The 57291-nt window shown below is 73.1% G+C and carries 53 protein-coding genes and 1 pseudogene; 17 read left to right on the forward strand and 37 right to left on the reverse strand.

The genetic code is table 11. From position 1 onward, the window contains the following. Window positions 1–50: 50 nt before the first annotated feature. Window positions 51–1268, reverse strand: coding sequence for an MFS transporter (locus J0911_RS15310; RefSeq protein ID WP_207276340.1), 1218 nt, complete (start codon window positions 1266–1268; stop codon window positions 51–53). A 102-nt stretch (window positions 1269–1370) separates the two neighbouring features. On the opposite strand from J0911_RS15310, the gene J0911_RS15315 reads away from it, so the two are divergent. Further along, entirely contained in the window at window positions 1371–1754 is a 384-nt protein-coding gene (locus tag J0911_RS15315; protein WP_207276341.1) for a MerR family transcriptional regulator, read from the forward strand. Between the two features lie 51 nt (window positions 1755–1805). Then, entirely contained in the window at window positions 1806–2744 is a 939-nt protein-coding gene (locus J0911_RS21185) for a GNAT family N-acetyltransferase (protein WP_207276342.1), read from the forward strand. A gap of 64 nt (window positions 2745–2808) precedes the next feature. Here J0911_RS21185 and J0911_RS15325 read toward each other — a convergent pair whose 3' ends face one another. The 6 genes from J0911_RS15325 to J0911_RS15350 form a co-directional block, all read right to left on the reverse strand. Beyond that, entirely contained in the window at window positions 2809–3438 is a 630-nt protein-coding gene (locus tag J0911_RS15325; RefSeq protein ID WP_207276343.1) for a hypothetical protein, read from the reverse strand. Continuing rightward, a complete protein-coding gene (locus J0911_RS15330; protein WP_307865109.1) occupies window positions 3435–4220 on the reverse strand; it encodes a YqjF family protein in 786 nt (261 codons plus the stop codon). The genes J0911_RS15325 and J0911_RS15330 overlap by 4 nt, the downstream gene beginning before the upstream one ends. Before the next feature lie 97 nt (window positions 4221–4317). Further along, on the reverse strand, window positions 4318–5406 hold the full coding sequence (locus tag J0911_RS15335; protein ID WP_207276344.1) for an NADH:flavin oxidoreductase/NADH oxidase: 1089 nt from the start codon (window positions 5404–5406) through the stop codon (window positions 4318–4320). A gap of 88 nt (window positions 5407–5494) precedes the next feature. Next, window positions 5495–6820 carry an RNA polymerase sigma factor gene (locus J0911_RS15340; protein ID WP_207276345.1) on the reverse strand — a complete coding sequence of 442 codons (1326 nt, stop codon included), beginning with the start codon at window positions 6818–6820 and terminating at the stop codon, window positions 5495–5497. Beyond that, entirely contained in the window at window positions 6817–7227 is a 411-nt protein-coding gene (locus J0911_RS15345; RefSeq protein ID WP_207276346.1) for a YciI family protein, read from the reverse strand. The genes J0911_RS15340 and J0911_RS15345 overlap by 4 nt, the downstream gene beginning before the upstream one ends. A gap of 109 nt (window positions 7228–7336) precedes the next feature. Next, on the reverse strand, window positions 7337–9073 hold the full coding sequence (locus J0911_RS15350; RefSeq protein ID WP_207276347.1) for a BCCT family transporter: 1737 nt from the start codon (window positions 9071–9073) through the stop codon (window positions 7337–7339). Window positions 9074–9294: 221 nt separating this feature from the next. Here J0911_RS15350 and J0911_RS15355 point away from each other — a divergent pair, with 221 nt between their 5' ends. Beyond that, on the forward strand, window positions 9295–10335 hold the full coding sequence (locus J0911_RS15355; protein ID WP_207276348.1) for an N-acetylglucosamine kinase: 1041 nt from the start codon (window positions 9295–9297) through the stop codon (window positions 10333–10335). An 82-nt stretch (window positions 10336–10417) separates the two neighbouring features. Here the strand turns inward: J0911_RS15355 and J0911_RS15360 are convergent, their stop codons facing one another. Next, on the reverse strand, window positions 10418–10885 hold the full coding sequence (locus J0911_RS15360; RefSeq protein ID WP_207276349.1) for a hotdog fold domain-containing protein: 468 nt from the start codon (window positions 10883–10885) through the stop codon (window positions 10418–10420). A gap of 98 nt (window positions 10886–10983) precedes the next feature. On the opposite strand from J0911_RS15360, the gene J0911_RS15365 reads away from it, so the two are divergent. Further along, window positions 10984–11610: a class I SAM-dependent methyltransferase gene (locus tag J0911_RS15365; RefSeq protein WP_207276350.1), complete on the forward strand. Its 627-nt coding sequence runs from the start codon at window positions 10984–10986 to the stop codon at window positions 11608–11610. 60 nt (window positions 11611–11670) lie between these two features. On the opposite strand, the gene recQ is transcribed toward J0911_RS15365, so the two are convergent. Next, window positions 11671–13551 (reverse strand): DNA helicase RecQ, encoded by a 1881-nt coding sequence (recQ, locus tag J0911_RS15370; RefSeq protein WP_207276351.1) that lies wholly within the window; start codon window positions 13549–13551, stop codon window positions 11671–11673. Window positions 13552–13642: 91 nt separating this feature from the next. On the opposite strand from recQ, the gene ypfJ reads away from it, so the two are divergent. The 3 genes from ypfJ to J0911_RS15385 all read left to right on the forward strand — a co-directional run bounded on the left by ypfJ (window position 13643) and on the right by J0911_RS15385 (window position 15678). After that, the gene (ypfJ, locus tag J0911_RS15375) at window positions 13643–14539 is read left to right on the forward strand and encodes a KPN_02809 family neutral zinc metallopeptidase (RefSeq protein ID WP_207276352.1); all 897 of its coding nucleotides are present in this window, start codon (window positions 13643–13645) and stop codon (window positions 14537–14539) included. Between the two features lie 62 nt (window positions 14540–14601). Then, window positions 14602–15108, forward strand: a complete 507-nt coding sequence (locus tag J0911_RS15380) for a DUF6328 family protein (protein WP_207276353.1) — start codon at window positions 14602–14604, stop codon at window positions 15106–15108. 21 nt (window positions 15109–15129) lie between these two features. Further along, the gene (locus tag J0911_RS15385) at window positions 15130–15678 is read left to right on the forward strand and encodes a GNAT family N-acetyltransferase (RefSeq protein ID WP_207276354.1); all 549 of its coding nucleotides are present in this window, start codon (window positions 15130–15132) and stop codon (window positions 15676–15678) included. Between the two features lie 15 nt (window positions 15679–15693). On the opposite strand, the gene der is transcribed toward J0911_RS15385, so the two are convergent. The 9 genes and pseudogenes from der to J0911_RS15430 form a co-directional block, all read right to left on the reverse strand. Then, window positions 15694–17229: a ribosome biogenesis GTPase Der gene (der, locus tag J0911_RS15390; protein ID WP_207276355.1), complete on the reverse strand. Its 1536-nt coding sequence runs from the start codon at window positions 17227–17229 to the stop codon at window positions 15694–15696. A gap of 125 nt (window positions 17230–17354) precedes the next feature. Beyond that, window positions 17355–18047 (reverse strand): annotated as a pseudogene (gene cmk, locus J0911_RS15395) ((d)CMP kinase); the annotation flags it as partial. 115 nt (window positions 18048–18162) lie between these two features. Further along, the gene (locus J0911_RS15400; RefSeq protein ID WP_207276357.1) at window positions 18163–19059 is read right to left on the reverse strand and encodes a pseudouridine synthase; all 897 of its coding nucleotides are present in this window, start codon (window positions 19057–19059) and stop codon (window positions 18163–18165) included. Between the two features lie 89 nt (window positions 19060–19148). Continuing rightward, the gene (gene scpB / locus J0911_RS15405; RefSeq protein ID WP_372434885.1) at window positions 19149–19832 is read right to left on the reverse strand and encodes an SMC-Scp complex subunit ScpB; all 684 of its coding nucleotides are present in this window, start codon (window positions 19830–19832) and stop codon (window positions 19149–19151) included. Beyond that, a complete protein-coding gene (locus J0911_RS15410) occupies window positions 19833–20885 on the reverse strand; it encodes a segregation and condensation protein A (RefSeq protein WP_307865110.1) in 1053 nt (350 codons plus the stop codon). Then, window positions 20869–21684, reverse strand: a complete 816-nt coding sequence (locus J0911_RS15415; RefSeq protein ID WP_242636860.1) for a ParA family protein — start codon at window positions 21682–21684, stop codon at window positions 20869–20871. The genes J0911_RS15410 and J0911_RS15415 overlap by 17 nt, the downstream gene beginning before the upstream one ends. A 236-nt stretch (window positions 21685–21920) precedes the next feature. Next, window positions 21921–22862: a site-specific tyrosine recombinase XerD gene (gene xerD, locus J0911_RS15420; RefSeq protein ID WP_307865111.1), complete on the reverse strand. Its 942-nt coding sequence runs from the start codon at window positions 22860–22862 to the stop codon at window positions 21921–21923. A 60-nt stretch (window positions 22863–22922) separates the two neighbouring features. Next, window positions 22923–23792 (reverse strand): HpcH/HpaI aldolase/citrate lyase family protein, encoded by an 870-nt coding sequence (locus J0911_RS15425; protein WP_207276358.1) that lies wholly within the window; start codon window positions 23790–23792, stop codon window positions 22923–22925. 114 nt (window positions 23793–23906) lie between these two features. Beyond that, window positions 23907–24935, reverse strand: coding sequence for a heme o synthase (locus J0911_RS15430; RefSeq protein ID WP_307865112.1), 1029 nt, complete (start codon window positions 24933–24935; stop codon window positions 23907–23909). Between the two features lie 299 nt (window positions 24936–25234). Here J0911_RS15430 and tkt point away from each other — a divergent pair, with 299 nt between their 5' ends. From tkt to pgl, 5 genes are all read left to right on the forward strand, one after another. Beyond that, window positions 25235–27343, forward strand: coding sequence for a transketolase (tkt, locus tag J0911_RS15435; RefSeq protein ID WP_207276359.1), 2109 nt, complete (start codon window positions 25235–25237; stop codon window positions 27341–27343). Window positions 27344–27393: 50 nt separating this feature from the next. After that, window positions 27394–28503: a transaldolase gene (tal, locus tag J0911_RS15440; RefSeq protein WP_207276360.1), complete on the forward strand. Its 1110-nt coding sequence runs from the start codon at window positions 27394–27396 to the stop codon at window positions 28501–28503. A 213-nt stretch (window positions 28504–28716) separates the two neighbouring features. Next, window positions 28717–30273 (forward strand): glucose-6-phosphate dehydrogenase, encoded by a 1557-nt coding sequence (gene zwf, locus J0911_RS15445; protein ID WP_207276361.1) that lies wholly within the window; start codon window positions 28717–28719, stop codon window positions 30271–30273. Window positions 30274–30361: 88 nt separating this feature from the next. Then, window positions 30362–31288 carry a glucose-6-phosphate dehydrogenase assembly protein OpcA gene (locus J0911_RS15450; RefSeq protein ID WP_207276362.1) on the forward strand — a complete coding sequence of 309 codons (927 nt, stop codon included), beginning with the start codon at window positions 30362–30364 and terminating at the stop codon, window positions 31286–31288. Next, window positions 31285–32163, forward strand: coding sequence for a 6-phosphogluconolactonase (gene pgl, locus J0911_RS15455; RefSeq protein WP_207276363.1), 879 nt, complete (start codon window positions 31285–31287; stop codon window positions 32161–32163). Before J0911_RS15450 ends, pgl begins: the two co-directional genes overlap by 4 nt. Window positions 32164–32363: 200 nt before the next feature. Here pgl and J0911_RS15460 read toward each other — a convergent pair whose 3' ends face one another. The 13 genes from J0911_RS15460 to J0911_RS15520 all read right to left on the reverse strand — a co-directional run bounded on the left by J0911_RS15460 (window position 32364) and on the right by J0911_RS15520 (window position 45048). Next, window positions 32364–32723: an RNA polymerase-binding protein RbpA gene (locus J0911_RS15460; protein ID WP_207276364.1), complete on the reverse strand. Its 360-nt coding sequence runs from the start codon at window positions 32721–32723 to the stop codon at window positions 32364–32366. A gap of 60 nt (window positions 32724–32783) precedes the next feature. Beyond that, window positions 32784–33026: a preprotein translocase subunit SecG gene (gene secG / locus J0911_RS15465; protein ID WP_207276365.1), complete on the reverse strand. Its 243-nt coding sequence runs from the start codon at window positions 33024–33026 to the stop codon at window positions 32784–32786. A 197-nt stretch (window positions 33027–33223) separates the two neighbouring features. Continuing rightward, window positions 33224–34018, reverse strand: a complete 795-nt coding sequence (gene tpiA, locus J0911_RS15470) for a triose-phosphate isomerase (RefSeq protein ID WP_207276366.1) — start codon at window positions 34016–34018, stop codon at window positions 33224–33226. Between the two features lie 50 nt (window positions 34019–34068). Then, a complete protein-coding gene (locus tag J0911_RS15475; protein WP_207276367.1) occupies window positions 34069–35277 on the reverse strand; it encodes a phosphoglycerate kinase in 1209 nt (402 codons plus the stop codon). Between the two features lie 196 nt (window positions 35278–35473). After that, entirely contained in the window at window positions 35474–36478 is a 1005-nt protein-coding gene (gene gap / locus J0911_RS15480; protein WP_207276368.1) for a type I glyceraldehyde-3-phosphate dehydrogenase, read from the reverse strand. Between the two features lie 346 nt (window positions 36479–36824). Further along, the gene (locus J0911_RS15485; RefSeq protein ID WP_207276369.1) at window positions 36825–38213 is read right to left on the reverse strand and encodes a cryptochrome/photolyase family protein; all 1389 of its coding nucleotides are present in this window, start codon (window positions 38211–38213) and stop codon (window positions 36825–36827) included. After that, complete coding sequence (locus J0911_RS15490) at window positions 38210–39025, reverse strand: TspO-related membrane protein (RefSeq protein ID WP_207276370.1); 816 nt, start codon at window positions 39023–39025, stop codon at window positions 38210–38212. Before J0911_RS15490 ends, J0911_RS15485 begins: the two co-directional genes overlap by 4 nt. Window positions 39026–39189: 164 nt before the next feature. Further along, window positions 39190–40146, reverse strand: a complete 957-nt coding sequence (locus J0911_RS15495; protein WP_207276371.1) for a TIGR03885 family FMN-dependent LLM class oxidoreductase — start codon at window positions 40144–40146, stop codon at window positions 39190–39192. Continuing rightward, a complete protein-coding gene (locus J0911_RS15500; protein WP_207276372.1) occupies window positions 40143–41873 on the reverse strand; it encodes an alpha-amylase family protein in 1731 nt (576 codons plus the stop codon). Before J0911_RS15500 ends, J0911_RS15495 begins: the two co-directional genes overlap by 4 nt. Beyond that, a complete protein-coding gene (locus tag J0911_RS15505; RefSeq protein ID WP_207276373.1) occupies window positions 41873–42079 on the reverse strand; it encodes a hypothetical protein in 207 nt (68 codons plus the stop codon). Before J0911_RS15505 ends, J0911_RS15500 begins: the two co-directional genes overlap by 1 nt. 209 nt (window positions 42080–42288) lie before the next feature. Beyond that, on the reverse strand, window positions 42289–43410 hold the full coding sequence (locus J0911_RS15510) for an NAD(P)/FAD-dependent oxidoreductase (RefSeq protein ID WP_307865113.1): 1122 nt from the start codon (window positions 43408–43410) through the stop codon (window positions 42289–42291). Further along, window positions 43407–43934 carry an isoprenylcysteine carboxyl methyltransferase family protein gene (locus tag J0911_RS15515; protein ID WP_207276374.1) on the reverse strand — a complete coding sequence of 176 codons (528 nt, stop codon included), beginning with the start codon at window positions 43932–43934 and terminating at the stop codon, window positions 43407–43409. Before J0911_RS15515 ends, J0911_RS15510 begins: the two co-directional genes overlap by 4 nt. A 1-nt stretch (window position 43935) precedes the next feature. Next, window positions 43936–45048, reverse strand: a complete 1113-nt coding sequence (locus tag J0911_RS15520; protein WP_207276375.1) for a type III polyketide synthase — start codon at window positions 45046–45048, stop codon at window positions 43936–43938. A gap of 140 nt (window positions 45049–45188) precedes the next feature. Between J0911_RS15520 and J0911_RS15525 the strand changes: the two genes are divergently transcribed. After that, entirely contained in the window at window positions 45189–46046 is an 858-nt protein-coding gene (locus J0911_RS15525) for a UbiA family prenyltransferase (RefSeq protein WP_207276376.1), read from the forward strand. A 219-nt stretch (window positions 46047–46265) separates the two neighbouring features. After that, window positions 46266–47858, forward strand: a complete 1593-nt coding sequence (locus J0911_RS15530; protein WP_307865114.1) for a phytoene desaturase family protein — start codon at window positions 46266–46268, stop codon at window positions 47856–47858. Window positions 47859–47960: 102 nt separating this feature from the next. Here J0911_RS15530 and J0911_RS15535 read toward each other — a convergent pair whose 3' ends face one another. Next, window positions 47961–48419: an SRPBCC family protein gene (locus tag J0911_RS15535; protein WP_207276377.1), complete on the reverse strand. Its 459-nt coding sequence runs from the start codon at window positions 48417–48419 to the stop codon at window positions 47961–47963. 166 nt (window positions 48420–48585) lie between these two features. On the opposite strand from J0911_RS15535, the gene J0911_RS15540 reads away from it, so the two are divergent. From J0911_RS15540 to J0911_RS15550, 3 genes are read left to right on the forward strand one after another with little or no spacing between them, the layout of a single operon-like run. After that, window positions 48586–49467 carry an SDR family NAD(P)-dependent oxidoreductase gene (locus J0911_RS15540; RefSeq protein ID WP_207276378.1) on the forward strand — a complete coding sequence of 294 codons (882 nt, stop codon included), beginning with the start codon at window positions 48586–48588 and terminating at the stop codon, window positions 49465–49467. Next, a complete protein-coding gene (locus J0911_RS15545) occupies window positions 49455–50603 on the forward strand; it encodes a zinc-dependent alcohol dehydrogenase (protein WP_207276379.1) in 1149 nt (382 codons plus the stop codon). Before J0911_RS15540 ends, J0911_RS15545 begins: the two co-directional genes overlap by 13 nt. A gap of 12 nt (window positions 50604–50615) precedes the next feature. Then, window positions 50616–51170, forward strand: coding sequence for a hypothetical protein (locus tag J0911_RS15550; RefSeq protein ID WP_207276380.1), 555 nt, complete (start codon window positions 50616–50618; stop codon window positions 51168–51170). Window positions 51171–51242: 72 nt separating this feature from the next. Here J0911_RS15550 and whiA read toward each other — a convergent pair whose 3' ends face one another. From whiA to J0911_RS15575, 5 genes are all read right to left on the reverse strand, one after another. Continuing rightward, on the reverse strand, window positions 51243–52223 hold the full coding sequence (gene whiA, locus J0911_RS15555; RefSeq protein WP_207276381.1) for a DNA-binding protein WhiA: 981 nt from the start codon (window positions 52221–52223) through the stop codon (window positions 51243–51245). Window positions 52224–52412: 189 nt separating this feature from the next. After that, window positions 52413–53393, reverse strand: coding sequence for a gluconeogenesis factor YvcK family protein (locus J0911_RS15560; protein ID WP_207276382.1), 981 nt, complete (start codon window positions 53391–53393; stop codon window positions 52413–52415). Between the two features lie 103 nt (window positions 53394–53496). After that, complete coding sequence (rapZ, locus tag J0911_RS15565; RefSeq protein ID WP_207276383.1) at window positions 53497–54429, reverse strand: RNase adapter RapZ; 933 nt, start codon at window positions 54427–54429, stop codon at window positions 53497–53499. 28 nt (window positions 54430–54457) lie between these two features. Beyond that, on the reverse strand, window positions 54458–56545 hold the full coding sequence (gene uvrC, locus J0911_RS15570; RefSeq protein WP_207276384.1) for an excinuclease ABC subunit UvrC: 2088 nt from the start codon (window positions 56543–56545) through the stop codon (window positions 54458–54460). A gap of 218 nt (window positions 56546–56763) precedes the next feature. Beyond that, on the reverse strand, window positions 56764–57252 hold the full coding sequence (locus J0911_RS15575) for a YfbM family protein (RefSeq protein WP_242636865.1): 489 nt from the start codon (window positions 57250–57252) through the stop codon (window positions 56764–56766). Window positions 57253–57291 lie beyond the last annotated feature (39 nt).

Genomic DNA, 57291 nt, shown 5'->3' on the forward strand with positions numbered 1-57291 from the left:
GTGACCGACCGCAACGACAACGGACCGACCGCATCGGCTCCCGGAATCCCTCATGCCTTCGGCAGGGCAGCCGCCGTACGAGGCTCGGCTGTCCGCCTGGCCCCGGCCCTGAGCGCCAGGCCGGTCGCCGCGACGCCGACGACGACGGCCGCCGGGAGCGGCACGGCCGTGACGCCCGCGGTCGCGACCACGGTGGAGAAGAGCGCGGCGCCGGCGGCGATCCCGCCGTTGAACAGGACGGGGATGAGTGCGCCCGCGAACGCCCGGCGCTCGGGTCCGGCGAGGCGGAGGATCAGGGTCTGCGCGAGCGGGGGCAGAGCACCTGACGCGACACCCCAGGCCACCACCGTGAGCACGCCGAGTGCGGGCTCGGCGTCGATCGCGAGTGCGGCCAGGGTCAGGGCGGTGGCGACGGTGGCGGCGACCAGGGCAGGGACCGTGCGCTCCCCGAACCGCCCGGCGAGCGCGACGCCGGCGGCGGACGCCAGGCCGAAGGCCAGCAGGAGTGAGCCGGTGCCGCCGGGCAGGATCGCGGCGCTCGTCTCGGTGAGGCGGGTGATGTAGGTGTAGGCACCGTAATGGCCCACGAGCACGAGCGCGACGAGCCCGGTCACGGTCAGCAGGGGTGCGGTGCCGTGGCGGTGCCCTGCCGGGGTCGCGCCGCCCGTGGCCGCCGTCGTGCCCGGGTCCGGGCGGGCGGGGGCGACGACGAGCCGTACCGCGACGGCGGCCGCGGCGGTCAGCACGGCGAGGCCCCAGAAGGCCGCGCGCCATCCGGCGGCGTCGGCCGCAAGGCGGGCGAGGGGGGTGCCGAGCACCATGCCGAGGGTCGCGCCACCGAGGACGACGGCGACCGCGCGGGCCAGCCGGCGCTCCGGGACGAGGTCGGCGACGTGCGCGTTCACCGTCGCCCAGAGCAGTCCGACGGCAGCAGCGCCGAGCAGCCGGGCGCCGACGGCGACGGCGTAGGTGGGGGCGAGCGCGGTGAGCGCGGACGAGGCGGCGAGGACGACCGTGCCGCCGGCGACGACTGCCCGCCGGTCGCGGTCGCGTACGAGGCGGACCAGGGGGAAGCTCGTCACGACGACGACGGCCGCCCAGAGCGAGACGAGCATCCCGGTGTCCGACTCCGCGACGCCGAGCCCGGCACTCATCGGGGCCAGCACGGCGGTGGGCAGCATCTCGGCGGTGACCATGAGCAGCGTGGTGCCGCCGAGCACGAGGAGAGAGGGCCAGGGCAGTGCCGGGTCGCGCGGTGGAGTGTTCATGTCGGAGACCGTAAACTTTGACACTGATGTCAATGTCAAGGCTTGTCGGGTGAGCGACGGTGGATCGCGCGGTACCCGGCGGGGCCGTGCGGGAGGACGGCGATGAGGATCGGTGAACTGGCCGGGCGGACCGGGGTCGCGCCGCGGCTGATCCGGTACTACGAGCAGCAAGGACTGCTCACCGCCGACCGCGCGCCCAACGGGTACCGCACCTACGGTGAGGAGCACGTGGAGCGGGTCACGCGCGTGGCAGGTCTCGTGCGCGCCGGGCTGCCGACGAAGCTCGTGAAGGTGTTGCTCGACATGGAGGACGCCGCGGCGGCCAGGGAGCCCACCTGTCCCCGGCTGGTCGCCGAGCAACTCGCCGCCGAACTCGTGGGCATCGAGGCGAACATCGCCTGCCTCACGCGCAGCCGCGACACGATCCGCGAGTTCCTCACCCGCACGGAGCACGCCGCGCTGCTGAGCGAGGCGGCGGCACGCTGACCGAGACGATAATCCGTTTCACACCGCTCGTCCCGCAGGCAGAATCTGCGGGTGAAGCTCTTCTCCCCCGCCACACGCGACGACGCGATCGCGCTGATCCAGTCCCACTCCCCCACGTTTCCCGTCCCTGGCCAGCGTGAGCTGTTCGGCGACTTCTCCCTGAACCGCCTGTTCGACCGGGGCGTACGCAGGCCCGACCTGGTCTGGGCGGCCGGGTCCCCGGACGCCTCGGACGACGCCGGAACGCGAGGGCTCGTCGCGGCACGTCACCTGTCCGACGCCGAAGGGCTGGTCGACCTGTTCGCCCTGCCCGCCGACCCGGCTGTCGTCGACGGCCTGCTGGGCGCGGCCACCGACTGGGCCCGCTCGCACGGCGGCGCGGTCGAGGCGTCCTTCAGCGCACCGGTCGCTCCCGACCCGCTCGTCGTACCTGCGGTGCGACAGGTCGTCGACGCGTTCGCACGGCACGGCTGGCGCGTCCTCGTCACACGCAGGCATTACCACGTCACGCCGCGGGACGGGATGGCCGGGGACATCGCACCGCTGGAGCTCGAACCCGCCGGGGACCGCCCCCGGGTCGAGGCCTTCGTCCGGCGGATGATGCCCGGTTCGCTGGACGTGCGGGACCGGGCGAACGTCGCGGCCAAGGGTCTGGAGCGGGCAGCCGCCGACGAGGCCGGCGACCTGCTGGGCGCCGACCCGATCGAGTGCTTCGGGATCGCGGTCCAGGACGGCCGGGACGCCGGGCTCGTGGTCCGCCGCGCCATGCCGAACGGCAACGGCTTCGTCTGCCAGGTCGGCGTGGCGGAGGACTTCCGCGGACGGGGCCTGGCGCGGCGTCTCGTCGCCACGGCCACCGCCGACCTGCTGGCTGCCGGCGCGACGACCCTCATCGCCGACACCGACGACACGAACGTCCCCATGATCCGCGCCTTCGCCGCGGCGGGCTGGGAGCCCACGGAGTCCAGGATCGACCTGACCCTCACGTAGGCACGGCGGACGCGGCACAAGGACGGGAGGAGGAGCTCGACGCCGACCGACGGGCCGAGGCAGGTCAGCGCCGGACGCCCAGGTCGCGCAGCTCCAGGTCCGCCAGGCGGCGGATCGCCGCCTCGTCGCCGTCCCGCCAGGCGGCGACCGGGTCGGCCGTGATCGCGGCCAGCTTTCTGACCGGCTGGTTCGCCAGGGCCCGGAGGGCGAACAGCTCGGACAGCGCGGATTCCCCCGCGCCGTCGCCCGCGGCCGAGAGCTGCCGGGCGGCCCGGCGGGCGGCGTGCGCACGGCGCACGAACCGGGCTCGCACCGGTACGTGGATCACCGCGACCAGCAGCACCGGGATCAGCGCCACCGCCAGCCCGACGGCGAGCGCCAGCTGCCCGACGGTCTCGACCATGGAGGCGCCCGCCGCCGCCAGGCCGTCGGCTTGGTTCGCCATGCCGCCGAAAGGTCCGGTGAGGTCGTCGCCCACGAGCGGGACGTCCGCGATCCGGTCCTCGACGTCGCGCAGCCGTCGGGCGATGTCGCCGGCCGCGGCCGTCGTCGCGTGCCCGGGCGCCGCGAGTTCGAGCACGGTGTCGCGTGCGCGGAACCCGGCCCAGATCCACGCTCCGATCCACGTGAGGAAGAGGAGGTCACCGAGGATCTGCCGGGAGCGGCGCGCGGGGGCGGCGGCGTAGAGCGTCATGGCGCCATCGTTCCAGAATGTCCGGAATCGAGTCGCGCGCCCGCCCGGACCGTGACCGGGGAGCCGTCCGCGACGAAGGCCGAGACCGGGTCCGCCTCCAGCGCCTCGGTGAAGCGCGGGCCGTAGACCTGGGCGACGTCGCAGTCGAGTCGCGCGTCCGCGGCCCGCCACACGTTCCAGCGCGGATGCTCGACGCGGTACTCGACGCAGCCGCCGTCACGCTGCGCGGCGTAGCCCCAGTAGTGCTCGGTGACGAACTCCTCCTGGGAGCCGGCCGCGGGCAGGTGGGCCTCTCCCGTGGTCGTCGCGTGCAGCCGGTGCCAGGAGCCGCCGTCGTACCAGGCGTAGCCGACCAGGCCGGCCGGGGTGGCGCCGTCGTCGGCCAGGTCGATGCGGTGCCGCATCGGGCGGGAGACGTACCTCTCGCCGTACGCGAGCCTGGCGACGGCGGCCAGCGCCGGGCGCGGGACGATCTCCTTGACGAACACGACGCCCCGGCGCGGCCCGTCGGGCGTGTCCCGGCGCACGTAGAACCGCAGGTTGATCTCGTCGAAGTGGCGGTGGAACGGCACGGGCACGCCGAGCAGCCGGGTGTCGAGGAACTCGAACCCGACCATGCTCACGAGAGTCATGCCGTTCCAGGTGTCGAGCACGACGCCGCGCGGTACGAGCGGGCGCAGTGCCTCCGGGTCGATCTCGTGGTTCAGCATCACGAGCCGCCGCCATTCGGCGGTGAGGAACGTGCGGGTGCGCGTCTCGTCGCGCGCGTCGCGGCCGGTCACACCGCGAACGTAGCAGAACGGACTGCGGCCCCGGCCGGACGGGGAGGCTCGCGATGCCGGCGGAGAACTGCGCACGGACGACGGCGGCCCGCGCCCGTCATCGCCAGGGCGCGCGTTCGTACTGCGGCTGGACCCCCACCCCGGTCTCCGCGACGCGCCCAACCCGCTCCCGCAGGACCCGTGCCGCGCGCAGCGGCCAGTGCGGGTCGCGCAGTGCCTCACGACCGAGCATCACCGCGTCGGCCGCCCCCTCCACCAGCACCTGCTCCGCCTGCGCCGGTTCCGTGATCAGCCCGACCGCGCTCACCGGCAGGCCGGACACCTCCCGCACCCGGCGTGCGTGGGCCACCTGGTAGCCCGGCCCCACCGGGATCTCGGCGGGCGCCACGCCTCCGGTGGACACGTCCACCACGTCGGCCCCGTCGGCCTTGAGGTGCGCGGCGACGGCCGCGACATCCTCGACCCCGAGCCCGTCGGCCCGCCAGTCCGTGGCCGACAGTCGCACCATCACCGGCAGGCCGTCCGGCCAGACCTCCCGTACCGCGCGCACGGACTCGCGCACCAGCCGTGCCCGCCGCTCGTCCGAGCCGCCGTACTCGTCGGTGCGCCGGTTGGCCAGTGGTGACAGGAACTGGTGCAGCAGGTAGCCGTGCGCCGCGTGAACCTCGACCACGTCGAACCCGGCCGCGAGCGCCCGCCGTGCCGCGTCGGCGAACTGCCCTGGTACGTCCGCGACCTGCTCCGGCGTCATCTCGGCGGGGACGGCGAGCCCGGGGAACGGGTCTGTCGTCGGGCCGGCCGTGACCCATCCGCCGTCGGCGACCGGCACGCTGCCGTCGAGCTCGTGGAACGGCGGGTAGGTGGACGCCTTGCGGCCGGCGTGCGCGAGCTGGATTCCGGCGCGGGCGCCGCGCGCGTGCACGAAGTCGGTGATCCGCCGCCAGGCGGCGGCCTGGTCGTCGTTCCAGATGCCGGTGTCCTGCGGGGAGATCCTGCCTTCGGGGACGACGGCGGTCGCCTCCGTCATGACCAGGCCGAACCCGCCGGTGGCCCGCGCGCCCAGGTGGACGAGGTGCCAGTCGCCCGGCATTCCGCCGGTCGCCGAGTACTGGCACATCGGGGCCAGCCAGGCCCGGTTCGGGACGGTGAGTTCACGCAGCACGACGGGCTGGAACAAGAGGCTCATGCCGCGCACAACCGGGTGTGTCGGGGTGGGATTCCCCGTGCCCGGATGATGGGCACCGTGCGCTTGGCACACTCTTCCGGACCGACGCTCACGTCGTCGCGGCCTTCTCGTTGAGCCGTGCCGCCTGCTTGAGCAGATGGGTCCGCTCCGCCGCGCTGTCGGCGGCCGCGGCGGCCGCCGCGTAACGGCGTGCCGCCTCCGCCCGCTCGCCCGCCATCTCCCGCAGGTAGGCGGTCGCGGCGTCGTACCGCGGCAGCCCGGCATCGAGTTCCGCGAGGACCCGCAGGCCGGCACGGGGGCCGTCGACGTGCCCGACGGCGATCGCCCGGTTCAGCTCCGCCACCCGGTTGCCCGGCGCGACGGACAGGAGTTCGTCGTACCAGGTGAGGATCTGCGGCCAGTCGGTCTCGGCGGCGGTGCGGGCGTCGTCGTGCAGGGCGGCGATCGCTGCCTGGGCCTGGTACTCCCCCAGCAGCTCGCGCGCGAGGGCGCGCTGAAGGATGTCGACGCCCTCGGCGATCATCGCCGTGTCCCACAGCGACCGGTCCTGCCGGTCGAGGGGGACGAGCTCCCCGGCCGCGTCGAACCGAGCGGCCCGCCGCGCGTGGTGCAGGAGCATGAGCGCCAGCAGACCCGAGGCCTCGGGGTCGCCGGGAACGGCCGCGGTCAGCTGGCGTGCGAGCCGGATCGCCTCCCCGGCCAGGTCCACCTCGGGCACCCGGGCCGACACCGGCTGGCCCGCCGGGGCCGCGGCCCGCTCCGACCCGCCCGCCGGGGCCGTGGCCCGCGGCCGGCGCCCGACGGCGGACGCGCTGGTGAAGCCCTCGTTGAACATGAGGTACAGCACGCGCAGCACGGCGGTCACGTCGCCGGGCGTCTCGAACCGCTCGCCCGCCACGGTGCGCTTCGCGCGGGAGATCCGCTGGGCCATCGTCGCCTCGGGCACGAGGAACGCCCGCGCGATCCGTGCCGTCGTCAGGCCGCCGACTGCGCGCAGGGTGAGTGCGATCGCCGATGCCGGGGTCAGCGCGGGGTGACAGCAGCGGCTGAGGACGAGGAGTGTGTCGTCGGTCTGCTCCGCCGGGCCCGACGGCGGCTCCAGGCCCACCCTCACCTCGCGCAGGGCGCGGGCCGACGCCGAGCGGCGCGCGTCGAGGAACTTGCGCCAGGCCACCGTGACGAGCCAGGCCTTCAGGTCCGCGGGCCGGCCGGTCCGGTCCGCCGGACCGGCTGCTCCGGCGCCGTCGTCCTCGCCCGCCCGTCGCCCGTCGTCCTCCACGACCTCGTTCCCCCAGCGGCGGACCGCCTCGACGAGTGCCTCCTGGACGGCGTCCTCGGCCGCCGCGAAATCTGCTCCGCGGCGCACGAGGACGCCCAGGACCTGCGGGACGAGGTCGCGCAGGGGCAGGTTCACCCCGTGACCTCGGACGCGTCGCCGAGGAACGGCCGCACCTCGATCCACTCGTGCAGCGGCTGCCCGCCGGGACCCGGCGCGGACGAGAGGTACGCCGCGGCCTCGTGGGCCCGTTCGTCCGACTCGACGTCGATCACGATCCAGCCCGCGATGAGGTCCTTCGTCTCCGCGAACGGACCGTCGGTCACCGGCGGACGGCCCTCGCCGTCGTACCGGACGAACGCGCCCCGGGGCGCGAGCGCCTGCGCGTCCACGAACTCGCCGCGCTCGCGCAGGTCGTCGATGACCTCGTCCATGAACGCGATGTGGGCCGAGATCTCCTCGGGCGTCCACCGGTCCATCGGGGACCGCGAGTTGGGGTGCTTCTCCGGGCCGCCGCGGTAGTGCTTCAGCATCAGGTACTTCATGGTTCCATCCTCCGGTCTCGGGCGGCGCGTGTCGCCGCCGACGCCCCTGGGACGGAACGGGGCGGCCGTTCTCGACATCGGCGACGAGCACATTCTCGCCCGGGAGGTCTCACGTGGTTCCGGGCGAGCGCTCGTCGTCCTTTCCACGGGCCGTCCCCGCGGGACCGGGGTCCGGCGACGGTTCGGCGGCCGGCGACGGCCCGGCGGTGCGTCCCGCGCCACGGCGCGAGAACCGGCGGCGCGGCGCCAGCTCCCCGAACTGTGCCTCCAGTGCCGCCCGCCGCTCGTCACCCAGGCCCTTGATCAGGCTGAACATCATGAGGAACACGAGGACGAAGATGGGCAGGCCGATCACGGTGATCACCTGTTGCAGGGCCCCGAGCCCGTCCTGGCCGGTGACCCCGCCGAGGATGATGAGCGACGCCGCGAGCGCACCCTCGCTGACGCCCCAGAAGACACGCTGCCGCACCGGGCCGGCGTCGGAGCTGCCGACGCACAGCATGTCGACGACGAGCGACGCGGAGTCCGACGACGTCGCGAAGAACAGCGCGACCACGACCACGGCGATGCCCTGGACGAGGGTGGCGGCAGGGAAGTTCTCGAAGAACGTGAACATGGCGAGCGCGACGTCCTGGGACACGGCCTCCGACAGTTCGCCACCGCTCCCGCCGATGCCGTCGATGCGCATCGCCGACCACCCGAAGACGACGAACCAGACGAGCGTGAACAGGGAGGGCGCGATCAGCACGCCGCCGATGAACTGGCGCACCGTGCGGCCGCGGGAGATCCGCGCGAGGAAGACGCCCATGAACGGCGCCCAGGTGACGGTCCACGCCCAGTAGAAGACCGTCCAGCCACCCTGCCAGCCCCAGCCGCCGTCCTTGGTGAACTGGGCCATCGAGTCGTTCCAGAACGCCAGGCGCACCAGGTCCTGCAGGTAGAGGCCGAAGCTCTCGAAGATCTGCCGCAGCAGGAAGACGCTGTCCTGGAAGAACACGAGCACGAAGATCATCAGGCCCACGGCCAGCATGATGTTGATGTTGGACAGGACCTTGACGCCCTTGTCGAGCCCCGCGACGATCGAGGACACCGCCGTGATGGTGAGCACCGTGATGATGCCGACCTGCAGCCAGGTGTTGTTCGGGACGCCGGGCAGCAGCGCGTTGATGCCGGCACCCACCTGCGACGTGCCGAGGCCCAGCGACACCGCGAGACCGAACAGCGTGCCCAGCACGGCGAAGATGTCGATCGTCTTGCCGATCGGGCCGTGGATGCGTTCCTTGAGGAAAGGGTAGAACACCGAGCTGACGCGGAGCGGCAGCTTGTACCGGTAGACGAAGAACCCGAAGGCCAGGCCGGGCAGCGTGAAGATCGCCCAGGTGTGCAGGCTCAGGTGGTAGAGCGAGATCGACATCGCGTCACGCGCGGCCTCGACCGAGTACGGTTCGACGCCGGCGAACGGCGGCGCGGCGAAGTGCGACATCGGCTCGGCCACGCCCCAGAACATCAGGACCGTGCCGATACCGCCGGCGAACAGCATCGCGAACCACGACAGGTTCGAGTACTCGGGCCGGGAGTCGTCGCCACCCAGGCGCAGATGGCCGTAGCGACTGAGCGCGACGTAGGCGAGGAAGATGAGCCATACCGTCACGCCGAGGATGAAGAACCACCCGAGGTCGGTGACGATCCAGTCCCGCAACGCTCCGAACACCGTGCCGATCCGGTTGGGCAGCACGAGCAGCAGGAGCAGGAACAGCACCATGAGCGCTGCCGAGACGAAGAAGATGACGGGATTCGTCCGCAGCCCCAGCTTCGTCGCGAGGGCGTCGAGTTTACGCTCGATCATGGATGGACCTTTCGTCACTGATCGCGCCGGAGGGGTCCGGCGCTCTGGCAGCGCACCAGCCTGGCAGCACCGGGGAGGTATGTCGCGCATTTACCGGATCTCCGCGAGTCGCCCCGCGACACACCAGAAAGTCGCTGCCGCTGGTGGCACTTCGACGGGAAACTGTCGTCTTTTCATCGTTTCGTGTCGCGGTGTCCGGTTCACCGTGCCACGATCGGGATATGCGCGCAGGGCCTGCTCCGGCAAGCGCGTCCGGCACGAGCGAGCACCACGACGTCACCCTGGCCTGGGAAGTGGGCATCGACGTCGGAGGGACCGGGTCACGGTTGCGCGGTGCGCCCGTGGGGCCGGACGCCGGCTCCACCGAGCCCATCGACCTCACCGGCGACCCGGTCCGCATCGTGTCGCGCCGTTCCGACGCGCCCGACGTCGTCGGTGATCTGTGCCGCCGCTTCACCGAGAAGGCCGGGCAGGGCACGACGACGATCGCCGCCGCCGTCGGCATGCGCGGCCTGCGGTCCATGACGCTGTCGCGCACGCTGAACCCCTACGACGTGCACGACAGCCTCACCGCGGCGCTCGGTGCCGGCCGGACCGCGGTCGCGAGCGACACCGTGACCGCACATCTGGGCGCGCTGCGAGGCCGCAGCGGTGCGACGCTCAACGTCGGGTCGGGAGCGGTCGCGATCGGCGACGACGACCTGGGCCGCCTGCACATCGCGGACGGACTCGGACCGCTGATCGGCGACAACGGCGGCGGGTCGTGGATCGGCGAGGAGGGCCTGCGGGCGGCGGCACGCGCCAGCTACCACGACACCCGCGGCTCGAAGCGGCTGCTCCACGAGGCCACCGCGACGCTCGGCCCCCCGGAGACGTGGGAGTCCAAGTTGCGCGACGCACCCGACCGGGTACGCGTGCTCGCCGAGTTCGCCCCGGTGGTCGTCCGCGCCGCGGCGGACGGGGACATCGTGTGCCAGAAGATCCTGGCCGGCTCCGTCCAGCTCCTGACCGACTGCCTCGCGGCCGTCCTGTCCCGGCCCGGCGTACGGCAGGTCGCCGCGACGACCGGACAGCTCATGGCCGTCGACTCGCCGCTGCGCGCGGCCGTGCACGGCCTCATGCCGGTCAAGCGGGTCGGCGTCGAGCTCGTGGACGCCGCCGGCACCCCGCTCGACGGCGCACTGCTGCTGGCCCGGCGGCTCGTGGAGGACCCGGAGTTCCCGTCCTACCGGCCGCTGCTGACCGTACGGACCGCCGAGTAGCTCAGGGGGGGCGCACCGTTCCGCGGCCGCGCGGGTACCGGCGACGCTCCCCGACACGCCGCCCGGCCGGCCTCTCGCCGGCTCAGCGCCTCGGCCGGTCCGTGACCCACAGGTGAATGGTGCCCTCGGCGACGACGGTGCCGTCGTCGCGGCGGGCGGTGACCGTGACGGGTACGTCCGGGTCGTCGGCGAGCCAGCGCGCCGGGTCGCACTCGGCGGTGCACGTGATGTCCGACGTCGATTTCGCCGTGTACGCGACGTCCATGCCCTTGGGCAGCCACCGCTTCGAGTCCGGGACGGTGGCCTCGGCCATCGCGCCCATCGCGGCCTCGAGCCCGTTGCACACCGCGATGGCGTGGACGGTGCCGATGTGGTTGAGCACGGCCCGCCGCTTGCGGATCACGAGCTCGCCGTACCCCGGCCGCACCTCGACGAACCGTGGGCGGATCGTGCGGAAGTACGGGGCCTTGAACCCGTAGCCGATGCCGAAGACCCGCTTGCCGAACGGCTTGTCGGCCAGCTTCCGCCACATCGTGTACAGCTCTGTCACGAGGCGTGACTCTACCGTCCCGCCGCACCGCGGCCGCCCACCGCCGCACCGCCCCCGGGGTCCTGGACACGGCGGCCGGACCGTGCCAGCCTGCCCGCATGGAATCCCGCGCGACGTCGAAGCAGCGCCGGCTCTGGGACCGGACGGCACCCGACTACGACCGCGGCATCGCCTGGTTCGAGCGCAACCTCCTGCGGGACGGGCGCGAGTGGCTCGGCGCCCGCACCCGCGGGAGCGTGCTGATCGTCGCCGTCGGCACCGGACGCGACCTGCCGTTCCTGCACGACGACGTGACCGCCGTGGCGGGCATCGACCTCAGCCCGCCCATGCTCGACCAGGCCCGCGCACGCGCCGCCGCGCTCGGCCGCGACGCCGACCTGCGCCAGGGCGACGCGGAGCGCCTGCCGTTCGCCGACGCCTCCTTCGACACCGTGACCTGCGTGCTCTCGCTGTGCAGCATCCCTCGCCCCGAGGCCGCCCTGGCCGAGGCGAAGCGGGTGCTGAGGCCCGGCGGACGGCTGCTGCTCCTGGACCACATCGGCAGCACCTGGCCGCCCGTCCGCCTGGGCCAGTGGCTCGTGGAGGCGATCACCGTCCCGAGCGCGGGCGAGCACTTCACCCGCCGCCAGCTCGGCCGGGTCCGGGACCTCGGCTTCGAGATCGTCGAGACCGACCGCTACGGCATGGGCATGGTCGAGCGCGTGCACGCGGTCAAGCCCGCGTAGGGGACGGTCCGGCGCGCACCGCACGGGGATCGCCACCGTCCGGTGGAGGTGGAGACCCCTTCACGCCCCGACGGTCTCCAGGACGCCCGCGCCGTACCTGGCGAGCTTGCTCTCCCCGACCCCGCTGATGCCGCCGAGCTCGTCCAGGCTCGCCGGGCGGGCCGCCGCGACGGCTCGCAGCGTGGCGTCGTGGAAGACGACGTAGGCCGGAACGCCCTGCTCCTTCGCGACACCCGCGCGCCAGGCGCGGAGCCGCTCGAACAGGTCGGCGTCCTCGGCCGACAGGTCGATGTCCGGCGCGGCCTTCGTCCTCGCCTTCGCCGCCACCCGGGCCCGCGCCCGCTCCGGATCGCGCCGCAGCCGCACCTCGCGGCGCCGGCCCAGGACGTCCGCACTCGCCTCCGTGAGCAGCAGCGTCCCGTGGTTGCCCTCGACGGCCAGGAGCCCCTGCGCCAGCAGCTGCCGTACCACCGTGCGCCACTGCCCCTCGCTCAGGTCCTCGCCGACGCCGAACACGGTGAGGTCGTCGTGTCCCCACTGGTTCACCTTGGGCGTCGCCTTGCCGCGCAGGATGTCGACCACGTGCCCGACGCCGAACCTCTGGTTGCGCTCACGGTCGAGCCGGTACACGGCCGAGAGGAACTTCTGCGCGGCGATCGTCCCGTCCCACGACTCCGGCGGCGCCAGACAGGTGTCGCAGTTGCCGCAGGGTGCGGCCTCCTGCCCGAAGTAGTTCAGGAGCTGGGCGCGGCGGCACTCGACCGTCTCGCACAGCGCCAGCATCGCGTCGAGATGCGTCCCGAGGCGCCGCCGGTGCGCGGCGTCGCCGTCGGAGCCGGCGATCATCTTGCGCAGCTGCACGACGTCGGACAGGCCGTACGCCAGCCACGCCGTCGACGGCAGTCCGTCACGGCCCGCACGGCCGGTCTCCTGGTAGTAGCCCTCGACCGACTTGGGCAGGTCGAGATGGGCGACGAAGCGGACGTCGGGCTTGTCGATGCCCATGCCGAACGCGATGGTGGCGACGACCACGAGACCGTCCTCGCGGAGGAACGCGGACTGGTTCCGCGCCCGGACCTCCGCGGGCAGGCCGGCGTGGTACGGCAGGGCACGGATGCCCTGCGCGGTGAGGAACTCGGCGGTCTCCTCCACGGACGCGCGCGACAGGCAGTAGACGATCCCGGCGTCGCCCGCGTGCTCGGTGCGCAGGAACTCGAGGAGCTGCTGCTTCGCACCGTCCTTCGGCACGATGCGGTACTGGATGTTGGGCCGGTCGAAGCTCGCGACGAAGTGCCTGGCACCGGTCAGGTCGAGACGGGTGGCGATCTCCTCGCGCGTGGCCCGGGTGGCCGTCGCCGTCAGGGCGATGCGGGGCACGTCGGGCCAGCGCTCGTGCAGGTGCGAGAGCTCGAGATAGTCGGGGCGGAAGTCGTGGCCCCACTGCGAGACGCAGTGGGCCTCGTCGATCGCGAACAACGCGATCTCGCCCCGGTCCAGGAGCCGTACCGTCGAGTCGAGACGGAGCCGCTCCGGAGCGAGGTACAGCAGGTCGAGCTCACCGTCGGTGAAGGCACGCTCGACGGCGCGACGCGACTCGGCATCCTGCGTGGAGTTGAGGAATCCGGCCCGGACCCCGAGCGCGTCGAGCGCGTCCACCTGGTCCTGCATCAGCGCGATCAGCGGTGAGACGACGACACCGGTCCCCCGCCGCACCAACGACGGGATCTGGTAGCACAGCGACTTCCCGCCGCCCGTCGGCATCAGCACGAGCGCATCCCCGCCGGCGACCACGGTGTCGACGATCTCCCGCTGCCCGGCGCGGAACCCCTCGTAGCCGAACACCCGGCGCAGGGCCTCGAGGGCAGGATCGACGGCGGTATCGGGCGAAGTAGCGGCGTCGGCGAGAGTCACGGCCGCCAGTCTAGGGACGGGGACCGACATCGGTCACCGCCGCCGCGCGACCTGTGGACGACCGCCGGGCACGACGTCCGTCCCCGCGCCGCGTGTCGGTGCCTCCCGGTACCGTGACCCCGTGACATTCAGCGAGGGCGGCCAGTTCGAGGGCGGCCGGGTGCGGCGCGGCGGAGGCCGGGGCGGCCGGCGGCTCGCCATCGGGGGCGGCGGCATCGGCATCGGCGCGATCGCCGTCGTGCTGGTCTACACGCTGCTCGGCGGCAACCCTGCCGACCTCCTCGGCGGTGACACGACCGGCGGTGGCTCCACGGGTCAGGAGCAGTACGTGGACAACTGCACCGCGGAGCAGGCCAACACGGACCGTGAGTGCCGCCTGTCCGCCACGGCACAGTCGCTCGACGCGTACTGGTCCCAGACGCTCCCGGCACAGGCCGGCACCGAGTACGTCGCGCCGGGTGTCGTGAGCTTCACCGGCGGCGTCGACACCGCCTGCGGCTCGGCGACCAGCGCCACCGGCCCGTTCTACTGCCCGGCGGACCAGACCGTGTACGAGGACGTACGGTTCTTCGACGAGCTGGAGCAGCGGTTCGGCGCGAGCGGCGGCCCGCTTGGCGAGATGTACGTGACCGCCCATGAGTTCGGGCACCACGTCGAGAACCAGCTCGGCGCGTTCGACCGGGCCGACCGGTCCGGAACGGGGGCGGACTCCGACTCGGTGCGGATCGAGCTCATGGCCGACTGCCTCGCCGGGATGTGGGCCGGGCACGCCGCGACCACACCGGACCCCGACACCGGCGTGCCGTTCCTCGAACCGATCACCGCACGGCAGCTCGACGACGCGCTGTCCGCGGCCGCCGCCGTCGGCGACGACCACCTCCAGGAGTCCGCCGGACAGGCGGTGAACCCCGAGGCGTTCACGCACGGGACGTCGAACCAGCGCGTGCGGTGGTTCACGATCGGGTACGAGGGCGGCACGGTCGACGACTGCGACGCCCTGTCGGCGCGCGACCTCTGACGGGAGACGCCCGCGGCCGGACACGAGAGGAACGGCGCTCGCGAAAGGGGCATCATCGGATGATGGCCCCAGACCAGAACCCCGATCCGGATGCCCCTCGCCCGGACCGGCAGGAGACCCCCGCGCAGCGCGCCGACCGCAACTGGGTCGAGCTCCTCCAGGAACTTCGCGTGCTGCAGACCGGCGTGCAGGTACTCACCGGCTTCCTGCTGATCCTGCCGTTCCAGGCCGAGTTCGAGAGCCTGGACGGCTACCAGCGCACGGTCTACCTGACCCTGCTCGTCACGTCGGTGCTCGCCACGGCGCTCCTGACGGCACCCGTCTCCCTCCACCGGGCGCTGTTCCGCCGCCGGCTCAAGACCTCCGTCGTCGAGACCGGCGACCGGCAGGCCCGGGCGGCGCTCGCGGCGCTCGGCCTGACCCTCACGGGAACCGTCCTGTTCGTGTTCGACGTCGTCGTCGGCCGCGCCGCCGGGATCATCGCCGGCGGCGCCGTGTTCCTCGTGATCGTCGCGCTGTGGGTCCTCGTGCCCGGCTGGTTGCGCCGTCACGCCGACCCCGTGGTGTGACGGCTCCGCTACCGTGTGCGTGTGACCGAGACCAGACCCGAGCACAGTCCGGCGCTCGCCGTGCGGGCCGCCACCCTGGCCGACGTCGGCCCCCTGGTCACGCTCGTGACCTCCGCCTACCGGGGCGAGGCGAGCCGCGCGGGGTGGACCACCGAGGCCGACCTGCTCGACGGCGACCGGATCGACCCGGACCTCCTGCGCGCCGACATCACGCGCCCCCACAGCAAGGTCCTGGTCGTGGACGACGACGCCCGGCCCCTGGCGTGCGCGCACGTGGCGGTCGAGGAGGGCGCCGGGTACTTCGGCATGTTCGCGGTGCGACCCGACCGGCAGGGTGGCGGGGTCGGGCGGGCCCTGCTCGCCGAGGCCGAACGGGTGGCACGCGACGAGTGGGGGCAGACCTGCCTGCGCATGAGCGTCATCGACGCGCGCGCCGATCTCGTCGCGTGGTACGTGCGCCGGGGCTACGTCCGCACCGGACGCGTGAAGCCCTTCCCGTACGGCGACACCCGCTTCGGCGTCCCGAAACGGGACGACCTCAGGTTCGAGGTCCTGGAGAAGCAGCTCTGACACCCGTCGGAGGGGTCAGCGACGACGCTTCTCCCGGACACGGACCGAGATGCTGATGGGGCTGCCCTCGAAACCGAAGGTCTCCCGCAGGCGGCGCTCGATGAACCGCCGGTACTGCGCCTCCACGAAGCCCGTGGCGAAGATGACGAACCGCGGCGGGCGCGTCGAGGCCTGTGTCGCGAACAGGATGCGCGGCTGCTTCCCGCCCCGGAGGGGGTGCGGGTGGGCCGCGACCAGCTCGCCGAGGAACGCGTTCAGGCGGCCGGTCGGGATGCGCGTGTCCCAGCTCGCGAGCGCCTGCTCCAGGGCCGGGACCAGCTTCTCCGTGTGCCAGCCGGTGTGGGCGGACACGTTGACGCGCGGCGCCCATGCCACCTGCCCGAGGTCCTTCTCGATCTCCCGCTCGAGGTAGGGCCTGCGGTCCTCGTCCATGAGGTCCCACTTGTTGTACGCCAGGACGAGGGCCCGTCCGGCGTCCACCACCTGGGACAGGATGCGCTGGTCCTGCTCGGTCAGCGGCTCGGACGCGTCCAGGAGTACGACCGCGACCTCCGCCTTGTCGATGGCGGCCTGGGTACGCAGGCCGGCGTAGAAGTCCGCGCCCTTGGTCAGGTGCTGCCGCCGCCGGATGCCGGCCGTGTCGACGAACCAGTAGGGCACGCCCTTGATCTCGACGAGTTCGTCGACGGGGTCACGCGTGGTGCCGGCGACGTCGTGCACCACGACGCGGTCCTCGCGCGCGATCTTGTTCAGCAGCGACGACTTGCCCACGTTCGGCCGTCCGACGAGCGCCACCCGGCGTGGACCGACCGGTCGCGCCTCGCCGTGCTCCGACACCTCGGGCAGGGCGGCCATGGCGGCGTCGAGGAGATCACCGGTGCCGCGGCCGTGCAGGCCGGAGACCGGGTACGGCTCGCCGAGACCGAGGGACCACAGGGCCGCGGCGTCCGCCTCGCCCGCCGCGCCGTCCACCTTGTTGGCGCACAGCACCACCGGCTTGCCGGACCTGCGCAGCATCTCGACCACGCGCTCGTCCGTCGAGGTCGCGCCCACCTGGGCGTCGACCACGAACATGACGGCGTCGGCGAGGGAGACCGCGACCTCCGCCTGGGAGGCCACCTTCGACTCGATCCCCGCGACGTCGACCTCCCAGCCACCCGTGTCCACGAGCGTGAACCGGCGCCCGGCCCACTCCGCCGGGTACGACACGCGGTCCCGGGTCACCCCCGGCTGGTCCTCGACGACCGCCTCACGGCGCCCCAGGATGCGGTTGACCAGCGTCGACTTGCCGACGTTGGGCCGCCCCACCACCGCCAGCACCGGGAGGATCTCCTCCGGTTCGGGCTCCTCGTCGGCCCATTCGGCGTCGAGGAGGGCCGCGTCGTCCTCGTCGAGCTCGAACTCCTCGAGCCCGGCTCGCAGCGCGCGCTCCCGCGCGACGTCGTCCTCGGTCTCGGTGAGGTCGCCAGGCCCGGGGACGGCGACGGGTGCCGCGTCGTCGGGCTCGCCGGCCTCGTGCGGGTGTTCGGCCAGGCGCAGGTCGTCGGTCATTCGCTCATTCTCTCAGGGATCGAGTCGTTTCCGGGCCGTTGGTCCCCGGGGGCGGTGAGCACCCGGGGACGCGGCGCGGGGGCGTCCGCGGGGGCCGGTCCCGGCGGCTGCGGAGGCCGCAGGCCCGTGGCCTCGGTGACGACCGCCAGCACGGCCTCCACGGTCTGCTCCAGGTCCAGCTCGGAGGAGTCCAGGGTGACCACGCCGTCCGCGGCGACCACGAACTGCGAGACCGTGGAGTCGTCCCGGTCACGTCGCAGGACCTGGTCCCTCGTCGCCTCCACGGCCGAGGCGTCCGCGGCGCCGTGCACGTCGAGCGCGCGACGCCGCAGCCGGGCCTCCTCGCTCGCGGTGAGCAGGATGCGGACGTCCGCGTCGGGCGCCACCACGGTGGTGATGTCGCGGCCCTCGGCGAGGATCCCGCGCCCGTGCGAGAAGCCGCCGGCGCGTTCCGCGTCGATCGCCGCCCGCTGGCGGCGCTTCAGCTCGGCCCGGACGTCGAGGTTCGTCGCGACCCGGGAGACCGCCTCGGACACCGTCGTGGTCCGGATCTCGTCGGCGACGTCGTGTCCGTCCAGGGTGACGCCGGGCGCGCGCGGGTCCAGCCCCATCTCGAGCGGCATCGACGCCACGTCGGCGGCCACCGCCGCGAGGTCGGACAGGTCCGTCCCGCGTCGTGCGCACCACACCGTCGCCGCCCGGTACATGGCGCCGGTGTCCAGGTAGGCCAGGCCGAGGCGGGCCGCGACGGCCTTCGAGACGCTGGACTTTCCCGAACCGGAAGGCCCGTCGATCGCGATGACGACGGGGGTGCTCACAACGTTCACTGGGGTGTACTCCTCGTTCGGTCTGCCGATGCGGCAGGGGTCTGCCGTTCAGTCTGCCGGATCGCCACCGGACGGTCCGCGTGCCCGGCGGGGCGGTCGTCGTCGGTCACATCTCCACGTCGGACATGAGCTGCCCCAGTTCGACCCGCCCCAGCACCCGTGTCCGCCCCGGCTTCAGGTCACCGAGCCGGATCGGGCCGATCCTGGTGCGCACCAACCGCGTGACGGGCCGCTCGACCGCGTCGAGCATCCGCCGCACGATCCGGTTGCGCCCCTCGTGCAGCACCACCTCGAGCAGCGTCGCATCCGTGACCTCCTGCAGCACCTTGACCGAGTCCATGCGCGCCACTCCGTCGTCGAGTTCGACGCCCCGTGTCAGGTCCTTGACGATCCGCGGGTAGACCGGACCGCCCTCGACCGTCACGACATAGGTCTTCGGGATCTCGTACCGGGGGTGGGACAATCGGTTCGCCAGCTCGCCGTCGTTCGTCAGCAGCAGCAGGCCCTCGCTGTCGGCGTCCAGGCGGCCGACGTGGAACAGGCGCTCCTCACGGTTCTTCACCAGCTCGGCGACCGTCGGGCGGCCCTGCGGGTCGTGCATCGTGGACACGACGCCGTGCGGCTTGTGCAGCGCGAGCGTCACCTTGTTCTGGTCGAGCTGCACACGCAGCCCGTCGACGTGGATCACGGCCGCGGCGGGGTCCACACGCACACCGAGTTCGGTCACGAGCACGCCGTCCACCTCCACGTGGCCGCGCTCGATCAGCTCCTCGCACGCGCGCCGGGAGCCGAAGCCCGCCTGCGCGAGCACCTTCTGCAGCCGGACGCCGTCGGCGACGTGCACGTCACGTGGCGGCTCGGCGCTCGCGGGCCGACGGCGACCGGGGCGGGGCCGGTCCTGGCCACCGGGCCGGCGGCCCTGGCCACGGCCCTGGCCGGCGCGGTTGGCTGCGGCACGGTTCTCGTTGTTGCGGCGGCTCCCGCCGCGGCTGTGCTGGTTCATCGTTCCTTCGGTGTCCGTGCTCGGTGACCGCTCCTGCTGACCGGTCTCTGTTCGGCGGTGGTGCCCGGCCGGCACTCCCGTGGTGTCGCTCAGTCCAGTCCTTCGAGCGTCTCCAGGTCGGGAAGGTGCGGGGCGAGCGGCGGCAGTTCGTCGAGCGAGTCGTAGCCCATCCGCTCCAGGAAGTATCCCGTAGTTCCGAACAGGACCGCACCCGTGGCCGGGTCCTGCTCGATCTCGGCGATGAGCCCGCGGGTGAGCAGCGTCCGCACGACGCCGTCGACGTTCACCCCGCGCACGGCGCTGACCTGGCCGCGTGTGACGGGCTGCCGGTAGGCGATCACGGCGAGCGTCTCGAGTGCGGCCTGGCTCAGCTTGGCGGTCTGCCCGTCCAGCACGAACCGGCCCACGACGTCGCCGTGCGCGGTCGAGGAGTAGATCCGCCAGCCCTCGGCGCCGCGTCGCAGCTCGAACCCGCGGGGTCGTCCCCCGAGTTCGCCGCGGTACTCGTCGGAGATCTCCTCCAGGAGATCGCGCACCTCGCCCGCGGGCATGCCCAGCGCCGCGGCGAGCCGCTCCTCCGGCACGGGAGCGTCCGCGACCATGAGCACGGCCTCCAACGCGGCGCGCGCGCCGCCGGGGAGGTCCTCGACGTCGACGAGCGGCAGCTCGTCCTGGGCGTCGGCGGCGGGCCCGTGACCCACCGGGGCGGGCCAGCCGTCCCCGTCCGTGCCGGGACCGGCCGGGGCCACGTCCGTGTGCTGTGTCTCGGTCACTTACTTCTCCTCCTCCGGCACGGCTGCCGGGACCGGGCCCTCCGGCTCGACCGGTGCGTCACCGCCGGACGGACCCGGGGTGTCCGGTGGCGGGTCGTCCTCGTCGAATTCGCTGGGGCCGGCATCGGGGTCGAGATACTTCGCGCCGTCGCCCGGGCCCGCCGCCCACCGGACGGTCAGCTCACCGAGCGACGTCACCTGCTCGAAACTGACCAGCCTGTCCCGGAACAGCTCCAGCAGGGCGAGGAACCGCGCCACGACCACCATGCGCTCCACGCCCGCGGTGAGCGCGCGGAACGTCACGACGTGCTCGGCCCGCAGCCGTCGCACGATCGTGCCCGCCTCCTCGCGCACGCTGACCGCGGGTGCGTGCAGGTGGGTCAGCGACACCTCGGGCGGCGGCTTCGGCTGCAGCGCCTTCGCGGCCAGGGTGGCGAGGCCCGGCCCGTCCACGGTCCACACCAGTTCCGGCAGCAGCGCCGTGAGGTGGGGTTCCAAGGGCGCCAGCCGCGGCACGCGGCGCCCCGCCGTCGCCATCCGCTCGGCGAGCAGGGCGGAGATCTCCTTGTAGGCGCGGTACTGCAGCAGCCGGGCGAACAGCAGGTCGCGGGCCTCCAGCAGCTCCAGGTCCTCGAGGTCCTCCTCGATCACGCCGGGAAGGAGCCGGGCGGCCTTGATGTCGAGCAGCGTGGCCGCCACGACGAGGAACTCCGATGCCACCCCCAGGTCCCACGAGGGGTGGTCGTCCCCGCGGTCGGCGGCCTCGCGCGCCGCCTCCTCCGCGGCGCGGATGTGTGCCACGAACTCGTCGGTGACCGCCGCGAGCGCCACCTCGGTGACGTCCATCTCGCGCTTGGTGATGAGGCTCAGCAGCAGGTCGAACGGGCCGGTGAAGTTGTCGAGGTGGACCTCGAAGCCGCCGGCGGTGCGTTTCGGCGCCGGGCCGGCGTCCTGCGCACCGGCCGCCCCGGGTACGGCGTCGTCGCTGGAGGCCGGACCGCCGTCGGACAGGATGTCGCCCGGTGCCTCCAGGACCTCAGGCGGCGTGGCCACGGGCCACGAGCTCCCGGGCGAGCTGGCGGTAGGCGGACGCGCCGGGGTGACCGGGCGCGTAGGCGGTGATCGGCTCGGCGGCCACGGTGGCGTCCGGGAACTTGACGGTGCGCCCGATCACGGAGTGCAGCAGCGTGTCGCCGAAGGCCTCGTGCACCCGGGCCACGACCTCTCGGGAGTGGAGGGTGCGCGAGTCGTACATGGTGGGAAGGATACCGTCGATCTCCAGGGCCGGGTTCAGCCGGTCGCGCACCTTCTCGATGGTCTCGACCAGCAGCGCGACGCCGCGCAGCGCGAAGAACTCGCACTCCAGCGGGATGAGCACACCGTGGGCGGCGGTCAGCGCGTTGACCGTGAGCAACCCCAGGGAGGGCTGGCAGTCGATGAGGATGACGTCGTAGTCGTCGACGATCGGGCGCAGTGCCCGCGACAGGACCGACTCGCGCGCGACCTCGCCCACGAGCTGGACCTCGGCCGCGGACAGGTCGATGTTCGCCGGAAGCACGTCGAGCCCTTCGATGCCCGACTCGATCAGGGCGTCCTCGACGCGTACGCCGCGCTCCATGAGCACGTTGTAGATGGTGATGTCGAGCTCGTGCGGGTTGACGCCGATGCCCACCGACGCCGCCCCCTGCGGGTCGAAGTCCACCAGCAGCACCTTGCGGCCGTGCTCCGCGAGGCAGGCGCCCAGGTTGATCGTCGTGGTCGTCTTGCCGACGCCGCCCTTCTGGTTGCACATCGCGATGATCCGGGCGGGTCCGTGGCTGGTCAGCGGGGGCGGCTCCGGAAGGTCCGGCATCACCCGGCCCACCACGTCCCGGGGGACGTCCGGCCCCGGCTGCTCACCGGGCGTCGGGCCGACGTCGACCAGCGTGTCCGTCATCTCGCCCGCTCCCTCCGTGCTGGGTGCCTCGCTCACGCCCGTCACGCTATACCAGCCTCATGCCCGGAACTCGCCGAAACCCCGGCGTGGCCGAGATTCCCCGCCGTTCCTCCGGAGCCGGCGCTCGGGCGGTGCGGTGGAGGCGTCACCGTTCAGCGGGCGCGCGGGTGGGCGGCCGCGTAGACCTCGCGGAGGGCGTCCGGGGTGACCATGGTGTAGATCTGCGTGGTGGTCACCGACGCGTGGCCGAGGAGTTCCTGCACCACTCGCACGTCGGCTCCGCCGGCCAGCAGGTGCGTCGCGAACGAGTGCCGCAGCGTGTGCGGGGACACCCCGTTCAGCCCGGCGCGGGTGGCCGCGGCCTGGAGAGCCGCCCAGGCCGACTGCCGCGACATCCGTGCGCCGCGCGTGTTGAGGAACAGGGCGGGCGTGCCGCGCTGGCGGGCCGCCGACGCCAGCTCGGGCCGGGCCCGCACCAGGTAGGCCTCGAGCGCGTCGCGCGCGTACGACCCCACGGGCACCACGCGCTCCTTGTCGCCCTTGCCGCGCAGGCGCACCACGGGTGCCTCACCGACGTCGTCCACGTCCAGGCCGACGATCTCCGAGATCCGCCCGCCCGTCGCGTACAGCAGCTCCAGGAGCGCGCGGTCGCGCAGCGGGGCCGGCCCGTCACCGACGCCGGCGGCGTCGAGCAGGCGTGCCACGTCGTCCACGCTCAGGGCGTGCGGCAGGCGGCGCATCCGCGTGGGCGCGTGCACCTGCGTCGTCGGGTCGCCGCCGGCCAGGCCTTCGGCGTGCGCGAACCGGTGCCAGCCGCGCACGGCGGCCAGCGCCCGCGCCGTGGACGACGCCGACAGCGCGGCCCCGCCGTCGGTCCCCCGGCGGATCGCCTCGACGTGGGCCAGCACGTCCTCCTCCGTGATCTCCCCGATCCGGGTGCGGCCGAGCGCGTTCAGATGAGCGGCGTAACGCGCCAGGTCGCGGGCATAGGCGGCGACGGTGTTGGCGGACAGGCCCCGCTCGACCCGCAGGTGGGCGAGGTAGTCGCGGAGCGAGTCGCCGAGCGAACCGCCGACCTCCGTCAGGCTTGGCACGCGCTCATCATGCCTCCGTCCACCGCGCCGGCCACCACGGCGCGCCGTGAGGTGAGCCGATCACGACGGGTTGATGTTGAACAGCTCCGCACGACTGCGGATGACCTGGGCCCGGGCGAGGCGAGGCTTGTCGGAACCGTCACGGATGACCCCGCCTGCGGCCTCGAACTCGGCGAGGAAGTCGACCGCCCAGGCGACGTCGGCCGGCGACGGGCTGAAGCACTCGTTGATCACGGCGGGCTGCTCGAGGTCGAGGCAGAGCTTGCCCGTCATGCCGAGCACGACGGCGTCGGCGGACTGCTCGCGCAGCAGGGCGTGCGCCGAGCCGACGGTCGGGCCGTCCACCGGCCCGGGCAGTCCACCGATCCGGCTGGCCAGCACGAGGCGGGTACGCGGGTACGCCATGGCGATCGGCTCGTTCGCGGCACCCGTGTCGCGCCGGTAGTCGCCCGAACCGAACGCCAACCGGAACGTGCCACGCGCACGGGCGATGTTCACGGCCTCCTCGATACCGAGGGCGGACTCCACGAGCGGGATCACGGGGACCTCTCCGCCGAGGCGCTGGGCGGTGTCGATGACGTCGTCGGCCGACTCCGTCTTGGCGAGCATGACACCCGCGAGCCCCTGCACGTCACGGAGCTGGGCGACGTCGTCCGCCCAGGCGGGTGACGTGCGGTCGTTGATCCGCACCCAGCCGGTACCGCCGCCGCGCAGCCACTCGATGACGCGGGTGCGCGCCTCGTCCTTCAGGCTGTCGTCGATGGCGTCCTCACAGTCCAGCAGGATCTGGTCGGCACGGGAGAGCTGGGCGTCGTCGAACGCGTCGGTCCGCATCGCCGAGAGAAGCAGCCACGAACGCGCGTAGTCGGGTGCGACGCGGGTCTTCTCGCGGGCGGCACGGCGGGCGGTGAGGTCTGTGGAGTCGGTCACGGTCACAGGGTCGATGCTATGCCCGACGACCTCGGGCGCACGGACGCCGTCGGCGACAAGACTTCACCCTGCGGGTTGTCGGCCGGCTCCTCCGCGGCGGACCGGCAGCGCACCTCAGAACGGCAGGAAGACGTCCACCGCGACCGCGAGGAACAGTACCGACAGATAGGTGATCGACGCGTGGAACACCTTCATCGCCCCGAGCCGCTTGCCCGTGGCGCCCTGCTTCGCCCGGCGCAGCATCAGGATCGTGGACGCCAGGAACCAGGCTCCCAGCCCCCCTGCCACAGCGGTGTAGACCCAGGTCATGCCCGCCAGCGGCACCAGCACGAGCGAGCAGGCGATCATCGCGAGGGCGTAGCCGACCATCTCGGCCGCGACCCGGCGATCGTCCGACACCACGGGCAGCATCGGCACGTCGGCCGCCGCGTAGTCCCGCTTGAACTTGATCGACAGCGGCCAGTAGTGCGGCGGCGTCCAGAAGAAGATGACACCGAACAGCGCGAGCGCCGACCAGCTCAGGCCGCCGGTCACCGACGCCCAGCCGATGAACACGGGCATGCAGCCCGCGATGCCGCCCCACACGATGTTCTGCGGCGTGCGCCGCTTGAGGATCATCGTGTAGCCGACCACGTAGATCGCGATCGCCGCGGCCGTCAGCCACATCGCCGCCAGATTGACCACCAGCGCGAACCAGGCCAGGGACACGCCGCACAGGACCCACGAGAAGACCAGGCCCGCGCGCGGCGAGATCTCACCCGTCGCGAGCGGCCGCCGCCTGGTCCGGTTCATCAGCTTGTCGATGTCCCGGTCGAGATACATGTTGAACGCGTTCGCGCTCCCCGCCGCGAGCGCCCCGCCGACCAGCGTGGCCAGCATCAGGCCGACCGAGGGCCAGCCGCGCTCCGCAAGGATCATGGTGGGAACGGTCGTGACCAGCAGCAGCTCGATCACGCGGGGTTTGGTCAGCGCGACGTACGCGCCCACCCGCCGCCGGACCCGGCCGCCCGCGCGCCGGTCGTAGTTGGCGAGCCCCTCCCGCACGTCGCCGGACTCCTCGACCGCCGGGACGGGCCCCGGCGCCGGTGTCCCGGCCGTGGCGGCAGACGCACTGTCCATGGACGACGGCGATGCTGTGCTCACGAGATGGACGTTCCGTTCGGCGGTGCGGACAAGGCCTGCCCATGGTACGCCGCCCACCCGACCGGTCGCCTCCTCGCGAGGGAGGCACGAATGTGACGTTCGCGACGAGCCGCCACGGCTCGTTCCGCCCGCCCGCCGGAGCCCGCACGGCAGGCGGGCGTACACGGAGCGGACAGCTCGACGCGAGTGTCTGGGTGCGGTTATAGGGTGAGTTCGGTATCCACGGCGGCCGCCCGAAGCCGCCGCCGCACGTACGACCCGCGCGGCTGCCTGCGCCGGCGGTGAGAAGAGGATTCGAGATGACGTTCGACCCCACCCTGTCCCCGCTCGACTGGTCCGAGCTCGACCAGCGCGCGGTGACGTCGATCAAGGCGCTCGCGGCCGATGCCGTGGAGAAGGTCGGCAACGGGCACCCCGGCACCGCGATCTCCCTGGCTCCCGCCGCCTACCTCCTGTTCCAGAAGGCGATGCGCCACGACCCGGCCGACCCGGAGTGGGTGGGCCGTGACCGGTTCGTGCTGAGCGCCGGGCATTCCTCCCTGACGATCTATCTCCAGCTCTTTCTCGCGGGCTACGGCCTGGAGATGGAGGACCTCGCCGCGCTGCGCACGTGGGGCTCCAAGACGCCGGGCCACCCCGAGTACCGCCACACCGCGGGTGTCGAGATCACGACCGGCCCGCTGGGCCAGGGGCTGGCGTCGGCCGTGGGCATGGCGTTCGCCGCCCGCCGCGAGCGGGGGCTGCTCGACCCGGACGCCGCGCCCGGCACGTCCCCGTTCGACCACCACGTGTATGTCATCGCGTCCGACGGCGACCTCCAGGAGGGCGTCACCAGCGAGGCGTCGTCGCTCGCGGGGCACCAGCAGCTCGGCAACCTCGTGCTGATCTGGGACGACAACCGGATCTCGATCGAGGACAACACCGACATCGCGTTCACCGAGGACGTCCTGGCCCGCTACGCCGCGTACGGCTGGCACACGCAGAGGGTGGACTGGACGTCGGGCGGCACCGGGTACGCCGAGGACGTCGAGGGCCTCGCGGCCGCGATCGAGGCCGCCAAGGCGGAGACCGGCAAGCCGTCGATCATCGCGCTGCGCACCATCATCGGCTGGCCGTCCCCCGGCAAGCAGAACACCGGCGGGATCCACGGCTCGAAGCTCGGTGGCGAGGAGCTGGCGGGCCTGAAGCGTGAGCTCGGTCTCGACCCGGAGGCCTCGTTCCACATCGACGACGACGTCCTGGCGTACACCCGCGCCGTCGCGGACCGCCAGGCGGCGGAGCGCACCGCGTGGGAGGAGGCCTACGCGTCCTGGCGTACGGAGAACCCCGAGCGCGCCGCGCTGCTGGACCGCCTCACGAGGCACGAGCTCCCCGAGGGCTGGACCGACGCGCTGCCGGAGTTCGCGGCCGACACGGACAAGGGCATGGCCACCCGCGCCGCGTCCGGCAAGGTGCTCACCGCTCTCAAGGACGTGCTGCCGGAGCTGTGGGGCGGTTCCGCCGACCTCGCGGGCTCGAACAACACGACGATGGACGGCGAACCGTCGTTCGTCCCGGCCGAGCACGCGACGAAGAAGTTCCCGGGCACCCCCTACGGGCGCACGCTGCACTTCGGCATCCGCGAGCACGGCATGGGCGCGATCCTCAACGGCATCGTGCTGCACGGCCTGACCCGCCCCTACGGCGGCACGTTCCTGCAGTTCGCGGACTACATGCGGGCGGCGGTGCGGCTCTCGGCCCTGATGGAGATCCCGACGACGTTCGTGTGGACGCACGACTCGATCGGCCTCGGCGAGGACGGCCCCACGCACCAGCCCGTCGAGCACCTGGCGGCCCTGCGCGCCATCCCGAACCTCGACGTCGTGCGGCCGGCCGACGCCAACGAGACCGCCTGGGCGTGGCGCGGGATCCTCGAGAACAGGCAGAACCCGGCCGGCATCGTGCTCACCCGTCAGAACGTGCCGACGTTCCCGCGCGGCGCCGACGGCTTCGCAGGCGCCGAGGGCACCCTGCGGGGCGGCTACACCCTGCTGGACACCGAGGGCACGCCCGACGTGATCCTCATCGGTACCGGCTCCGAGGTGCAGCTCGCCGTGCAGGCCCGCGAGACCCTCGCCGCGGACGGCGTGCGGGCCCGCGTCGTGTCGATGCCGTCGGTGGAGTGGTTCGCCAGGCAGGACGAGTCGTACCGCGAGCAGGTGCTCCCGGCCGGCGTCCGGGCGCGCGTGTCGGTCGAGGCCGGTGTCGCGCAGGGCTGGCGCGAGCTCGTGGGCGACGCCGGCCGCAGCGTCTCGCTGGAGCACTACGGCGCCTCGGCGGACTACAAGACGCTCTTCACGGAGTACGGCATCACGGCCGAGGCCGTGGCGCAGGCCGCGAAGGACTCGATCGCCGCGGCCGGGGCCTGAGGCGCCCGGTCGCCGGGCACCCGAGCGCACATACGAGAGAGGAGCACGGCATGAGTGAGCAGGCGAACCCCACCAAGCGGCTGTCCGAGGCGGGTGTGGCCATCTGGCTCGACGACCTGTCGCGGGAACGGCTGAGGACGGGCAATCTCGCGGAGCTGGTCGAGGCACGGGATGTCGTGGGTGTCACCACGAACCCCACCATCTTCGCCGCCGCCCTGGCCCAGGGTGACGCGTACGACGCCGCCCTCGCCGAACTGGCCGGGAGCGACGTCGAGACCGCCGTGGAGCGGATCACCACCGACGACGTCCGCGCCGCGGCCGACGTGCTGCGTGGCGTGTACGACCGCTCGGGCACGGTGGACGGGCGCGTGTCCATCGAGGTGGACCCTCGTCTCGCACGCGACACCGAGGCGACGATCACCGTCGCGAAGCGGCTCTGGGCGACGGTCGACCGGCCGAACGTCATGATCAAGATCCCCGCCACGCTCGAGGGACTGCCCGCCATCACCGCCGTGCTCGCCGAGGGGATCAGCGTGAACGTGACGCTGATCTTCTCCATCGAGCGGTACCGGGCCGTCATGGACGCCTTCCTGGCGGGTCTGGAGGCGGCGAGGGCGAACGGGCACGACCTGGCGCCCATCGGCTCCGTGGCGTCCTTCTTCGTCTCCCGCGTGGACTCGGAGGTCGACAAGCGCCTCGACGCCGTCGGCTCCGAGGAGGCCCTGGCCCTGCGCGGACAGGCCGCCATCGCGAACGCCCGCCTCGCGTACGCCGCGTACGAGGAGGTGTTCGCGAGTGAGCGCTGGTCCGCGCTCGCCGCCGCGGGAGCTCACCCGCAGCGCCCGCTGTGGGCGTCCACCGGCGTGAAGAACCCGGACTACCGCGACACCATGTACGTGGACGAGCTCGTCGTCGACGGCGTGGTCAACACGATGCCGGAGAAGACGCTCGACGCGTTCGCCGACCACGGCATCGTGCTGGCCGACACGGTCACCGGGACCGCCGGGACCGCGGCGGCCACGATCGCCGCGATCGAGGCGCACGGCATCTCCATGGCCGAGGTCACCCAGCTCCTGGAGGACGAGGGTGTGGTGAAGTTCGAGAAGAGCTGGAACGAGCTGCTGGCCACCACCCGGACCGGCCTCGACGATGCGAGCTGAGGCAGGGCGCAGCGAAGGTCGCGGGCCGGCGAAGGGGGCACGCGGCCGGAGCGGAGCACCACGAAGCCCGCGCGGCAACGCGGCAGGCTGACGAAGGAGGCGGCGGGCCTCGCCCCGCCGCGTACCGGCGCCCGCGGCACGCGTGGCGGGCGCCGGGCGGCAGCGGCCGTGGGCCGACGTCGCGACATACCCGCACTATCTCGGAGGACGTCGTTGCGACCAGCAAGGATCAGTGCCGAACAGAACCCGCTTCGTGACCCCCTGGATCTGCGCCTGCCCCGCATCGCGGGGCCCTGCGGCCTGGTCATCTTCGGCGTCACGGGCGACCTGTCGCGCAAGAAGCTCATGCCCGCGGTGTACGACCTGGCCAACCGCGGCCTACTGCCGCCCGGTTTCGCGCTGACGGGCTTCGCCCGCCGCGAGTGGTCGGACCAGGATTTCGCCCAGATCGTGCACGACGCGGTCAAGGAGCACGCGCGCACGCCCTTCCGCGAGGCCACCTGGCGCCAGCTCGCGGAGGGCATCCGGTTCGTCGAGGGCTCGTTCGACGACGACGACGCGTTCCGCCGCCTGCGCCAGACCGTCGAGACACTGGACGCCGAACGGGGCACCGGAGGGAACCACGCCTTCTACCTCTCGGTGCCGCCGAGCGCGTTCCCGCTCGTGTGCCGGCAGCTCGCGAAGCACGGGCTGTCCGCCCCGGACACGGACCTGTCCGACGGCGAGGCCTGGCGGCGCGTCGTCATCGAGAAGCCGTTCGGCCACGACCTGGCGAGCGCCCGCGAGCTGGATGCCGTCGTCTCCGAGGTCTTCTCCCCGGACTCGGTGTTCCGCATCGACCACTACCTGGGCAAGGAGACCGTCCAGAACATCCTGGCGCTGCGGTTCGCCAACCAGATGTTCGAGCCGATCTGGAACGCGAACTACGTCGACCACGTGCAGATCACCATGGCCGAGGACATCGGCATCGGGGGCCGTGCGGGCTACTACGACGGGATCGGCGCGGCCCGCGACGTCATCCAGAACCATCTGCTGCAGCTGCTCGCGCTCGTCGCGATGGAGGAGCCGGTCACGTTCGACGCCGCCGAGCTGCGTGCCGAGAAGATCAAGGTGCTGTCGTCGCTGCGCCTGCCGAAGTCGCTGGGCAGGCACACCGCGCGCGGGCAGTACGGGCCGGCGTGGCAGGGCGGCGAGCAGGTCAACGGCTTCCTCCAGGAGGACGGCATCGCACCGGACTCCACCACCGAGACGTACGCCGCGATCAAGGTGGACGTGGACAACCGCCGCTGGGCCGGCGTCCCGTTCTACCTGCGCAGCGGCAAGCGGCTGGGCCGGCGCGTCACCGAGGTCGCCGTGGTGTTCAAGAAGGCACCGCACCTGCCGTTCGAGTCGTCGCTCACGTCCGAGCTCGGGAACAACGCCCTGGTCATCCGCGTACAGCCGGACGAGGGGGTGACGATGCGGTTCGGCGCCAAGGTCCCGGGCACGGCGATGCAGGTCCGCGACGTCACGATGGACTTCGGGTACGGGCACTCGTTCACGGAGTCCTCGCCCGAGGCGTACGAGCGCCTCATCCTCGACGTGCTGCTGGGCGACCCGCCGCTGTTCCCCACGCACGAGGAGGTCGAGCTCTCCTGGAAGGTGCTCGACCCGATCACGGCGTACTGGGCGAAGCAGGGCCGGCCGGACCAGTACGCGTCCGGGACGTGGGGACCGCCGTCGGCGGACGAGATGCTGGCCCGCGACGGCCGGGCCTGGAGGCGGCCGTGATGGTCGGCCGAACGCGGCGGCACCACCCGCGAAGGGCGGGAACGATGACGACGCCGGAGCGCGAAGGAACCACCTCGAAGGGCGGAACATGATTATCGACATGCCCGACACCACCGCCAACGACGTCAACCGGCGGCTGGTCCGGTTGCGCGACGAGGGCGGTGCGGTCGCTCTGGGACGCGTGCTCACGCTCGTGGTCCTCGCCGACGAGCGGGACGTCGAGGAGGCGGTCGCCACGACGAACGACGCCAGCCGCGAGCACCCGTGCCGGGTCATCGTGGTGGCGCCGACCGGTGACGGCGAGGCTCGCCTGGACGCCCAGATCCGTGTCGGCGGGGACGCCGGCGCGTCCGAGGTCGTGGTGCTGCGGGCGTCCGGCCCGCTGCTGGAGCGCCGCGACACCCTCGTGATGCCGCTGCTGCTGCCCGACGCTCCCATCGTGGCCTGGTGGCCGCGTGAGGCGCCGGCGGAACCCTCCGCCGACCCGGTCGGTGCCATGGCGCACCGGCGGATCACGGACACCACGGCCGTCGAGGACCCGATCGCGATGCTGCACGCCCTGCCCGCCGTCTCGCGGCCGGGCGACACGGACCTCGCCTGGGCTCGCGTGACGCTGTGGCGGGCGCTCATCGCGGCCGCCGTCGAGCAGCCCCCCTTCGAGTCCGTGCACGGCGTGCGCGTCGAGGGCGAGGTGCGGCACACGTCGCTGCACCTGCTGGCGGCATGGCTCGGTGACCGGCTCGGCGCGACCGCCACGGTCGTGCCGGTCGACGGCGCCGAGGCCATCACGCGGGTGGTCCTGCAGCGCAAGGACGGCGACATCGTGCTCGACCGGCCCGACGGCCGCGTCGTCACGATCACCCAGCCGGGCAAGCCGGAACGACGGATCTCCCTGCCGATCCGCAAGCTCAACGAAGCTCTCATCGAGGAGCTGCGCCGCCTCGACCCCGACGAGGTGTACGAGCAGACGCTGGCCAAGGGCCTGCCCCTGGTCGAGGTGGAGGGCGCGGCATGAGCGGCGCGCCGGGAACGGCACCGGCGCCCGGGCCCGGGGGCGGCGCGGCGGGCGAGCGGCTCGTCGTCGTCCATCCCGACCCCGGCGTGCTGGCCGAGGCCGCGGCCGCACGCCTGCTCACCCGCATCCTCGACGTCCAGTCGGTGCGGTCCCCCGTGCACGTGGTGCTCACGGGGGGCACCGTGGGCATCCGCACGCTGGCCCGCGCCGCCGCCTCACCGCTCGTCGCGGCCGTGGACTGGAGCGGCGTGCACCTGTGGTGGGGCGACGAGCGGTTCCTGCCCGACGGCGATCCGGACCGCAACGAGACCCAGGCCCGCGAGGCGCTCGTCGACGCGCTGATCGCCGGGCACGGCCTGCCCGCCGAGAACGTGCACGCGATGCCGGGCCCGTCCTCCGTCGGTTCCCCCGAGGAGGGCGCCGAGGCCTACGCCGCGGAACTGGCACGGTTCGCCGTGGACCGGGGCGTGCCGGCTCCGGCGGCATCGGAGCCGGGCCGCGACGCCGGTGCGCAGGAGCCCGCGGGCCCGGCGGTGCCGGCGTTCGACGTGCTCCTCCTGGGCATGGGCCCCGACGGGCATGTCGCGTCCCTGTTCCCGGGACACGAAGGGCTGGGTGCCACGGGGGTGACGGTCGGCGTGCACGGGTCGCCGAAACCTCCGCCGGAGCGCGTGTCCCTGACGTTCGACGCCATCCGGGCGGCACGTGAGGTCTGGGTCGTCGCAGCGGGAGCGGAGAAGGCGGACCGGGCTGCCGCGGCCCTCGGTACGACGACGGACGGCGTCCCCGCCGCGGTGACGGACGTTCCGGCGGCCGGGGCCGTCGGCCGGGGCCGCACCCTCTGGCTCCTGGACGCCGCGGCGGCGAGCCGCTGACAGGTACGCGGCGAGCCGCTGACGGGCACGGGGCGAGCCGCTGACAGGTACCGGACCGTTGCGCGCGGGAGGCGCTCAGCGGTTCGCGCCGTACCTCGGCCGGGCTGGTCCGCCGCCCGCCGCGTACCCGGCCGGACGATGCCGACGGGTACGCGGCGGCGGACCGCTGTCGGTCTGCGGCCCTCCGGTGTGACCGCCCGTCAGCTGGCGATGCTGCCGCGGCGGGTGTGGAGCGCCTCCAGGGCCTCGGCGAGAAGCGCCGCGCCGTCCTCCTCCGAACGACGTTCCTTCACGTAGGCCAGGTGCGTCTTGTACGGCTCGTTGCGCACCGGTGACGGCGGGTTCGCCGGGTCCATCCCCGCCGGGTACCCGCACTGCGGGCAGTCCCAGTGCACCGGGGCCTCCACGTCCTCACCGACGGAGAAGCTCGGTGCCGTCTCGTGTCCGTTCGCACACCAGTAGGAGACCTTCACGCGCGGGGCAGCCTCGCCCCGCTCGGTCTCGCCCATGGGGCCGGCGCCTACCCGGCTACCCCTGATCGCATGCCCGCCAGATGCCACGTTCCTCGTCCCCTCCGTGAGGTTGGGTGGCCGACCGCCCGCGCGTCGGAAGCGCTCGGGTCAGCTGACCTTCTGAACCAGGCCGAGCAGCACGATGACCACGGTCCACACGAGCGCGAAGGCGACGGTGATGCGGTTCAGGTTCCGCTCGGCGACGCCGGAGGACCCGGCGCCCATGGAGATACCGCCGCCGAACATGTCGGAGAGACCGCCACCCTTGCCCTTGTGGAGCAGGACGAGCATGGTCAGGAAGGCACTGGTGAGCACCAGCAGAACCTGCAGGATGATGCGGAGCACGTCCACGAAAACTTCACGTCCTCATCGGTCGGTGTGCCGGAGATCACTCCGGCGGCGGATCGGGATCAAGGGTAAGCGAGGGATACCCCGGAGAACGAACCCCCAGGTCAGGAGCCCTGAACTGGGGGTTGTCCACCGGGTTCGAGTCTCTCACACGGCGGCGTGCCGCCGCGCGAGCGACTGTGGAGTGTCGGTGCGCGTCCTCACACGGTCACGTGCGACTGGTAGCGCACGATCCTGCCGAACTCCTCGGGGTCGAGGCTGGCGCCCCCGACCAGGGCACCGTCGACATCGGGCTGCGCCATGATCTGCGCGACGTTGCCCGACTTCACGGAGCCGCCGTACAGGACGCGCACGGCGCCCGCGAGCTCGGCGTCGTACAGCTCGGCGATCCGGGCGCGGATCGCGCCGCAGACCTCCTGCGCGTCCTGCGGCGTGGCGACCTCGCCCGTGCCGATCGCCCAGACCGGCTCGTACGCGACGACGACCTTCGCGACCTCCTCGGCCGAGAGCCCGTTCAGCGCGGCGTCGACCTGCGCGAGCGTGAAGGGAACCTGCTCGCCGGCCTTGCGGACGTGCAGCCCCTCCCCCACGCACAGGATCGGCGAGAGACCGTTCTTCAGTGCGGCGACCACCTTCGCGGCGACCAGCTCGTCGGACTCGTTGTGGTGCTCACGGCGCTCGGAGTGGCCCACCGCGACGTACGTGCAGCCCAGCTTGGCCAGCATCGGGCCGGAGACCTCACCCGTGAACGCGCCCGACTCGTGCTGCGACAGGTCCTGTCCGCCGTAGCGGATGTCGAGCTTGTCGGCGTCGACCAGCGTCTGCACCGAGCGCAGGTCGGTGAACGGCGGGAGCACCGCGACCTCGACCGCGGCGTAGTCGTGCTTGGCGTCCTTCAGCGTCCAGGCCAGCTTCTGGACCGTGCTGATCGCCTGCTGGTGGTCCAGGTTCATCTTCCAGTTGCCCGCCATGAGCGGCGTGCGGTTCTCTGCCATGGTTCCTCTTCTGCGTTGTTCGGTCAGGCCGGCACGTCGGGCCGGCTGCGTCAGGCCAGCACCGTGAGGCCCGGGAGCTCCTTGCCCTCGAGCAGCTCGAGGCTCGCGCCACCGCCCGTGGAGATGTGGCTGAAGCCCGCCTCGTCGAAGCCGAGCACGCGCACGGCCGCGGCGGAGTCGCCGCCGCCCACGATCGAGAACGCCCCGTTCGCGGTCGCGTCCACGATGCCCTGCGCGACGGTCCGGGTCCCGGCGGCGTAGTCGGCACGCTCGAACACGCCCATGGGACCGTTCCAGGCGATGGTCCGGGTGTCGGCCAGCTTCGCGGCGAACAGCTCGCCCGACGCCGGACCGATGTCCAGGCCGATCTTGTCCGCCGGGATGGCATCCGCCGGCACGACGCCGGCCGGAGACGGGGCGTCGAAGGAGTCCGCGACGACGACGTCGGACGGCAGCACGATCTCCACCCCGTTCTCCTCGGCGGTGGCCAGGTACCCCTTGACGGTGTCGATCTGGTCCTTCTCCAGCAGCGAGGTACCGACCTCCAGCCCCTTGGCCGCGAGGAACGTGAACACCATGCCGCCGCCGATGAGCAGGCGGTCCGCCTTCGTGAGCAGGTTCGCGATCACGCCGAGCTTGTCGCTCACCTTCGAGCCGCCGAGCACGACGGCGTACGGGCGCTCGGGGTCGCCGGTCGCGCGGGACAGCGACTCGACCTCCTTGAGCACCAGCTCGCCCGCGGCGGCCGGGAGGATCCGCGCGACGTCGTACACGGACGCCTGCTTGCGGTGCACGACGCCGAAGCCGTCGGACACGAACGCGTCCGCGAGCGCGGCGAGCTCGCCGGCGAGCGCCTCGCGCTCGGCGTCGTCCTTGGAGGTCTCGCGCGCGTCGAAGCGGACGTTCTCCAGGAGGGCGACCTGCCCGTCGGCGAGGTCGCCGACGACCTTCTGCGCGGACGGGCCGGTGACGTCGTCGGCCAGCGCCACGTCGGCGCCGAGCAGCTCGCCCAGACGGGCGGCGACCGGCGCGAGGGAGAACTCGGGCCTCGGCTCGCCCTTGGGCCGGCCGAGGTGGGCGGTCACGACGACGCGGGCGCCGGCGTCGGCCAGGCGCCGCAGCGTGGGCAGCGCGGCGCGGATGCGGCCGTCGTCGGTGATGACGGGCGCGCCGTCACCCTGGGCGAGGGGGACGTTGAAGTCGGAGCGGACGAGCACGCGCTTGCCGCGCAGGTCGCCCAGGGAGTCGATGGTCTTCATGGTGCTCAGAGCCCTTCTGGCAGTGCGGGTGTGCTCGTCGGCGGCGCGGGTGCGGGGTTCGGCCGCCCGGCTGTCTCGGCGGACAGAACGCGACCCCGGGGCCGGCACGGACGGCGGCGGGGCCGGCCGGGACCGTGACGGTCCCGGCGAAGCCCGCCGCCGGCCCGCGCTGCGGCCGCCCGGGGTCAGGAACGCGTCAGAGCTTCTCGCCGACGAACGTCGTCAGGGCGACGAGGCTGTTGCTGTAGCCCCACTCGTTGTCGTACCAGGACACGACCTTGACCTGGTCGCCGATCACCTTCGTGAGCTTCGCGTCGAAGATGCTCTGGTGCGGGTCCGTGACGATGTCGCTGGAGACGATGTCGTCCTCGACGTAGGACAGGACGCCCTTGAGCGTGCCCTCGGCGGCGGCCTTCACGGCGGCGTTGACCTCGTCCACCGTGACCTCCTTGGAGGCGGTGAAGGTGAGGTCCGTGGCCGAGCCGGTGATGATCGGCACGCGCACCGCGTAACCGTCCAGCTTGCCCTTGAGCTCCGGCAGCACGAGCGACACGGCCTTGGCCGCGCCGGTCGAGGTCGGCACCAGGTTCTGCGCGGCGGCACGGGCGCGGCGCAGGTCCTTGTGCGGGCCGTCCTGCAGGTTCTGGTCACCGGTGTAGGCGTGGATCGTGGTCATGAGGCCACGCTCGATGCCGATCGAGTCGTTCAGGGCCTTCGCCAGCGGGGCGAGGCAGTTCGTCGTGCACGACGCGTTCGAGATGATGTGGTGCGACGCCGGGTCGTACTGCTCGTTGTTGACGCCCATGACGAACGTGGCGTCCTCGTTCTTGGCCGGGGCCGAGATGATGACCTTCTTCGCGCCGCCGTCGATGTGCGCCTTGGCCTTCGTGGCGTCCGTGAAGAAGCCGGTGGACTCGATGACGATGTCAGCGCCCAGCTCGCCCCAGGGGAGGTTGGCCGGGTCGCGCTCGGCCATCGCCTTGATCGGCTTGCCGTCGACGATGATGTTCTCGTCGTCGTGGTCGACGCCCAGCGGGAACTTGCCGAGCACGGTGTCGTACTTGAGCAGGTGGGCGAGAGTCTTGTTGTCGGTCAGGTCGTTGACGCCGACGACCTCGATGTCCGCCCCCGACGCGATGAGCGCGCGGTAGAAGTTACGTCCGATGCGGCCGAAGCCGTTGATGCCGACGCGGATGGTCACGATGCCCTCCTCAGGCGCGCCGGCGTTCCCGACGCACACGGTTCGAATTCCTTGCGGGCTCCACCGCGCCCTGCCTGGGTGCGGCCTGGCGGGCGGTGCCGTTGTCCAGTGGTCGGCGCGATGCCGCTTGCTCGGCGGCGCCCTCCGCGAGGGCAGGTGGTGACCTGACCCGAAACGTGGAGGTCACACCGTCGTCACCTGACGCGACCGAGCCTATACCCGATGAGGGGACGCGCGTGACCCGAGGCGGACTAGCTGAGACGCGCTGTTTTGTCGGATCTCACAGATCGGGCCGTGCGGACCGGCGACCGTCCCGGGGGAAAGCGCTCGCCGGTCTGACCGGGCCTCACGAGCGCCGGCGAGCCGCACGGACCGCCTCGTAGCGGTCCAGCGCCACCACGCGTTCGTGCCGGTGGTCGACGACGGGCGCGGGATAGCCGTCGGGCGGTCCCCCGGGGAGCTTCCAGGGCTGGTGCACGGCCTTCCCGGCGATGCCCGCGAGTTCCGGCACGTACGTCCGCACGTAGTCGCCGTCCGGGTCGAACCGCTCCCCCTGCAGCACCGGGTTGAACACCCGGAAGTAGGGGGCGGCGTCCGTGCCGCTGCCGGCCACCCACTGCCACCCGTGCTGGTTGGCGGCGAGATCGCCGTCGACCAGCGCACGCATGAAGTGCCGCGCCCCCCACCACCAGGGCAGGTGAAGATCTTTCACCAGGAACGACGCCGTGATCATCCGCACGCGGTTGTGCATCCAGCCCTCGGCGAGCAGCTGCCGCATCCCGGCGTCGACGACCGGGAAGCCGGTGCGCCCCTCCCGCCAGGCGGCGAACAACCGGTCCGCCTCCGGGCCGCTGTCGGTGGCCAGGGCGTCGAAGGAGCGGTCGTAGTTGCGGCGGGCGGAGTCGGGCCGCTGGTCGAGGACGTCGGCGTAGAAGTCGCGCCATGCCAGCTCGGCGCGGAACGCATCCGCGCCGTCGCCGGTGCTGCCCGCCAGGTCGGCCAGGAGCGTCCGCGGGTGCACGCAGCCGAACTTCAGGTAGGGCGACAGCTTCGAGGTCCCGGGCCGGTCCGGGCGGTCCCGCCCGTCCGCGTAGTCCTCGAGTGCGTCCCGCCGGAACACCTCCCATCGGCGGTGCGCGGCCGCCTCGCCGGGATCGGGCAGTTCGGCGGTGACGGGCGGCTCCGGCGGGATCGGCGTGGCGGCGACCGCCAGGGTCGCGGGGTCGATCCAGTCGAGGAAGCCGGCGTCCGTGTCGGCCGGGGGCCTCCACCCGTGATCGGCCCAGGCCCGCCGGAACGGGGTGAAGACACGGTAGCGGCCCCCGTCGGCGGACCGGACCCGGCCCGGCGCCACCGCGTACGGGGACCCGGTCCGGACCAGCAGGCGGCCGTCCTCGCCCAGTGCCCGCTCGACGGCCTGGTCCCGCGCCTGGCCGTAGGGCCCGAAGTCGGCTGCGACGTGCACCTGGACGGCGCCGGCCTCGCGGGCGACCCGTGGGACGACCTCGACGGGGTCGCCCTCGACGACGAGCAGCCTCCCGCGCAGGCTCTCGTCGAGCGCCCGCAGGCAGCCGGACAGGAACCACCGGCGCGCCTCCCCCGCCGGCCGGACGAGGCGCGGGTCGAGCACGAACAACGCCAGGGCGCGCCTTCCCCGGCCCGCGGCGAGAAACGTGGGCTGGTCGGCGACCCGCAGGTCGCGGCGGAACCACACGAGAGCCGTGGACCCGGTCATGACGCGACGCTCCCCCGGCCGGCGCCACGGCCCGCACCCGCCCACCACACCGCTCCGAGCACGGCCGCCCCGGCGACCGCGGCCGCAACGGCCGCCGGCACGGACTGCGGCGCGCCGTCCCAGCGTGCCACCGCGATCCAGACCAGGCCCCAGGCGATGGCCGCCGCCACGGCGATCCGCCCTCCGCTCCGCACGGCCAGGACCACGCCGATCGCACCCACCACCGCCAGGACGGCCACGGCCCACCAGTCGGGCCCGATGCCCGCCCCGTGGAACCCGGACGCCGCGAGCGCGGCCGCGACGTTGGCGGCCGTGGCCACGCACACCCAGCCGAGATAGACCCCGAGCACGCCGTCCACGAGGACGCGTTCCACCGGCCCGTTCGGCCGGGACCGCACCAGGATCATGAAGACGCGGCCGAGCAGGGCGAGCAGTGCCGCGATGACCAGAACGCTGAGCCAGAGCCGGCCCGCCTGCACCACGAGGATCCATGCCGCGTTGAGCACCATGGTGCCGGCGACCGGCAACCGGAGGCGCCGCCTGCGGGCCTCGGCCGCGGGTGCCGGTGCGGGGAACCACTGCAGCACCGTGAACCCGGCGAGACCGAGATAGATGACGGTCCAGACCGAGAACGCCGTCGACGCGGGTGCGAGCGGTGTCGCGTCCGGTGCGAGAGCACCTCCCGCCGCCGAGGCGATCGGCGTCCCGCCGAACAGGCCGACGCCGATCATCGAACCCGTCACGCAGATCACGAGGCTGACCGTGACCACGATGCGCGGGACGACCAGGTCTGCGGATCTGCTGTGCGTCATGCATGCCTCCAGGAACGTCGGAACCGGCTCGTCGGCGCCCAGCGCAGGCGGCCGGCCAGGGTGATGTCTAGCCTATCTAGTAAGTTCCCGGGCTTCCTGTCCGGGATCCTCGTTTCCGCGACCGCCGGAACGTCGCTCGTGAGGCGGACCGGCAGCCCACCGGGTCACCGCAGCGCCGGCAGGACGTGCTCGCCGAACGCCGCGACGAACTCGTCCTGCCGGCGCCCGACATGATGCAGGTAGAGACGGTCGGCGCCCGCGTCGCGCAGGGCGGCCAGGTGCGCCGTCAGCTCGCCGAGATCCGCGGAGACCAGCACGGCGCGCCGGACCTGCTCGATCCCGACGTCCTGGCTGCGCACGTCGAACGCGCGCGTCGTCGGGATGTCCGCGACGACGTCGGGGGCGCCGGTGTTGGTGCGCCACTGGTCGAGCGCCACCGCCTCCGCCTCCGCCGTCGTCGGCGCCCACGACAGGTGGACCTGGACGGTCACGTCGCCCGCGCCTCCCTCCTCGCGGTAGGCCTCGATGATCCGGCGCAGCTCGCCCACGGGCTGGTTGACCGTGATCAGGCCGTCCGCCCAGGCGGCGTGCCGCCGTGCCGTCGCCGGTGTCAGCGCCGGGCAGAGCAGCGGAGGCACGACGTCGGGCAGCGTCCACAACCGGGCCTCGCGTGCGACGACCAGACCGGCGTGGTCCACCTCCTGGCCGAGCAGCAGCGCGCGGATCACCTGGACGCACTCCTCCAGCCTGCCGTCCCGCTCGGCCTTCGGCGGCCACGGGTCCCCCGTCACGTGCTCGTTCAGGTTCTCCCCCGAGCCCAGCGCCACCCAGAACCGGCCGGGGAACATCGCGCCGAGAGTGGCGATCGCCTGCGCCACGACGACCGGGTGGTAACGCCGGCCCGGCGCGCAGACCGTGCCGAACGACAGGCCGGTCACGGCGAGCGCCGCACCGAGCCACGACCATGCGAGCGGGGACTGGCCCTGCCGTGCGCTCCACGGCGCGAGGTGGTCGGAGCACATGGCGGCGTCGAACCCGGCGTCCTGCGCGAGCCGCGCCACACGCAGCCCCTCGACCGGATGCAGCTGCTCGTGGGAGACGTGGAAGCCGACGACGGTCACGCGTCGCCCTCGCTCCCGCGGTCGCCGGCGCCCCTGGTCCCTCGTGCGCCCGAGCTGCCACCGTCGCCGCTGCCCGAGCCGCCGTCGACGGTGCGGCGCAGCCAGCGGTACCCGTACCCCGCCAGGGGGATGCGGCCGTCCGCCTCCACCGCCGGGTAGTCCTGGTCGACGTGCACGTCGACGTAGCGCGCCGCGCCCTCACGCAGGGCGGAGATCTCGGTGTCGGGGAGGGTGGCGACGACCGGTTCGTCGGCGAGGTTCGCCAGCAGCAGCACGCTGGACTGCTCCACCTGGTAGCGCAGGGCCAGCACGGACGGTGCCCCGACGTCCCACGGCACCGGACGCGCCCGCCCCAGCTCGCTCAGGCCGAGCCGGGCGCGCACGAGGCCTCCGACCCGGCGCAGGAGTGAGCCGTCGCGGACGTTCTGCTCGTCCACGCTCACCCGGTCCGGCCCGTAGGGACCGGTGATCACGGGTGCCGCGAACGCGTCCCGCGGGGCGCGGGAGAAGCCGGCGGACGGCGTCGTGGACCACTGCATGGGCGTGCGCACGGCCTCGCGCTCCGGCCGGCCGAGGTCGTCCCCCATCCCGATCTCGTCGCCGTAGCGCAGCACCGGAGGCCCGGGCAGGGAGAACAGCACCGCGTGGGCCATCGCGAGACGCCGTGGGTCGCCCTCGAGCATCGGGGCCAGACGACGGCGGATGCCGCGATGGTAGACGCGCATGGAGTCCTCGGGCGCGAACGTGTCGAGCACCTCCTGCCGTTCCTCCGTGCTGAGCCGCTCCAGGTCCAGTTCGTCGTTGTTGCGCAGCCAGTGCGCGTACGTCGCCCCGGACGGCGGCTCCGGCTGGGTGCGCAGGGCCCGCTCCAACGGTTCCGCGCGGCCGCGCGCCAGGGCGAGGAACAGGTGGTTGTTCGTCCAGAAGTCGAGCAGCATGGTCATGCCGTGCTCACCGTCGGTACCGAAGTAGTCGGCGTACCGGTCCGGCTCGACGTCGACCTCCCCGAGCAGCACCGCGCCCGAACGCTGCGCGGACACCGCCGCCTGCAGGTCCCGCACGAGCCACTGCCCGTCGGTGTCCGGGCGGGCGGCCCGGGCTCGTTCGAGCATCAGGGGCACCGCGTCCACCCGGAAGCCGGAGACACCCATGCGCAGCCAGAACGACACGATGCGGTACAGCTCGTCGCGCACCCGGGGGTTGTCGAGCGCGAGGTCGGGCTCGTGCGAGTAGAACGCGTGCCGGTAGAACTGCTGCGCCTCCTCGTCCCACGTCCAGGTGCGGGGTTGCACGTCCGGGAACATCGGTTCGATGTCGTCGCGCGGCTCGTCGGACCACAGGTAGTAGTCGCGGTAGGGCGAGTCGCGGTCCCGGCGCGCCTCCTGGAACCACGGGTGCTGGTCGGAGGTGTGCTGCGTGACGAGCTCCACGAGCACGTGCAGGCCGAGGTCGTCGGCGGTCTCCAGGAGCCGCGCGACGTCGGCCAGGTCGCCCAGCCGGGGATCGACCGCCAGGTGGTCGGCCACGTCGTAGCCGCCGTCCCGGAACGGCGAGACGTAGAACGGCAGGAGCCACACGCACGTGACGCCGAGCCCTCGCAGGTAGTGCAGGCGCTCGATGACGCCCGGAAGGTCGCCCCACCCGTCGTCGTCCGAGTCGACGAACAGGCGCGGGTCGAGCTGGTAGACGACCGCGTCGGTGTACCAGGACGAGTGCATACGCGCCATCAGCCCTCGGAACCGGCGTGCCCGCCGGTACGGGGGTTCTGGGACGCGGGGTCGGTGTCCTGGTCGGGTTGGCCGTCCGCGCGCTGCTCGCGCGGGGTGGAGGACTCGTCGTCGTCGCTCCCGGCGGCCGCTCCGGTGCGCGGGTTGAGCTGCTCGGGGTCGCTGTCCGGGTCCTCGGCGGGGTCATAGCCAGGCTGGTCGGTCATGGTCGTCTCCTGTCCACGGGGCGTGGCCGGTGCTGGACCGCGGCTTGTTCTCGCACCGTGCCACGGGACGACGCCGCTCGCATTTCGCCGGAACCGGACGTGTGCCCGGTGGACGCGCGGCACCGCGCCCGGCCCGCTCCGCCCGGCGGAGTCCTCCGCCTCCGCTCGCTCCGGCACGCCGGGCCGGCGGGTCCGACGGCGGATCGCGGTCACCGGGCCAGTCGCTCGACCACCGTGCCGTACAGCCACGGCACACGCGCCGCAGCGGGCACGATCGCCGGACGGGCGGGGCTGGACGCCCAGGCGAGCAGGCCGCTGGTGAGCGCCCGGTAGTCGCGCGTCGCCGAGTGCCACGCGCGCTCGTACGCGACGGGGTCGTCCAGGTGCCGGACGACGGCGTCCGCCTGGGCGAGGCCCACGCGGACCCCCTCGCCCGTCAGGGCGTCGACGTAGCCCGACGCGTCGCCCACGAGCCGCACCCGCCCTGCCGCGCGCCGGAGCGACCGCCGGCGCAGCGGCCCGGCGCCCAGCACCGGCCCGGCCCACGCGCCCGTCAGCCGGGCACGGAGTTCGGGGAACTGCGAGCGCAGCACCGCCTCGAACCCGTCGCCGGAGGGCAGCGCCTCGCGAGGCCCGAGCAGCGCGACGCCGACGGTGTCGGCACCCACCGGCGTCACGTACGCCTCGGCGTCTCGCGACCAGTGCACCTCGACGAGCTCGCTCCACGGCGGTACCCGGAAGTGGCGCCGCAGGCCGTACCGGCGGCGCACCGCCCGGCCGCCGTGCCGCCCGGGGGCCGCATCGAGCCCCGCGAGCCGGCGGGTCGTGGAGTGCAGGCCGTCGCAACCGAGGAGCCAGCCCGCCCGGAGCGTGGCCCGAGCACGCTCGCCGCCCCGGCTCGTCGCGGCAGCGCCGGGCACGATGTCCACCTCGACGCCCCCGGCGTCCTGGCGCAGCGTCGTGACGCGGGCGTGCAGCAACCTCGCCCCCACGTCGGCGGCGCGGGACCACAGGGCCGCGTGCAGCGCCGTGCGCGGCACGCCCCGGCCGGGGCCGTCGGTGAACCGGTGGTCGGCACGGTGCCCGCGCGAGCGATAGCTGATCCCGGAGAGCGGATACCCGGGCGGGTCGGCGCCGAGCGCCTGGACGGCCCGCAGCGCCCCCGGGAGCAGCCCTTCCCCGCAGGCCTTGTCGAAGGTGCCCGTGCGCCGGTCCACGAGCAGCACGTCGAGTCCCGCGGCCCGCGCATGGATCGCCGCGGCCAGCCCGACCGGTCCGGCACCCACCACGACGACGTCCGCGTCCAGGCCACCGCGGCCCGTCCTGGTCACCGGGACCCGCCGGTGACCAGCCGCAGCGCACGCTCCTCGGCCGGGATGCGGAAGCGGCCCAGCAGCACCGCGTTGAGCACGGTGAAGCACGTGGCCGTGATCCAGCAGGTGTGCACCAGCGGGAGCGCGATGCCCTCGACCACGACGGCCACGTAGTTCGGATGGCGCAGCCACCGGTACGGTCCCCCGGAGACCAGCGGCAGCCCCGGCACCACGATGATGCGCGTGTTCCAGCGGTACCCCAGCGTGGCCACGCACCACCACCGCAGCCCCTGCCCGGCGAGCACCAGGACGAGCATCGGCACACCCAGCCACGGCAGGAAGGGCCGGCCGGCGACCACGGCCTCCACGACGCACGCGACCAGCAGTCCGCTGTGCAGGGCCACCATCGCCGGGAAGTGCCCCCTTCCCGACTCGACGCCGCCGCGCGCGAAGGACCATCGAGCATTGCGCGCCGACACGGCGAGCTCGGCGAGCCGCTCCACCGCCGTGGCGGCCACGAGCACCACGTAGAACCCCAGCATCTCAGCGCCCTTCCAGTCGCAGGAGCACCAGTTCACAGGCCACGCCCGGGCCGAACGCCATGAGCACCGCGGGCGAGCCCGGCGGCGCCTCCGACCTCGCGAGCGTCCTGGCCAGGACATCGAGCACGGACGACGACGACAGGTTCCCCGCGCATGCCAGACTCGCCCGGCTCTCCCGGACGGCCGCCTCGGGCAGCCCGAGGGCGTCCCGCACGGCGTCGATCACCTTCGGCCCACCGGCGTGCACGACCCAGGTCGGCACCTCGGCCGGCGTCAGCCCGTGCTCGACCAGCAGTCCCTTCACATCGGCGGGCAGATGCGCCCTCAGCAGGTCCGGCAACCCGGCGGACAGCACGATCGCGAACCCGCTGTCACGCACCTCCCAGCCGAGCGCCTCCGTGGTCCCCGGGTAGAGGTGCGAGCGCGTATCGACCAGACGGGCCGGGCGCGGCCGGGCGGCGGACGGATCCGCCACGGTGCGGGCGCGCGCGGCCCGTGCCAGCGGGTGCCCGGACCCCACGACGACGACAGCGGCCGCGCCGTCGCCGAACAGCCCGGACGCCACGAGGTTCGCCATCGAGTCGTCGTCGTGCTGGAGGGTCAGCGAGCACAGCTCGACCGACACCAGCAGCGCCACGTCGCGCGGATGGCCCAGCAGGTGGTCGTGGACGCGCGCCAGCCCGCCCGCCCCGCCCGCGCACCCCAGGCCGAACGATGGCGTCCGGCGCACGTCGCCGCGCAGCCCCAGGCGCTCGGACAGCAGGACGTCCAGGGACGGAGCCGCCACCCCGGTCACCGAGGTCGCGAACACGTGGTCGACGTCCCCCGGCTCGAGCCCGGCCGCGGTCAGCGCCCGCCGGCACGCGCGCTCGGCCAGGGCCGCACCCTCACGGACGAACACCGCGTTGGTGGCGCCCAGCGACCGCAGCCCCGCGTACTCCTCCAGCGGCAGCACCAGGTGACGATGATCCACCCCGGCGCTCCCGTGCAGGCGCCGCAACAGCGCAGCCCGGCCCGGGTCCGGTGCCACCAGCGGCCCCACGACCTCGGTGATCGCCTCCTGGGCATACACGTGCCCCGGCAGCACCGGCTCCACGGCCACGACGCACGACATCTCAGCATCCTGACGCAGGACCCGCCCACCCGCGCGCCGAGCACGCCGTACCACGTCCCGTGCCCGGGACGGCGGCGTACGCCCCCCCGCCGAGTGCGCACCCCGCGCGCCGACGGCGGCGCACGACTAGCGTGCCGCCCATGACCTCCGGCACGGAAACCCGCGCCCTCGCCCGCGGTCTGCTGCTGGCCTCCCACGCCGCCCCGGCCGCCGTCGTGACAGGTCTGGCCGCCGCGCTCTCCGTGGCACTCGGATCCGGCGCGGCCACCGTCGCGGTCGTCACGGTCGCGGTCGGCACCGGCCAGCTCTCCGTCGGATGGTCCAACGACTGGATCGACGCCGCGCGGGACACCGCCGTCGGACGTACCGACAAGCCCGTGGTGGCCGGCCTCGTCACCGCCCGCACCCTGCGCACGGCCGCGTTCGCGGCGCTCGCGGTGTGCGTGGTCGCGTCGCTGGCGCTGGGCATCGCACCCGGCGCGGTCCACCTCGTGGCGGTGGCCGGAGCGTGGGCGTACAACGCCCGGCTCAAGGCGACCGCCTGGTCCTGGGCTCCCTACGCGCTGTCGTTCGGGCTGCTGGCCGTCTTCGTCGTCCTCGCCGCCCCCGGGCCGCGCGTCCCCGCGGGCTGGGCCGTGGCCGCCGCCGCCCTGCTGGGCGTGGGGGCACATGTCGCGAACACGCTTCCCGACCTGGAGGACGACACGGCGACCGGGGTGCGAGGCCTGCCGCACCGGCTCGGCCGCCGCGCGTCCGGCGTGCTCGCTCCCTGCCTCCTGATGCCGGCGGCCGGCGTGGTGGTACTGGGTCCGGCCGGCGCACCAGGACCCGTGGAGTGGGCGGGAGGCGTCCTCGCCGCCGGCCTCGCGCTCACGGCGGGCGTCACGGCACTCACCCGGCCGCACAGCCGGGCGCCGTTCGGTCTCAGCATGGGCGTCGCGGTGGTGTGCGTGGCCCTGCTGGCGCTGGCCACCGCGGACATCGCGGTCGTGCCGTGACCTCCCGGTCCCCGTCGGGGACGACGGCGGCAGGCGTCCGGTGTCCCGCCGCGCGGCCCGGCCCGCGGGCTGGCGACCGCCGCCGATCGTGGGCACGCTGGACCCAGCCGACCAAGGAGGCGATCGTGGATGCCGGACGACTCCGGCCCGCAGGCACCGTCCGGCGACGGGACACCTGATCGGGCGGACCGGCCGGGCCCGGGCCGTCCTGGCCCTCCGGTGAGGACCGTCGACGCGGTGGTCGTCGGCGCGGGGCCCAACGGGCTGGTCGCGGCGAACGCGCTCGTGGACGCGGGCTGGGACGTCCTCGTGCTGGAGGAGCAGGACTCCCTCGGCGGCGCCGTGCGGACGGCCGAGGTGGCCGCACCGGAGTTCCGGACCGACCTGTTCTCCGCGTTCTACCCTCTCGCGGCGGCCTCCCCGGTGATCCGCGGCCTGCACCTGGAGGATCACGGACTCGCCTGGTCACGGGCGCCGTCGGTGCTCGCCCACGTCCTGGACGACGGCGCGGCCGCCGTGCTGCGCACCGCACCGGAGGACACGGCCGCGGACCTCGAGACGGAGGCCCCGGGGGACGGCGACGCGTGGCTCCGGATGTTCGCCGGCTGGACCCGGGTTCGCGAACCACTGCTCGACGCGCTGTTCAGCCCGCTGCCCGCCGCAGGCCCGGCACTGCGGCTGCTGCGCCGGGCGGGGGCCGCGGGAGCGCTGGACCTCGCCCGTCTCGCGGTGACGCCCGTGCGCCGCCTCGCCGACGAGAACTTTCGCGGCGCGGGCGGCGGACTCCTGCTCACCGGCAACGCCATGCACGCCGATGTCCCGCCGGACGCGGCCGGGAGCGGTCTGTTCGGCTGGCTGCTCACCATGCTCGGCCAGGACGTCGGGTTTCCCGTGCCGGTGGGCGGAGCCGGCTCCCTTGCGAACGCGCTGGCCGCGCGAGTGCGCGCAGGAGGCGGGGAGGTCCGCACCGGAACGCGTGTCGAGCGAGTGGTGGTGGCGGGCCGGCGCGCGGTCGGTGTCAGAACGGCCCACGGTGACCATGTCCGTGCCCGGCGTGCGGTGCTCGCCGACGTCAGTGCGCCCGCCCTGTACCGGGATCTCGTCGGGACGGCGCACCTGCCGCCGCGTTTCGTGCGAGACCTCGACCGGTTCCAGTGGGACCATCCGACCTTCAAGATCAACTGGGCGCTCGACCGCCCGTTCGCGTGGGCGGCCGGCGAGGCGCGGGGGGCCGGGACGGTTCATCTCGGCGTGGACGGACCCGGCTTCGTCGACGTCGCCGCCGCGCTGTCCAAGAACGAGATTCCGGACCGGCCCTTCCTGGTCCTCGGGCAGATGACGACGTCGGACCCGACACGCTCGCCCCGCGGCACGGAGTCCGCGTGGGCCTACACCCACGTGCCCCACGGCATCGAGTGGACCGCCGGCGCCGTGGCACGGCAACGAGACCGCATGGAGGACGCCCTCGACCGGGTCGCGCCCGGCTTCCGGGACGCCGTGGCCGGCCGGTCCGTGCAGAGTCCGGCGGACCTCCAGGCGGCGGACGCCAACCTGGTCGGAGGCGCGATCAACGGCGGGACGTCGGCGATCCACCAGGAGCTGATGTTCCGGCCCACCACGGGACGCGGCCGGCCCGAGACGCCGGTCGAGCGCCTGTATCTCGCGAGCGCCTCGGCCCACCCCGGTGGAGGCGTGCACGGCGCGTGCGGCTGGAACGCCGCACGTGCCGCGCTCGCCGCGTCGAACCCGTGGGGCAAGCTTCCGCGGGCGCTCGCGCGCAGCGCGTGGGGGCGGCTGCTGAACGACGCCTGACGGCGTGCGGCCCTGCTCGACCCGAGGCGCACCCGTCGCACGGGCGGTGGGCGGAGTCGTGCGGCGCAGCCGCAGCCGCGGGCGGTGGCCGGAGTCGTGCGGTCAGTGCGACCGTGGCGTGGGAGCCCGGCGTTCCGCGAGGAGGGTCAGCCGGCGCAGGGTCTCGACGTTCCGCGGCCCGATCACCCCGGTGCGCAGCGGCCGCGGGACGAGCGTGCCGGGCCCCCTGTCGGCATCTTCCGTCACCCTCACCCGGCATCCGCTGCCCGACGGCGACGGCGCGACCTCGATCAGGACGCGTGCCTCGCCCGCGGGCCACCCTCTCGCCTGCAGTTCGATCGAGCGTTCCGGGTCCCACGCCCGAACGACGGTCTCGTCGTCGAGCAGCATGGGCCAGGCGCCGACGGAGTGGAGGATGCGCGTACCCGGCTCGGGCCAGGTCCTGTCGACCGCGCGGATCCGCGCCGTACCGACGACCCAGCTCGAGTACGACCAGCCGTCGGCGAGCACTTCCAGGACATCGCCGGGAGCGCACCGGGCGGCCCGTGTCACGGTCACCATTCGTTCACGGTAACGGAGCGCCGGGTACCGGCAACCCCGGCGCGCGAGGAGATCGGCGCAACGCCCGGTGGGGTCCGCCGCACGCGGGATGCGGGTCGCACCCCTCTTGCCTAGAGTCGGCGGGAGAGCTTCGAGACGAGGAGCGAACCCGGAGAGGGAACGCCCGATGAACGAGATCGCACTCGTCACCGGCGGGTCCAGCGGCATCGGTCTCGCGATCGCGCGCGAGTTCGTGCGGCGAGGGCACGGCGTGCTGGTGGTGGCCGAACGCGGTGTGGACGAGGCCGTTCGACAGTTGCGCAAGAACACCGACGTGCCGGTGCTGGGCCTCCAGACCGACCTGGCCGTACCCGCCGGCGTCGAGGAGACCGCCGCCCGTGCGCGGCGTCTCGGGATACGCACGTTCGTCCTCAACGCGGGCGTGGGCGTCCACGGACCCTTCGCGCACTCGCCCCTCCGGGACGAGCTACGGCTCGTCGACCTGAACGTTCGTTCCGTGGTGCACCTGGCGCACCTCGTCGTGCCGGGCCTGGTCGCGGGCGGCGACGGAAGGCTCCTGGTCACGTCGTCGATCGCCGCGGCCATGCCCGCACCGCTGTTCGGCACGTACGGCGCGTCGAAGGCGTTCCTGCGGTCGTTCGCCTGGTCGCTGCGCCACGAACTCGCCGGCACCGGCGTCACCGTGACGACGGTGCTGCCCGCGGCGACGCGGACGCCGTTCTTCCGCGCGGCCGAGATGCAGCGTACGCATATCGGGCGGGCACCGAAGTCCAGGCCGGCGATGGTGGCGCGCCGGGCGGTCGACGCCCTCCACGACGGACGGGCCGAGGTGGCTCCCGGTGTCCAGGCGCGGGCGATGGTCGCGATCGCCAGAGTGCTTCCCCAGTCCGTGCGCACGGCGTTCCACGGGTGGTTCTACGCGCCGGGAACACCGCCGCCCGCCGCGGACGCGAGCCGTACGGACACGTCCGTGGTGCGACTGGGCGCCGACGATGTGAGCCTGGACGCCCGGCCCCGCCGGAGAAGGAGGCCACCGTGCGAGCCATGACGTACCGCGGACCGTACGACATCCGCGTCGAGGAGAAGGACATACCGCGCATCGAACACCCGAACGACGCGATCGTCCGGGTCACGACGGCGGCCATCTGCGGGTCGGACCTGCATCTCTATCACGGTCTGATGCCCGACACCCGCGTCGGTTCGACGTTCGGCCACGAGTTCGTCGGCGTGGTGCACGAGGTCGGTCCGTCGGTACGCGACCTCGCCGTCGGCGACCGCGTCATGGTGCCCTTCAACATCTACTGCGGCACCTGCTTCTTCTGCGCGCGGGGCCTGTACTCGAACTGTCACAACGTGAACCCGAACGCCACCGCGGCGGGCGGGATCTACGGCTACTCCCACACCACCGGCGGCTACGACGGCGGACAGGCCGAGTACGTGCGCGTGCCGTTCGCCGACGTGGGACCGGCGATCGTGCCCGACTGGATGGACGAGGAGGATGCCGTCCTGTGCACGGACGCGCTGGCCACCGGATACTTCGGCGCCCAGCTGGCCGACATCGCCGAAGGAGACGTCGTCGTCGTCTTCGGTGCCGGGCCCGTCGGCCTGTTCGCCGCCCGGTCGGCCTGGTTGATGGGAGCGGGTCGCGTCATCGTCGTCGACCACGTGGAGGACCGCCTGGCCAAGGCGCGCTCGTTCGCCCACGCCGAGACGTACGACTTCACGCGGCACAAGGACATCGTCGTCGAGCTGAAGCGCGCCACCGGCATGCTCGGAGCCGACCGGGTGATCGACGCCGTCGGCGCCGAGGCCGACGGCAACCTGCTCCAGCACGTGACAGGCACCAGGCTCAAGCTCCAGGGAGGGTCCCCGATCGCCCTCAACTGGGCCATCGACACCGCCCGGAAGGGCGGCACCCTGTCGGTCATGGGGGTCTACGGCCCCGTCCCCACCGCCGTCCGGTTCGGCGACGCGATGAACAAGGGCCTCACCCTGCGCGCCAACCAGACACCGGTGAAGCGGCAGTGGCCCCGCCTGTTCGAGCACATGCGCAACGGATACCTCAAACCGAACGACGTCGTGACCCACCGCATCCCGCTGGAACACATCGCCGAGGGATACCACATGTTCTCCGCCAAGCTCGACGGCTGCATCAAACCGCTCGTCGTGCCGGGCACCGCCTGACGGGAGACGACCATGCCGTACACGGCCGACAAGCCACCGCTGCCCGAGACACCGCAACAGCTGCGTGACCGTATCCCCGGCTGGGGCGCCGACCTGGACCCCGCCGACCGGCCCGCCGTCCCTCGCGAGGTGCGCGACCCGGCGACGGGAGCGCACTGGGACCTGCCCGAGCAGCAGGAGGAACGCCGGCCGCGGGAACGCTCCATCGAGCACGCCCGGCTGACGCCTGTCTTCGGGACCGCGGCGCCGACCCGAGGACTGTCGGGCGTGATCCGCCGGTTCTCCTACCGGCGCTTCGGCGAGGGCCGTACGGTCCGCTGGCTCCTGCTCATCGCGGCGGACCGGGTCGACGCCGTCGAGGGCCGTCTCACCTCGAGCCGCGGTTCCCGCGCCGAAGCCGCGGTGACCGGCACGGAGCCGCACCGGGGGCCGTCGAGCACACCGCGCCGCCCTCGTCCGCGCCGCAGTCCCCTCGGCCGCGCCCTGACCGTGGGGTCGTGGATCCTCGCCGGTGTGCTCGCCGGCAGAGCCGTGCGACGCATGGCCGGGCGGCGGGCGGGCCGCTGAGCGCGCGGCGAGCGGGCCGCTGAGCGTGCGGCAAGCGGGCCGCGAGCATGCGGCGGGCGGGGCCGTGACGGCTCAGATGTCCAGCAGGTCCGGGCTCAGGCCCGACTCCGTGTCGGGGACCCCGAGCTCCGCGGCGCGCTTGTCCGCGGTCGAGAGGAGCCGGCGGATACGCCCGGCCACCGCGTCCTTGGACAGCTGCGGGTCCGCCAGCCGCCCCAGCTCCTCGAGAGAGGCCTGCTTGTGGGCCAGCCGCAGCTCACCCGCCTGCCTCAGGTGGTCCGGCACGTCGTCACCGAGGATCTCGAAGGCACGCTGCACACGCGCCCCGGCCGCGACCGCCGCCCGCGCGGAGCGGCGCAGGTTCGCGTCGTCGAAGTTGGCCAGGCGGTTCGCCGTGCCCCGCACCTCGCGCCGCGCGCGCCGCTCCTCCCACACCTTCAGCGTCTCGGAGGCGCCGATCCGGCGCAGCATCGTCGCGATCGCGTCGCCGTCCCGGACCACCACCCGGTCGACACCGCGCACCTCCCGCGACTTCGCCGAGACACCGAGCCGCCGCGCGGCACCGACCAGCGCGAGGGCCGCCTCGGGCCCGGGGCTCGTGATCTCCAGCGACATGGACCGTCCCGGCTCCGTGAGCGAGCCGTGCGCCAGGAAGGCGCCCCGCCACACCGACTCGGCCTCCGCGACTCCCGACGACACGACCTCCGGCGCCAGGCCGCGCACCGGGCGGCCGCGCGCGTCGAGCAGGCCCGTCTGCCGGGCCAGCGACTCGCCGTCGCGCACCACCCGGACCACGAACCGCGACGACTTCCTGATGCCGCCCGCCTGGACCACGATCAGCTCGCTGGTGTGCCCGTACAGTTCGTGGATCGCCTGACGCAGCCGCGTGGCGGCCGACTCGTTGTCGAGCTCCGCCTCGATCACCACGCGCCCGGAGATGATGTGCAGCCCACCGGAGAACCGCAGCGTCGCGGACACCTCGGCCTTGCGGCACGACGTCTTCGCCACCCGCACGCGTGCGAGCTCCTCCTTGACCTGTCCCGTGAGCGCCATGGCCGCCATCCTGCCACGGACTCCCCGTCTTGCCACGGGGAGAATCGCGGAGGAGCGAGTGAAATGTCCCGGCGTGTTGCCCGCCGCCGTCCCGGCCCGGCACGGGCGAGTGCGCCGGCGCCACGGGCCCCGAGCGCTCGCCTCCCGGCCGGACCGGCCCGCGACGTACCACTGGTCCCTCGCGGCGCGTCAGACGTCCCCGAAGACGTCCTCGAACACGTCCCGGTACGCCGCCGCCAGGCGCAGCGCGTCGTGCCGTGCGGTGCCGTCGCCGCGCCGCACCTGCCGCATCAGGAGCTTCGCGCCCATGCGTCCGGCGGCGTCGTGGAGGTCCGACACGTCCTCCACGGCTGACGGGTCCGCCACCACGGCATCGATCCGCAGTCCCGGCGCGTGCTTGTGGAGCGCCTCCAGGTGGTCGACGGCGGTCAGTCCCGCGGTCTCCCCGCCGTCGGCCGACAGGTTGAGTGTGACGCACCTGCGCGCCGTCGTCTCGTGCAGGGCCTGTGCCAGTTCCGGCACCAGCAGGTGGACCAGTACCGACGAGTACCAGGATCCCGGTCCCAGGACCACCCAGTCGGCCTCCAGGACCGCCTCGACCGCCTCGGGGCTGGCGGGCGGGTCCGAAGGGACGAGTCGCAGCTGTTCGATGCGTCCGTCCGTGACGGCGACGCGGCTCTGCCCCACCACGGTCTCGACCGCGGACCGCCCGGGAGCGGGCTCGTGTGGTTCGCGCCGTACGTCCGCCTCGACGACGAGCGGTACGGACGCCATCGGCAGGACACGTCCCCGGGCGCCGAGCAGCTTGCCCACCCAGTCGAGCCCGGCGACCGGGTCACCGAGGAGCTCCCACAGCGCCACGATGAGCAGGTTGCCCACAGCGTGGTTGTCGAGGCCGCCGTCGGACCGGAACCGGTGCTGCAGCATCGCGCTCCACGTGCGGCCCCACTCGGAGTCGTCGCACAGCGCGGCGAGCGCCATGCGCAGATCCCCCGGGGGCAGGACCGAGAGCTCGTCGCGCAGCCGCCCGGACGACCCGCCGTCGTCGGCCACGGTGACGACGGCGGTGAGCCGGTCGGACATGAGCCGCAGGGCGGACAGCGTGGCCGACAGGCCGTGCCCTCCGCCGAGCGCCACGACGGCGGGGTTCTTGCTCCACTCTGGCCTCATCGGCACCTTCCTGCCCCTCCAGTGACATCTTCACGCGCTCGGCCACGCCGGGTACGTCCCGTACCCCGGTCCTTCTCCGAGCCCGTCGTCGACGTCGGCGCTCTCACTCACGTCCGAGGTCGCGTGCCGAGACCCGCACGCGATGCCCGGCCGCGCGCAGGCGATCCGCGATGGCGTCCGCCATCGCGACCGAGCGGTGCTTGCCGCCCGTGCAGCCCACGGCGATCGTGGCGTAGCGCTTCTCCTCCTCGAGGTAGCCCGTGAGGACGGGTTCGAGGGCCGACGCGTACCGGTCGACGAACTCGACCGCACCGGGCCGGGCGAGCACGTAGTCCCGTACCGGAGCATCGTGGCCGGTCAGGTGCCGCAACTCGGTGATCCAGTAGGGGTTGGCCAGGAACCGTACGTCCACCACGTGGTCCGCGTCCAGGGGTATGCCGTACTTGAAGCCGAACGAGAGCAGCGTGATGCGCAGCGTTTCCTGCGCGGGATCGGCGATGGACCGCCGGATCTCCCGGGAGAGGTCGTGCACGGACAGGTCGGAGGTGTCGATCGCGATGTCGGCACGTTCCTTGATGCTGGCCAGGAGCGAGCGCTCGGCCGTGATGCCGTCGAGGATCCGCCCGTCACCCTGCAGCGGGTGCGGGCGGCGGACCTGCTCGAAACGCCGTACCAGTACCTCGTCCGACGCCTCGAGGAACAGGATGCGATAGGCGACGTCACGCTCGCTCATGTGCGCGAGCACCTTGTCGAGCTCGCTGAAGAACTCTCTGCCGCGCACGTCGACCACCGCCGCGACGGAGTCGATCGTCGAGCCCTTGCTCATCAGGTCCACCAGCGGGACGAGCATCATCGGCGGCAGGTTGTCGACCACGTACCAGCCGAGATCCTCCACCACGGCCGCGGCGTGGGACCGCCCGGCGCCGGACATGCCCGTGATGATGAGGACCTCGGGCTGGGGATCTGCGGGGGCGGGGGCGTCCGCGTCGATCGCCGCGATGCCCGACGGTGCGGTCGTCGGGGACGGTTCGTTCATGTGTCCCAGCATGCCAGGCCCCGCGGGCTCACCGCTGCTCCGCCTCGCCGGCGGCCGCTGCCGCCGTGTCCTGCGCGTTCGCTCCACCGTTTCGCGCGCCTCCGGTGCCCGCGAGCGCCTGGACGACGGCGGCCGCCGTGGCCGCGCCCATGCCCCGGACGGTCGCGATCTCCTCGGCGGTGGCCGCGCGCAGCTTCTTGACCGAACCGAAGTGTGCCAGCAGGGCCTTCTTGCGGGCGGGGCCGAGTCCGGGGACGTCGTCCAGCACGGACGCGACCATGCCCTTGCTGCGCCGCTTGCGGTGCGCCTGGATCGCGAAGCGGTGGGCCTCGTCACGCACGCGCTGCAGCAGGTAGAGGCCCTCCGACGAGCGCCGCAGCACGACCGGGTAGTCGTCGCCGGGAATCCACACCTCCTCGAGCCGCTTGGCGAGCCCGCACAGGGCGACGTCGGTCACGCCGAGGTCGGCCAGGGCACGCGCGGCGGCCGCGACCTGAGGCGGACCGCCGTCGACGACGACGAGGCTCGGCGGGTAGGCGAACCTCTTCGTGTCCTCGGGCGGAGCGTCGTCGGGGTCGACCTCGCCCGACGCGAGCTCGACGTCGCCGGCTTTGAGCCGGTCGGCGAGATAGCGCTTGAAGCGCCGGGTGATCACCTCGTGCATGGCGGCGGTGTCGTCGCGTGCGCCGTCGCCCTCGGGCCCGCGGATGCTGAACGTGCGGTACTCGCTCTTGCGGGGCAGCCCGTCCTCGAACACGACCATGGATGCCGACTGGTAGGTGCCGCCGGTGTGGGAGACGTCGTAGCACTCGATGCGCAGCGGGGCGCTGTCGAGGTCGAGTGCCTCCTGGATCTCCTGGAGTGCCTGGCTGCGGGTGGTCAGGTCCCCGGCGCGGCGCGTCTTGTGCAGGACCAGTGAGTGCTCGGCGTTGCGCAGGACCGTGGCCGCGAGTTCCTTCTTGTCACCACGCTGCGGCACTCTCAGGTCCACGCGGGCTCCGCGCAGGCCCGTCAGCCACGCGGTGACCTGTCCCGGGTCCGGCGGCAGCACGGGGACCAGCACCTCACGCGGCACGGCGTCGCTCGGCGCCTCGTCTCCGCGCCGACGGCGCGCCTCGTGGTCCGGACGGCGCGGGGCGGCCGGTTCCTCGTCGGTACCGGACGCCGCCTCCAGGTCCGCGACGGCCCCGTAGACCTGCTGGAGCAGGTGCTCGACGAGCTCGGCGTCCGAGACGTCCTCCACCTTCTCCACGACCCACCCGCGCTGTCCTCGGATGCGCCCGCCGCGGACGTGGAACACCTGCACGGCGGCCTCCAGTTCGTCGCCCGCCAGCGCGAAGACGTCCGCGTCGGTCCCGTCGCCGAGCACCACCGCGTTCTTCTCGGTGGCGCGGCGCAGTGCCTCGATGTCGTCGCGCAGCCGGGCGGCGCGCTCGTACTCCATGGCCTCGGCGGCTTCGGTCATCTCGCTGGTCAGCCGCTTCTCGAAGCGCTTGGTCTCGCCGGACATGAAGTCGCAGAAGTCGAGCGCGAGCGCGCGGTGGTCCTCAGGGCTGATGCGCCCCACGCAGGGGGCCGAGCACTTGTCGATGTAGCCGAGCAGGCACGGCCGTCCGGACCGGGCAGCGCGCCGGTACACGCCGGCGGAGCAGGTGCGGATGGGGAAGACCCGCAGCACCTGGTCGAGCGTCTCGCGGATCGCCCAGGCGTGGCCGTACGGCCCGAAGTACCGGGTGCCCTTGCGCTTGGCGCCCCGCATCACCTGTGCGCGCGGGATCTCCTCACCGAGCGTCACCGCCAGGTACGGGTACGACTTGTCGTCCCGGTACTTCACGTTGAACCGCGGGTCGTACTGCTGGATCCAGGTGTACTCGAGCGCGAGTGCTTCCACCTCGGTTCCCACGACCGTCCACTCCACCGACGCGGCCGTGGTCACCATGGTGCGCGTACGGTGGTGCAGGTTGGCGAGGTCCTGGAAGTAGTTCGACAGGCGCTGGCGCAGGTTCTTCGCCTTGCCGACGTAGATCACTCGCCCGTGCTCGTCACGGAAGCGGTACACGCCCGGGGAGTTCGGGATCTCGCCGGGACGGGGACGGTAGGTGGCCGGATCTGCCATGCCCTGAACCCTAGGCCAGGTGTCTGACAACGCGCGGCCAGGTGACTGTCGACGCGCCCGGACCCGGCCGGGACCGCGCGCCCTACGCCGCGGCGGTCGCGAGCGGGGCCGGTTCCACGAGCACCTGGAAGTTCACCGAACGGGCGATGAAGCACATCGCGTGGGGCACGAGCCTCATATCTTTCCCAGAACGTATCGAAGAGAGCGGCGCCAGTCAGTCAGTCGAGCCAGACGAGCATGCCCATTTCGGCGTCGGCGGCTTGGCCGTAGAAGGTGATCAGCTTCTCTAGCCAGTGGGCCAGGTAGTCGAGATCCTCGTCATCCCAGCCCGTTGCCGGGTAGATGTCGGACGCCGTGAACTCCTTCCGCGGCACGGCGCGGACGATCGTCTTCGGGTCCAGCTCGTTCAGCTTGCCGGCCAGTTCGCGAACCCGCCCGGGTGTCAGGGACGACGGCGGACCGTAACCCCAGTCGCCAGCACCTGGCACTTGTGCGTCACCGTAGATCACGGCTGTGTCGACATCGGCGCGCTCAAGGGCGAATGCGATCCCGTGCCATGCCTTGTCGATGTCGAACAACCGAGAATCTCGCGTCTCCCCGCGATCCTCAGCGTCGTACAGCTCTTCGATCAACCGCTCGGCCCATCCCGGATCGGCCAATGCCTTGTCCAGATCCTGCGGATCGAGCCGGAAGTACTCACCGATCATGCTCACCGATCAGACCCTAACGCCTCGGACGGTATCCGA

Source organism: Myceligenerans salitolerans (genome assembly GCF_017349295.1).
Lineage (GTDB): Bacteria > Actinomycetota > Actinomycetes > Actinomycetales > Cellulomonadaceae > Myceligenerans > Myceligenerans salitolerans.

Bases quoted from the DNA above. Each gene is read 5' to 3' on its own strand.
- J0911_RS15325 (WP_207276343.1), bottom strand. From the start codon at position 3,438: ATGACGCTCTACGCCGCCGCCCCCGCGCGCCGCTCCCGGCAGATCCTC.
- J0911_RS15550 (WP_207276380.1), top strand. From the start codon at position 50,616: ATGCCGTACACGGCCGACAAGCCACCGCTGCCCGAGACACCGCAACAG.
- J0911_RS15540 (WP_207276378.1), top strand. From the start codon at position 48,586: ATGAACGAGATCGCACTCGTCACCGGCGGGTCCAGCGGCATCGGTCTC.
- J0911_RS15315 (WP_207276341.1), top strand. From the start codon at position 1,371: ATGAGGATCGGTGAACTGGCCGGGCGGACCGGGGTCGCGCCGCGGCTG.
- J0911_RS15415 (WP_242636860.1), bottom strand. From the start codon at position 21,684: ATGCCGGACCTTCCGGAGCCGCCCCCGCTGACCAGCCACGGACCCGCC.
- J0911_RS15490 (WP_207276370.1), bottom strand. From the start codon at position 39,025: ATGACGCACAGCAGATCCGCAGACCTGGTCGTCCCGCGCATCGTGGTC.
- J0911_RS15535 (WP_207276377.1), bottom strand. From the start codon at position 48,419: ATGGTGACCGTGACACGGGCCGCCCGGTGCGCTCCCGGCGATGTCCTG.
- tal (WP_207276360.1), top strand. From the start codon at position 27,394: ATGAGTGAGCAGGCGAACCCCACCAAGCGGCTGTCCGAGGCGGGTGTG.
- J0911_RS15355 (WP_207276348.1), top strand. From the start codon at position 9,295: ATGCGCGCAGGGCCTGCTCCGGCAAGCGCGTCCGGCACGAGCGAGCAC.
- J0911_RS15365 (WP_207276350.1), top strand. From the start codon at position 10,984: ATGGAATCCCGCGCGACGTCGAAGCAGCGCCGGCTCTGGGACCGGACG.
- J0911_RS15475 (WP_207276367.1), bottom strand. From the start codon at position 35,277: ATGAAGACCATCGACTCCCTGGGCGACCTGCGCGGCAAGCGCGTGCTC.
- J0911_RS15310 (WP_207276340.1), bottom strand. From the start codon at position 1,268: ATGAACACTCCACCGCGCGACCCGGCACTGCCCTGGCCCTCTCTCCTC.
- J0911_RS15525 (WP_207276376.1), top strand. From the start codon at position 45,189: ATGACCTCCGGCACGGAAACCCGCGCCCTCGCCCGCGGTCTGCTGCTG.
- whiA (WP_207276381.1), bottom strand. From the start codon at position 52,223: ATGGCGCTCACGGGACAGGTCAAGGAGGAGCTCGCACGCGTGCGGGTG.
- J0911_RS15350 (WP_207276347.1), bottom strand. From the start codon at position 9,073: ATGATCGAGCGTAAACTCGACGCCCTCGCGACGAAGCTGGGGCTGCGG.
- rapZ (WP_207276383.1), bottom strand. From the start codon at position 54,429: ATGAACGAACCGTCCCCGACGACCGCACCGTCGGGCATCGCGGCGATC.
- uvrC (WP_207276384.1), bottom strand. From the start codon at position 56,545: ATGGCAGATCCGGCCACCTACCGTCCCCGTCCCGGCGAGATCCCGAAC.
- J0911_RS15515 (WP_207276374.1), bottom strand. From the start codon at position 43,934: ATGCTGGGGTTCTACGTGGTGCTCGTGGCCGCCACGGCGGTGGAGCGG.
- J0911_RS15500 (WP_207276372.1), bottom strand. From the start codon at position 41,873: ATGGCGCGTATGCACTCGTCCTGGTACACCGACGCGGTCGTCTACCAG.
- J0911_RS15380 (WP_207276353.1), top strand. From the start codon at position 14,602: ATGGCCCCAGACCAGAACCCCGATCCGGATGCCCCTCGCCCGGACCGG.
- J0911_RS15345 (WP_207276346.1), bottom strand. From the start codon at position 7,227: ATGAAGTACCTGATGCTGAAGCACTACCGCGGCGGCCCGGAGAAGCAC.
- J0911_RS15335 (WP_207276344.1), bottom strand. From the start codon at position 5,406: ATGAGCCTCTTGTTCCAGCCCGTCGTGCTGCGTGAACTCACCGTCCCG.
- J0911_RS15575 (WP_242636865.1), bottom strand. From the start codon at position 57,252: ATGATCGGTGAGTACTTCCGGCTCGATCCGCAGGATCTGGACAAGGCA.
- recQ (WP_207276351.1), bottom strand. From the start codon at position 13,551: ATGTCGGTCCCCGTCCCTAGACTGGCGGCCGTGACTCTCGCCGACGCC.
- J0911_RS15560 (WP_207276382.1), bottom strand. From the start codon at position 53,393: ATGAGGCCAGAGTGGAGCAAGAACCCCGCCGTCGTGGCGCTCGGCGGA.
- J0911_RS15450 (WP_207276362.1), top strand. From the start codon at position 30,362: ATGATTATCGACATGCCCGACACCACCGCCAACGACGTCAACCGGCGG.
- tkt (WP_207276359.1), top strand. From the start codon at position 25,235: ATGACGTTCGACCCCACCCTGTCCCCGCTCGACTGGTCCGAGCTCGAC.
- J0911_RS15485 (WP_207276369.1), bottom strand. From the start codon at position 38,213: ATGACCGGGTCCACGGCTCTCGTGTGGTTCCGCCGCGACCTGCGGGTC.
- tpiA (WP_207276366.1), bottom strand. From the start codon at position 34,018: ATGGCAGAGAACCGCACGCCGCTCATGGCGGGCAACTGGAAGATGAAC.
- J0911_RS15505 (WP_207276373.1), bottom strand. From the start codon at position 42,079: ATGACCGACCAGCCTGGCTATGACCCCGCCGAGGACCCGGACAGCGAC.
- J0911_RS15520 (WP_207276375.1), bottom strand. From the start codon at position 45,048: ATGTCGTGCGTCGTGGCCGTGGAGCCGGTGCTGCCGGGGCACGTGTAT.
- der (WP_207276355.1), bottom strand. From the start codon at position 17,229: ATGACCGACGACCTGCGCCTGGCCGAACACCCGCACGAGGCCGGCGAG.
- pgl (WP_207276363.1), top strand. From the start codon at position 31,285: ATGAGCGGCGCGCCGGGAACGGCACCGGCGCCCGGGCCCGGGGGCGGC.
- J0911_RS15400 (WP_207276357.1), bottom strand. From the start codon at position 19,059: ATGAACCAGCACAGCCGCGGCGGGAGCCGCCGCAACAACGAGAACCGT.